At 64.3% G+C, this 57,186-nt stretch carries 56 protein-coding genes and 2 pseudogenes (2 of these 58 only partly in view); 20 read left to right on the forward strand and 38 right to left on the reverse strand.

Going from position 1 to position 57,186, the window contains the following annotated elements; all coding sequences use genetic code 11:
* On the reverse strand, positions 1-61 hold the start of the coding sequence (gene coaD, locus NDN01_RS18155) for a pantetheine-phosphate adenylyltransferase (protein ID WP_272623142.1). 479 nt of this gene lie to the left of the window's left edge; only the first 61 of its 540 coding nucleotides appear in the window; the start codon lies at positions 59-61; its stop codon lies off the left edge, out of view.
* Positions 62-248: 187 nt separating this feature from the next.
* Positions 249-476 carry a helix-turn-helix domain-containing protein gene (locus NDN01_RS18160; RefSeq protein WP_272623143.1) on the reverse strand — a complete coding sequence of 76 codons (228 nt, stop codon included), beginning with the start codon at positions 474-476 and terminating at the stop codon, positions 249-251.
* Between the two features lie 147 nt (positions 477-623).
* Between NDN01_RS18160 and NDN01_RS18165 the strand changes: the two genes are divergently transcribed.
* From NDN01_RS18165 to NDN01_RS18180, 4 genes are all read left to right on the forward strand, one after another.
* Positions 624-1,214 (forward strand): RNA polymerase sigma factor, encoded by a 591-nt coding sequence (locus NDN01_RS18165; RefSeq protein ID WP_272623144.1) that lies wholly within the window; start codon positions 624-626, stop codon positions 1,212-1,214.
* Positions 1,211-2,305, forward strand: a complete 1,095-nt coding sequence (locus NDN01_RS18170) for a FecR family protein (protein ID WP_272623145.1) — start codon at positions 1,211-1,213, stop codon at positions 2,303-2,305. Before NDN01_RS18165 ends, NDN01_RS18170 begins: the two co-directional genes overlap by 4 nt.
* Before the next feature lie 256 nt (positions 2,306-2,561).
* A complete protein-coding gene (locus NDN01_RS18175; RefSeq protein WP_272623146.1) occupies positions 2,562-4,922 on the forward strand; it encodes a TonB-dependent receptor plug domain-containing protein in 2,361 nt (786 codons plus the stop codon).
* 44 nt (positions 4,923-4,966) lie between these two features.
* Positions 4,967-7,075 carry a prolyl oligopeptidase family serine peptidase gene (locus NDN01_RS18180; protein WP_272623147.1) on the forward strand — a complete coding sequence of 703 codons (2,109 nt, stop codon included), beginning with the start codon at positions 4,967-4,969 and terminating at the stop codon, positions 7,073-7,075.
* Here the strand turns inward: NDN01_RS18180 and NDN01_RS18185 are convergent.
* The 9 genes from NDN01_RS18185 to NDN01_RS18225 all read right to left on the reverse strand — a co-directional run bounded on the left by NDN01_RS18185 (position 7,048) and on the right by NDN01_RS18225 (position 13,419).
* Entirely contained in the window at positions 7,048-8,703 is a 1,656-nt protein-coding gene (locus tag NDN01_RS18185) for an asparagine synthase-related protein (protein WP_272623148.1), read from the reverse strand. The two genes, NDN01_RS18180 and NDN01_RS18185, sit on opposite strands and share 28 nt — an antisense overlap.
* A gap of 140 nt (positions 8,704-8,843) precedes the next feature.
* On the reverse strand, positions 8,844-9,500 hold the full coding sequence (locus NDN01_RS18190; protein WP_272623149.1) for a lasso peptide biosynthesis B2 protein: 657 nt from the start codon (positions 9,498-9,500) through the stop codon (positions 8,844-8,846).
* Positions 9,501-9,551: 51 nt separating this feature from the next.
* The gene (locus tag NDN01_RS18195) at positions 9,552-9,686 is read right to left on the reverse strand and encodes a benenodin family lasso peptide (protein WP_272623150.1); all 135 of its coding nucleotides are present in this window, start codon (positions 9,684-9,686) and stop codon (positions 9,552-9,554) included.
* Positions 9,687-10,139: 453 nt separating this feature from the next.
* A complete protein-coding gene (locus NDN01_RS18200; protein ID WP_272623151.1) occupies positions 10,140-10,667 on the reverse strand; it encodes a hypothetical protein in 528 nt (175 codons plus the stop codon).
* Between the two features lie 59 nt (positions 10,668-10,726).
* A complete protein-coding gene (locus NDN01_RS18205) occupies positions 10,727-11,197 on the reverse strand; it encodes a lysozyme inhibitor LprI family protein (protein WP_272623152.1) in 471 nt (156 codons plus the stop codon).
* The gene (locus NDN01_RS18210; protein ID WP_272623153.1) at positions 11,169-12,029 is read right to left on the reverse strand and encodes a DUF1444 family protein; all 861 of its coding nucleotides are present in this window, start codon (positions 12,027-12,029) and stop codon (positions 11,169-11,171) included. Before NDN01_RS18210 ends, NDN01_RS18205 begins: the two co-directional genes overlap by 29 nt.
* Before the next feature lie 118 nt (positions 12,030-12,147).
* Entirely contained in the window at positions 12,148-12,411 is a 264-nt protein-coding gene (locus NDN01_RS18215; protein ID WP_272623154.1) for a GntR family transcriptional regulator, read from the reverse strand.
* Between the two features lie 12 nt (positions 12,412-12,423).
* A complete protein-coding gene (locus NDN01_RS18220; protein ID WP_272623155.1) occupies positions 12,424-12,834 on the reverse strand; it encodes a transcriptional regulator in 411 nt (136 codons plus the stop codon).
* A gap of 147 nt (positions 12,835-12,981) precedes the next feature.
* Positions 12,982-13,419 carry a hypothetical protein gene (locus tag NDN01_RS18225; RefSeq protein ID WP_272623156.1) on the reverse strand — a complete coding sequence of 146 codons (438 nt, stop codon included), beginning with the start codon at positions 13,417-13,419 and terminating at the stop codon, positions 12,982-12,984.
* A gap of 339 nt (positions 13,420-13,758) precedes the next feature.
* Here NDN01_RS18225 and NDN01_RS18230 point away from each other — a divergent pair, with 339 nt between their 5' ends.
* Positions 13,759-14,040, forward strand: coding sequence for a transcriptional regulator domain-containing protein (locus NDN01_RS18230; RefSeq protein ID WP_272623157.1), 282 nt, complete (start codon positions 13,759-13,761; stop codon positions 14,038-14,040).
* Between the two features lie 61 nt (positions 14,041-14,101).
* Positions 14,102-14,602, forward strand: a complete 501-nt coding sequence (locus tag NDN01_RS18235; RefSeq protein ID WP_272623158.1) for a DNA -binding domain-containing protein — start codon at positions 14,102-14,104, stop codon at positions 14,600-14,602.
* 99 nt (positions 14,603-14,701) lie between these two features.
* Here NDN01_RS18235 and NDN01_RS18240 read toward each other — a convergent pair whose 3' ends face one another.
* A complete protein-coding gene (locus NDN01_RS18240) occupies positions 14,702-14,971 on the reverse strand; it encodes a hypothetical protein (protein WP_272623159.1) in 270 nt (89 codons plus the stop codon).
* A 272-nt stretch (positions 14,972-15,243) separates the two neighbouring features.
* Here NDN01_RS18240 and NDN01_RS26010 point away from each other — a divergent pair, with 272 nt between their 5' ends.
* Complete coding sequence (locus NDN01_RS26010; protein WP_443025139.1) at positions 15,244-15,549, forward strand: transposase; 306 nt, start codon at positions 15,244-15,246, stop codon at positions 15,547-15,549.
* 219 nt (positions 15,550-15,768) lie between these two features.
* On the opposite strand, the gene NDN01_RS18245 is transcribed toward NDN01_RS26010, so the two are convergent.
* The 17 genes from NDN01_RS18245 to NDN01_RS18325 form a co-directional block, all read right to left on the reverse strand.
* Complete coding sequence (locus tag NDN01_RS18245) at positions 15,769-16,266, reverse strand: hypothetical protein (RefSeq protein ID WP_272623160.1); 498 nt, start codon at positions 16,264-16,266, stop codon at positions 15,769-15,771.
* On the reverse strand, positions 16,263-16,481 hold the full coding sequence (locus NDN01_RS18250; RefSeq protein WP_272623161.1) for a hypothetical protein: 219 nt from the start codon (positions 16,479-16,481) through the stop codon (positions 16,263-16,265). The genes NDN01_RS18245 and NDN01_RS18250 overlap by 4 nt, the downstream gene beginning before the upstream one ends.
* 22 nt (positions 16,482-16,503) lie before the next feature.
* The gene (locus NDN01_RS18255; protein WP_272623162.1) at positions 16,504-17,106 is read right to left on the reverse strand and encodes an OmpH family outer membrane protein; all 603 of its coding nucleotides are present in this window, start codon (positions 17,104-17,106) and stop codon (positions 16,504-16,506) included.
* A gap of 3 nt (positions 17,107-17,109) precedes the next feature.
* On the reverse strand, positions 17,110-18,291 hold the full coding sequence (locus NDN01_RS18260; protein WP_272623163.1) for a TIGR03032 family protein: 1,182 nt from the start codon (positions 18,289-18,291) through the stop codon (positions 17,110-17,112).
* 38 nt (positions 18,292-18,329) lie between these two features.
* Positions 18,330-19,067 carry a SapC family protein gene (locus tag NDN01_RS18265; RefSeq protein ID WP_443025140.1) on the reverse strand — a complete coding sequence of 246 codons (738 nt, stop codon included), beginning with the start codon at positions 19,065-19,067 and terminating at the stop codon, positions 18,330-18,332.
* A gap of 112 nt (positions 19,068-19,179) precedes the next feature.
* Entirely contained in the window at positions 19,180-31,437 is a 12,258-nt protein-coding gene (locus NDN01_RS18270) for a filamentous haemagglutinin family protein (RefSeq protein ID WP_272623165.1), read from the reverse strand.
* A gap of 50 nt (positions 31,438-31,487) precedes the next feature.
* Positions 31,488-31,874: a hypothetical protein gene (locus tag NDN01_RS18275; protein ID WP_272623166.1), complete on the reverse strand. Its 387-nt coding sequence runs from the start codon at positions 31,872-31,874 to the stop codon at positions 31,488-31,490.
* 140 nt (positions 31,875-32,014) lie between these two features.
* Entirely contained in the window at positions 32,015-33,820 is a 1,806-nt protein-coding gene (locus tag NDN01_RS18280) for a putative porin (protein WP_272623167.1), read from the reverse strand.
* An 80-nt stretch (positions 33,821-33,900) separates the two neighbouring features.
* On the reverse strand, positions 33,901-34,587 hold the full coding sequence (locus tag NDN01_RS18285; protein WP_272623168.1) for a hypothetical protein: 687 nt from the start codon (positions 34,585-34,587) through the stop codon (positions 33,901-33,903).
* A gap of 4 nt (positions 34,588-34,591) precedes the next feature.
* The gene (locus NDN01_RS18290; protein WP_272623169.1) at positions 34,592-34,993 is read right to left on the reverse strand and encodes an ExbD/TolR family protein; all 402 of its coding nucleotides are present in this window, start codon (positions 34,991-34,993) and stop codon (positions 34,592-34,594) included.
* Positions 34,994-35,018: 25 nt separating this feature from the next.
* Positions 35,019-36,743, reverse strand: a complete 1,725-nt coding sequence (locus NDN01_RS18295; protein ID WP_272623170.1) for a DUF2341 domain-containing protein — start codon at positions 36,741-36,743, stop codon at positions 35,019-35,021.
* Between the two features lie 58 nt (positions 36,744-36,801).
* Entirely contained in the window at positions 36,802-38,466 is a 1,665-nt protein-coding gene (locus NDN01_RS18300; protein WP_272623171.1) for a ShlB/FhaC/HecB family hemolysin secretion/activation protein, read from the reverse strand.
* A 250-nt stretch (positions 38,467-38,716) separates the two neighbouring features.
* Complete coding sequence (locus NDN01_RS18305; RefSeq protein WP_272623172.1) at positions 38,717-39,181, reverse strand: helix-turn-helix domain-containing protein; 465 nt, start codon at positions 39,179-39,181, stop codon at positions 38,717-38,719.
* 154 nt (positions 39,182-39,335) lie between these two features.
* Positions 39,336-40,322 carry a FecR family protein gene (locus NDN01_RS18310; RefSeq protein WP_272623173.1) on the reverse strand — a complete coding sequence of 329 codons (987 nt, stop codon included), beginning with the start codon at positions 40,320-40,322 and terminating at the stop codon, positions 39,336-39,338.
* A gap of 81 nt (positions 40,323-40,403) precedes the next feature.
* The gene (locus NDN01_RS18315) at positions 40,404-40,937 is read right to left on the reverse strand and encodes an RNA polymerase sigma factor (protein ID WP_272623174.1); all 534 of its coding nucleotides are present in this window, start codon (positions 40,935-40,937) and stop codon (positions 40,404-40,406) included.
* A 7-nt stretch (positions 40,938-40,944) separates the two neighbouring features.
* Positions 40,945-41,577 carry an energy transducer TonB family protein gene (locus tag NDN01_RS18320; RefSeq protein WP_272623175.1) on the reverse strand — a complete coding sequence of 211 codons (633 nt, stop codon included), beginning with the start codon at positions 41,575-41,577 and terminating at the stop codon, positions 40,945-40,947.
* 167 nt (positions 41,578-41,744) lie between these two features.
* Positions 41,745-42,467, reverse strand: coding sequence for a TonB C-terminal domain-containing protein (locus NDN01_RS18325; protein WP_272623176.1), 723 nt, complete (start codon positions 42,465-42,467; stop codon positions 41,745-41,747).
* A 389-nt stretch (positions 42,468-42,856) separates the two neighbouring features.
* Between NDN01_RS18325 and NDN01_RS18330 the strand changes: the two are divergent.
* A pseudogene (locus tag NDN01_RS18330) lies at positions 42,857-43,855 on the forward strand (IS481 family transposase).
* Positions 43,856-44,004: 149 nt separating this feature from the next.
* On the opposite strand, the gene NDN01_RS18335 reads toward NDN01_RS18330, so the two are convergent.
* Positions 44,005-45,339 (reverse strand): FAD-dependent monooxygenase, encoded by a 1,335-nt coding sequence (locus NDN01_RS18335; protein ID WP_272623177.1) that lies wholly within the window; start codon positions 45,337-45,339, stop codon positions 44,005-44,007.
* Positions 45,340-45,345: 6 nt separating this feature from the next.
* Here NDN01_RS18335 and NDN01_RS18340 point away from each other — a divergent pair, with 6 nt between their 5' ends.
* On the forward strand, positions 45,346-46,158 hold the full coding sequence (locus tag NDN01_RS18340) for an AraC family transcriptional regulator (protein WP_272623178.1): 813 nt from the start codon (positions 45,346-45,348) through the stop codon (positions 46,156-46,158).
* Between the two features lie 196 nt (positions 46,159-46,354).
* Here NDN01_RS18340 and NDN01_RS18345 read toward each other — a convergent pair whose 3' ends face one another.
* A complete protein-coding gene (locus NDN01_RS18345; RefSeq protein ID WP_272623179.1) occupies positions 46,355-47,878 on the reverse strand; it encodes a cryptochrome/photolyase family protein in 1,524 nt (507 codons plus the stop codon).
* A 108-nt stretch (positions 47,879-47,986) separates the two neighbouring features.
* Between NDN01_RS18345 and NDN01_RS18350 the strand changes: the two genes are divergently transcribed.
* The 6 genes from NDN01_RS18350 (at position 47,987) to NDN01_RS18375 (ending at position 50,812) form a co-directional block, all read left to right on the forward strand.
* On the forward strand, positions 47,987-48,136 hold the full coding sequence (locus NDN01_RS18350) for a DUF2256 domain-containing protein (RefSeq protein ID WP_272623180.1): 150 nt from the start codon (positions 47,987-47,989) through the stop codon (positions 48,134-48,136).
* Between the two features lie 97 nt (positions 48,137-48,233).
* Entirely contained in the window at positions 48,234-48,683 is a 450-nt protein-coding gene (locus NDN01_RS18355; RefSeq protein WP_272623181.1) for a PA2169 family four-helix-bundle protein, read from the forward strand.
* Between the two features lie 49 nt (positions 48,684-48,732).
* Positions 48,733-49,167, forward strand: coding sequence for a hypothetical protein (locus NDN01_RS18360; RefSeq protein ID WP_272623182.1), 435 nt, complete (start codon positions 48,733-48,735; stop codon positions 49,165-49,167).
* A 124-nt stretch (positions 49,168-49,291) separates the two neighbouring features.
* Positions 49,292-49,720: a response regulator gene (locus tag NDN01_RS18365; protein ID WP_272623183.1), complete on the forward strand. Its 429-nt coding sequence runs from the start codon at positions 49,292-49,294 to the stop codon at positions 49,718-49,720.
* A 207-nt stretch (positions 49,721-49,927) separates the two neighbouring features.
* Positions 49,928-50,125 (forward strand): EamA family transporter, encoded by a 198-nt coding sequence (locus tag NDN01_RS18370; protein ID WP_443025141.1) that lies wholly within the window; start codon positions 49,928-49,930, stop codon positions 50,123-50,125.
* A gap of 141 nt (positions 50,126-50,266) precedes the next feature.
* The gene (locus tag NDN01_RS18375) at positions 50,267-50,812 is read left to right on the forward strand and encodes an AAA family ATPase (RefSeq protein ID WP_272628298.1); all 546 of its coding nucleotides are present in this window, start codon (positions 50,267-50,269) and stop codon (positions 50,810-50,812) included.
* Between the two features lie 77 nt (positions 50,813-50,889).
* Here NDN01_RS18375 and NDN01_RS18380 read toward each other — a convergent pair whose 3' ends face one another.
* Positions 50,890-51,366: a MarR family winged helix-turn-helix transcriptional regulator gene (locus tag NDN01_RS18380; protein ID WP_272623184.1), complete on the reverse strand. Its 477-nt coding sequence runs from the start codon at positions 51,364-51,366 to the stop codon at positions 50,890-50,892.
* 89 nt (positions 51,367-51,455) lie between these two features.
* Between NDN01_RS18380 and NDN01_RS18385 the strand changes: the two genes are divergently transcribed.
* Complete coding sequence (locus tag NDN01_RS18385) at positions 51,456-52,193, forward strand: NAD-dependent epimerase/dehydratase family protein (protein WP_272623185.1); 738 nt, start codon at positions 51,456-51,458, stop codon at positions 52,191-52,193.
* Here the strand turns inward: NDN01_RS18385 and NDN01_RS25905 are convergent.
* The 4 genes from NDN01_RS25905 to NDN01_RS18400 are packed head-to-tail and all read right to left on the reverse strand — an operon-like array spanning position 52,190 to position 53,500.
* On the reverse strand, positions 52,190-52,426 hold the full coding sequence (locus NDN01_RS25905) for a GNAT family N-acetyltransferase (RefSeq protein WP_336298308.1): 237 nt from the start codon (positions 52,424-52,426) through the stop codon (positions 52,190-52,192). The two genes, NDN01_RS18385 and NDN01_RS25905, sit on opposite strands and share 4 nt — an antisense overlap.
* A 5-nt stretch (positions 52,427-52,431) precedes the next feature.
* On the reverse strand, positions 52,432-52,668 hold the full coding sequence (locus tag NDN01_RS25910) for a hypothetical protein (protein WP_336298309.1): 237 nt from the start codon (positions 52,666-52,668) through the stop codon (positions 52,432-52,434).
* Complete coding sequence (locus NDN01_RS18395) at positions 52,665-53,111, reverse strand: cupin domain-containing protein (RefSeq protein WP_272623186.1); 447 nt, start codon at positions 53,109-53,111, stop codon at positions 52,665-52,667. Before NDN01_RS18395 ends, NDN01_RS25910 begins: the two co-directional genes overlap by 4 nt.
* Positions 53,108-53,500 carry a tautomerase family protein gene (locus tag NDN01_RS18400; RefSeq protein ID WP_272623187.1) on the reverse strand — a complete coding sequence of 131 codons (393 nt, stop codon included), beginning with the start codon at positions 53,498-53,500 and terminating at the stop codon, positions 53,108-53,110. Before NDN01_RS18400 ends, NDN01_RS18395 begins: the two co-directional genes overlap by 4 nt.
* 104 nt (positions 53,501-53,604) lie before the next feature.
* On the opposite strand from NDN01_RS18400, the gene NDN01_RS18405 reads away from it, so the two are divergent.
* Entirely contained in the window at positions 53,605-54,543 is a 939-nt protein-coding gene (locus NDN01_RS18405) for a LysR substrate-binding domain-containing protein (protein ID WP_272623188.1), read from the forward strand.
* Here NDN01_RS18405 and NDN01_RS18410 read toward each other — a convergent pair.
* Complete coding sequence (locus tag NDN01_RS18410; RefSeq protein WP_272623189.1) at positions 54,464-55,465, reverse strand: GlxA family transcriptional regulator; 1,002 nt, start codon at positions 55,463-55,465, stop codon at positions 54,464-54,466. The genes NDN01_RS18405 and NDN01_RS18410 overlap by 80 nt on opposite strands.
* A gap of 97 nt (positions 55,466-55,562) precedes the next feature.
* Here NDN01_RS18410 and NDN01_RS18415 point away from each other — a divergent pair, with 97 nt between their 5' ends.
* The 3 genes and pseudogenes from NDN01_RS18415 to NDN01_RS18425 all read left to right on the forward strand — a co-directional run bounded on the left by NDN01_RS18415 (position 55,563) and on the right by NDN01_RS18425 (position 56,749).
* Positions 55,563-56,093 (forward strand): hypothetical protein, encoded by a 531-nt coding sequence (locus tag NDN01_RS18415; protein WP_272623190.1) that lies wholly within the window; start codon positions 55,563-55,565, stop codon positions 56,091-56,093.
* A 30-nt stretch (positions 56,094-56,123) separates the two neighbouring features.
* A pseudogene (locus NDN01_RS18420) lies at positions 56,124-56,375 on the forward strand (GFA family protein); the annotation flags it as partial.
* Positions 56,376-56,566: 191 nt separating this feature from the next.
* On the forward strand, positions 56,567-56,749 hold the full coding sequence (locus tag NDN01_RS18425) for a hypothetical protein (RefSeq protein ID WP_272628469.1): 183 nt from the start codon (positions 56,567-56,569) through the stop codon (positions 56,747-56,749).
* Here the strand turns inward: NDN01_RS18425 and NDN01_RS18430 are convergent.
* Positions 56,746-57,186: the 3' portion of a TetR/AcrR family transcriptional regulator gene (locus tag NDN01_RS18430; RefSeq protein WP_272623191.1), read on the reverse strand. 153 nt of this gene lie beyond the right edge of the window; the window shows 441 of its 594 coding nt (coding positions 154-594); the start codon falls outside the window, past its right edge; it ends in the stop codon at positions 56,746-56,748. The two genes, NDN01_RS18425 and NDN01_RS18430, sit on opposite strands and share 4 nt — an antisense overlap.

Raw genomic sequence — 57,186 nt, forward strand, 5'->3', positions numbered from 1 at the left:
CCCGCGTGATCGGATCAAACGATCCCGCGTAGAGAGCCTTCGTTTGTTGCGCCTTCCGCATTCATGCTCCGCCCCATTGCTGCAAACTCATCCATATATGACTGCTTTTGGAGACCCAGCATAGGCAGCGGAATGACTGAGGATGGGGCGGCAAGCCGACGCCCCGCCAACGGGCACCAATTGTCAGATTTCGACCGCTAGGCGCGTTGCCATTTCGGCTTACGCTGGACACTCATCTATAACGAAGATCATCGGTTCTCGGCGCGATGGGATGTCTCGAGCAAAACTGCCGGCTCGACCTCCAACGCCTCCGCCAATCTTCCAAGAATTCGAACGGTCGGGTTTCTCGTCCCACGCTCGATGTCGCTTATGTAGCTGCGCTCGACACCCGCGGACAGAGCGAGCTCTTCCTGGGACAGGTCGCGTATCTCCCTATAATATCGTACATTTTTACCAAAGAGACGGACCACATCCATCTTCGAACATGGCAACAAGATCTCGGCATTGTCTGTATACCAAACGTGTCATTTTACATTGCCTTTAGTGCGGAGATCCGCGATTGAATGTCACGATTAGAACACAGTCGCGATATGCCGGGACTGTCTGCGGGAGATCATGCTCCGATGCCTCCATCGAACCATCCGCGTGACTACAATTTCGCGCATCCCCAAATTGACGACGCCAACCCCGATGGCCTTGAAACTTCGGACGATCGCGGCCGCTCCGCGCTGGAGAAAATGTATCGGAGTGAGGCAAGCGGCCTGTCGGCCTATTTCGGCCGTCGCCTCCGCGGCGACGACGAAGCCTCCGACTATGTCCAGGAGGTATTTGCGCGCCTCGCCCGTCATATGTCCCGGCATTCGATTCTCGATCCCCGGCACTATCTCCGGAGGATCGCCCGCAACCTGCTCTTCGAGCGGACGCGGCGCCTTCGGACACGCGCGTCGTGGCAGGCGCTGCCCATGGCTCCCGAGCATGAGCCCTGGGCCCAGCCCGATCAGTCTTTCCACATCGAGCTGGATGATGCGCTGAAAACCTATCGCAGGCTGCTGGACGAACTCCCCGCCACGACGCGACAAGTGTTTCTGCTTCATCGCGTCGATGAACTCACCTACAAGCAAATCGGGGAACGGCTGGGCATCAGCATCCCGACGGTGCAATATCATGTGGCGCGGGCACTCGCGCATCTCGACGCCGCGCTGGGGCAGGAATGAAGGAAGAGGGCGAACCAGAACCATCGCAGGGCCAGCTTCGCGATGAAGCGGCTGAGTGGTTCGCGATCATGCGCGGCCCGGAAGCCGAAGCGCGCTGCGATGAATTCAACCAGTGGCTCGCGCGGGGCGCGCTGCACAGGCGGGCGTACAATAGCGTCGCTGAGATCTTCAATTTCGGCAAGTTGCTCAAGGGCGCCCCCTCGACGTCGGCTGAGCAGACCAATCCCCGGGGTGGCCCTGCGTCTGATCGAAAGCCCTCCCGAGGCAAGCTCTTCCTCGGCCTGCTCGCGGCGAGCGGCGTCGGGCTTTCGTTGGTCGCCCTGACCACGCATCTGGGAGGCCGGGCGGGATCGCGCGTACCGGACGCCGTCGCCAGCGGCGGAACCGAGATACAATATGGTACCGGTGTCGGCGAAATCCGCGATTTCGCGCTGTCGGATGGGTCGCGACTTTCGCTGGATACGAACAGTCTGGTGCTCGCATCCTACACTGCGCGCGAGCGCGGGCTTCGCTTGATGAATGGACGCGCCCGTTTCTATGTCGCGCACGAGCGCCGCCCGTTTCTGGTGCGCGCCGACACGGCCGTCGTGACGGCCCATGGCACGATCTTCGACGTCGCCCTGCTGCCGGCGCGCCGGGTCGCGATTCATCTGGTCCAGGGCGCGGTCGATGTGCGGAGCCAGCCCGATTCCAGCCTCCGTCCGGCGGGCACCGCGCGCGTCCTGCCCGCGATATTCACCCGCATGGTCGCTGGCGAGCGACTGCTCGTCGATTCCGATGGCGCCACGCCGCGGCCCGGCGTTCCCATCGGTGACGAGAATTGGCCACAGGGTGTGGAGGCCTTCAACGACGTCCCGCTATCCCAATTGCTGGACGCCGCGAATCGCTACACCAGCAAGCCCATTTCGGTCGCGACGGCGGAAATTGGCGCGCTGCGCGTATCGGGAACCTTCCATCTGCGGGAGACCCAGCGGATCGCCGAGAATATTGCCGATCTTCTGGCGCTCGCCGTGACGTACGAGGATAGCGGTTATACGCTCAGCCGGCGCTGCGTGCCGAAAATCGGCATCCGCTGTCGACCGCCCTCATAATTCTTCCCGGCCCGGCATCCATCCTTCTGAAACCGCGCAGCGATGGCGCGGACCAGGAAGGGGAATGGACATGGGCTATCCGGCGAATTGGGGCTTCTTACTTGTAGCATCGGCGGTCGGCATCGTCGCGAGCAGCCCGGCCAGCTGTCAGACACCGGCAAGGCATGAACTCCATGTACCGCGCCAGGGGATGGCCGTTTCGCTCCTCGCGATTGGTCAACAAACCAACACCGAAATCCTGTTCCACCCCGGGGAGGTGGATCGCCTCATAGCCCCGGCGCTCGACGGCACCTATTCGGCGGAGGAAGCGGTGCGCACCGTGACGAACGGAACCGGTCTGCAGATAGAGACACGCGACAGCAGCATCCTCGTTCGGGATACGCGATCACCCCCACCCAACCCGCTCACGGACGACGTTGTCGTTACCGGGACACGCATCAAGGGGGCAAAATCCGCCTCGGAAACGATCACGATATCGCGGGACGCGATGATCAACAGCGGCCTCCATACCCTGTCGGATGTCGTCCAGACGATCCCGCAGAATTTTGGCGGGGGCCAGAATCCGGGGGTGGCGTTCAACGTCCCCACCAGCAGCGGCGAGAATATCGGCGGCGGCACGTCGATCAACCTGCGCGGGCTTGGCCAGGACGCGACCCTGACCCTCGTGAACGGCCAGCGCCTCGTCTATGGCGGCTACCGCCAGAGCGTCGACGTCGGATCCATCCCGCTGCTCGCCGTCGACCGGCTCGAGATTGTTCCGGACGGCACGTCGGCCATCTACGGCTCGGACGCGGTCGCCGGCGTCGCCAACATCATCCTCAGACCGGATTATAGCGGGGTCATCGTTTCCGCCCAGCTCGGCGCCGCCACGGAGGGTGGCGATCGACAGCAGCAATATGCCGTGCTCGCGGGCACGAAATGGTCGGGCGGCGGCATGCTCGCCGCCTATGAATTCGGGCGCAGCACCGCGATTGACGCCGCGCAACGATCCTATGCGGCGGTCCCGAACAAGGGGCTCACACTATATCCCTTCCTGAAGCACCATGATGCGCTGATCACCGTGCACCACGAGGTCGCGGCAGGACTCGAAGCCAAGATCGACGCGTTCTACAATTGGCGCGCCGACGACCGCGGCTATGCGATCTCGTCAGCCCCGACCTCGCCATCCTACCGGATCAAGAGCCATTCGTGGATGGCGGCCATATCGCCCTCGCTGCAATGGGCGTTGCGTCCCGGCTGGACGGTCAATCTGGTCGGCACTTATGGTGTCGACCGCAGCTATTACGGCAACGACCTGACCAGCGCCGGTGTCACGGCCGCCACGCTGCGCGCGTGCTTTTGCAATGCATCGATGTCCGCGGAGTTGAATGCGCAAGGCGCCCTCGCATCCCTACCCGCCGGTGACCTGAAGATCGCACTCGGCGGCGGGGCCCGGAAGAACGATTTCCATGCCTACCGGTCGATCGGCCAGGCGCAGAATATCCAGGTCTCCCAATCGTCGTCCTACCTCTACGCCGAAGCCGAAATGCCGCTCGCCGCACCCGGGCAGAACATCGCGCTCGTCGATCACGCGTCGATCACGGCGGCGCTGCGTTATGAGCGTTACCCGGGGGTGGACAGCGTCGCGACGCCGAAGCTCGGCGCGATCTACGCCCCAAGCCGCGATATCGAGTTCAAGGCGACCTGGGGGAAATCCTTCAAGGCGCCGACCCTTTTCCAGCGGTACAGCGATCAGGGAGTCCTCGTCACGCCGGCCGCGAGCCGTGGCGGAGTCGGATTTCCCGCGACCGCGACGGTCCTCTATCTTTACGGCGGACAGCCCGACCTCAAGGCGGAACGCGCAACCACCTGGTCGGCGTCGATGGCGGTCTCGCCCCGCCCGATCCCCGGGCTGCGGCTGGAGATTAGCTATTTCCGCGTCAATTTCATCGACCGGGTCGTCGCGCCGATCAGCATCCCGGCCCAGTCCCTGTCAAATCCCGCCTATGCGGGCCTCAACACGCTCAATCCCGGCAACGCCCAGATCGCGGACGCGCTCGCCGGGCGCCTTTTCTACAGCTACGTTCCGGGCGCCTTCGATCCTTCCGCCGTTGTTGCGATCATCGACAATCGCAACCGCAATGTCGCGGCGCAGCATGTTCAGGGGCTCGACGTCAGTGCCGTCTACAAAATCGCCCTTGGGCGCTCGACGTCGCTGACCCTGTCGGGCAATGGGAGCTACCTCGACAGCAGCCAGGAGGTCCTTGCCGGAACGGCCAGGACCCAACTCGCCGGCACCTATTTCAATCCGCCCCATTTTCGCGGGCGGGCCGGCGCGCAATGGAGCGACGGCGCGGTGAACGTCTCCGGGTTCGTCAACTATATCGGCGGAAGTGAAGATACGAGATATCCGCCAGCTGTTCATATCGGCAGCATGGCGACGCTCGATCTCGCCGCCCGTTATCAGATCCGTGCCGGACGTCTGGGCGGGCTGGAACTCAATCTGTCGGTCTTCAATCTCTTCGACCGATATCCGCCGCAGAGCAGATCAGGCTATATTTTCGAGCCGACATATGATTCGACCAATTATTCGCCCGTTGGCCGCTTCATCTCGTTCGGGGTGATGAAGAAATGGTGACGGCCGCCCTGCTGACGCGCTTGGGGCAGCGAACGCGTCTGGGCATGCACTCTCGCAGGGCGCTCGCCGCTGCGCTGCTGTGCGTCGGACAATGGGGTTCGTGTGCGGGACTCCAGGATCACCAGGCCGACCCGGCACTGCCGACCGTCAGCGACCTGATCGAGGTGCGCACACTGGGCGACCTTGCGCTTTCCCCGGACGAACAACAGGTGGCGTACCGGCTGATCGAACCCTCGATTGCCGACGATAGGATCACCGCCCAATGGTATAGGGTGCCGCTGTCCGGCGGCACCCCAATGGCGCTCGGCCGACCCTCCTCGCCCGACTTCGTCCCGCTCTACGACCTGGTCGAAGATAGCGCAGCGCTCTGGGCAGCTGACTCCCGGTCGATCCTCGCACGGCAAACCTTCGGCGGCGCCGTCCAGATACATCAACTCGGCCTTGACGGCGCCGACCGCCAGATCACCGATGACAGCGCGGATGTCGCGGCGTTCGACATCGATCCCATCTCGGGAGACCTGACCTATGCCGTTCGAAACAGCCGGGAGCAGATTGCCCGCGATCAGCGCGAGGAGGAAACCAAGGGCATACGCATCGATCAGAGCGTTTCGACCGAGGGCCTTCGGCTCTCCCGCAACTATCAAATCGGCGATCGATGGACGACGATTCGCTGGGTCAAACCTGGATTTGCCGGGGAGGCCTTCGCTGGACCGGAGCGTGAAGAGCGGGCGCATCCGAGCCAGCACGTCGCCCGATCGGCGCCGTCTCCGTTTCTCCTCGATACCAGCATCGCAGCCGATCTCACGCGCAGCCTCCCTTTCCACAGGAACGGAATCTCGGTCAGCCTGCGCATGCTCCGGCCGGCCGGCCGCTTCTTCGCCGGCGATATCATGCAGATTGTCGCCCATCTGCCCGACGGCTCGGTCACCAAGTGCGACCTCGCCATCTGCCAGGGGAACCAGGGTAGCCTCAAGGCTGTGGCGGTCGCGCCTGATCGCGGTGACGTGCTGATCATCCGCGAGGATGATTATGCCGCCCGATCGAAGATCTATGCCTGGAATCCGCTGAACGGCAAAAGCAGGCTGGTGCTCGATCCGCGCGGCTCGCTCGATGGGGGGGCCTCCTACACCGGCCGATCATGCCTTGGATCGGCGCGCGGACTGATCTGCGCCTTTTCCGCTGCGACCATCGCGCCCCGGCTCGTCCTCATCTCGACCAGGACCGGGAAGATGACGACGCTCGTGAAACCCAATCGCGATTTTGCCTATCGGGCCGTCAGCACGGTCGACTATCTCGCGTGGCGGGACAAATCTGGCCAGCGCTCCACCGGCGTTCTCGCGCTTCCCAAGCGTCGCAAAGGGCCAGTGCCGCTGGTCATCACCACCTATCGCTGCCGTGGCCTCTTGCGCGGGAGCCAATCGACCTTGGCCCCCGAATACCCGCTCGTCGCGGGCGGTTTCGCCGCGCTGTGCGTCAACAACAACAATGCGAACGCGCTCGCGCCCGAGGTCGAGCACGGCACCGAGCCCCTTCTCGCCCATCGCGCCACGCTTGAATCCTATCGGGCGATCATCGAGCAGCTCGCCGCACGGAAGATCATCGATCCGACGCGGGTCGGCATCGCCGGCCACAGCTACAGCGCGAATGTCGTTGCCTATGGGGTCAGCCATTCGGACCTGTTCGCCGCGGCCGTCATCGGCGGCGGGATCACGATCGACCCTCTGACCTATGTCCTGTCCCAGCCAACCGTACCCTCCTGGCGGTCCACCGTTCTCGATTTTCTGGCGCTTCCCGCACCCGACCGGGATCCGCACGGCCAATGGAGCAAATATGCGCCATCCGCGTCGGCGGGTACGATCCGCGCGCCGCTCCTGATCGAATCCCCGGAGAGCGAGTATCTCGATTCACTCCAGCTCTTCGCCGCAGTTCAGCATGCCGGCGGGACAAGTGACATGTTCGTTTTCCCCAGCCAGGCGCACATGGCCGGCCGCTCGCCCGCCCAGCAATATTGGCGTGCCTTACGTGCCGTCGATTGGTTCCGATTCTGGCTCGGCGGCGATCGCGACAATGCCCTCGGGCTCCACGATGATCTCACCCACTGGGACACACTGCGGCGGGCAAGGGATCAGGCGGCGGGCAGCGCGACAGGGTAGCCCTCCGGCGCACCCAAGGACCGCAACGCCCCGCCCACCGACCAGGCACGAACCCACGCCTCGACATCGACAATTTGCAGCATGCGCAATGTGTCGTTGGCGTTCCACGGCGGACTCGTGCCGAACCATGTCTCGATCGCGGGACGATCGAGGACGCCCTGCGCGGCAAGGGCGCCACCCAGTATCATATCGCGGATCGTCCCCTGGTTATGCTCGAACAAGGTGAGCGCGAAACTCGTCGGGGTTCCTTTCCCGCGCCGTCGTACGATGTCGCGCGGCAGGTCGTTCGCGAACGCATCCCGCGCGGCCGATCGATTGATCCCGCCCGCGCACCATTCCCAGGTCGGTATCTTCAGGCAGAGTTCGACCAGCGGCTGCGACATCAGCGGTGAGATCACCGGGCGCTCCCGCTCCCGATCGAACCCCTCGAGATGATTCTCGATGCCGAGAAGCCAGGCGATATGCATCGCCTTCCCGGGCAGAAGATCGTCGGGGCCGTGCAACCAGGGATGATCGACACCGGCAACATCGCGGGGCGCGGGAACGAGGAACCGTTCGGTTCCCTTCAGACGATAGGATCGGTCGCGCCGGAACGCTTTTCGAAGACCGGCGGAAAACGCGGTGAACATGCTGACTTCGGTCTGACGGGCGACGTCAAGGCTGGCCTTGATCGCGTGGCGATAGGCGCCGCACAAAAGGGCATCGGCGATCGGCGCCGCGGAATTGATGAGGCAGAACACGTTGTCGCCGCCGCCGCCGTTCATGAACGCGCTCGCCCCGTCCCGTTCCGCAACCTCCCGAAATTTGAGGTCGGCCGACTGCGCGAAACTCCGGGCAATGGGTCTTGGCAAATGGGCAGCGCTCGACCGCATGACATCGACGTCGCCATGGCGCTCGAAGGCTTCATGCAACGGGATATCCAGGTGCTTGGCCAGGACGCGCGCATAGACGCGCTCATCGCCTGCGGCGTCGTTGGTCGCCATCGTCAGACACGAAAAATTCGCCCTCGAGAGTTTGAGGCACGCGGCGACGATCGAGGAGTCGAGGCCGCCCGAAACGCCAAGAACGACATGCTGCTGTCCCCGCGCCCAGGCCCCCACGCAATCGAACGTGGTTTGCCGCAGCATCTCGATCGCCTCATGCCGCCGCCAGATGATCCGGTCTCGAGCGGCAGCCCGCCACGGTGTCCAGGCCGATTCGATCTGATTGCCGTCGCCGTTACGCCACAGGCGTTGACCGGCGAGCAGTTCCGTGACGCCGGCCAGCCCGGTTCTCGCCGGGCGCAGGTTGCTGCGCGCCAGATGGCCCCGCACGAAGCCCCAATCGATCTGCGGGGTCGTCCGGGCGCGCGCGTGGATCAGCGCCGGGTGGGAAGCGACGATGGTTTCGCGGCCGGCCTGCATGAAATAGACTGGCCGGCCGGGCGAGGGATCGCGCGCCACCGACCAGCGCTCGCCGCCTCGGTCGATGATCACGGCACACCACGAACCCCAGAAACCGTTCATCAGCCATGCCACGAGATCCGCCGCTTCGAGGTTCGTCCCGCCCGCCAGATCGGCTTCGCTCGCATCCCGGGCATCGCTCCGCCGAAACAGCGAGCCGATGATGGCGCCCCGTCTTTCCGGCAAGAGGATGCATGGGAGATCGGAGCCGACAAAGACCTCCAAATCCCCGCGATCAAACACACGGGGCATATCCGCCGGTGCATGTTGATCGCGCGAGGGCGGCGCCGGGTCATGTCTGGTGGCGATGAGAAAGCGGCCGTGCATTACACGACTCGTATCGGGGTGAACTGGCGGACATTTTCGATCGTGTCGTTCAGCACGACGTCGTCCAGCTGGACCCAGCAATGCGCCGCAAACGGCCGTGCCATGACAGCGAAGACCAGCGATGGCGACGCCCCGACGCGCACCATGTAGCGCATCAGGGCAATTGACCGCGGCAGACATTGGTCGAGCGTCCCGACCACATATCCGGCCGTACGGAAGCTATGGGCGATGGCGTGCAGTTCGGCGCCGGATAGTTTTCGCGCCGGTGCTTGCCTGGCCCGCAAATCCCGCAAGATGGCGGAGAGCGAGCGAAACCGCAGCCTTGTGCGGGCCGCCAGCAGCTCAAGAATCAATCCGGGCAAACGCGTTCCATCCAGGGAAGGATCGACACCATCCAGGGCACTTACGCGCGCCCGGATCGCGTTGCACGGTGCTATCTCACCGACGTCGGACTCGACGAGAAACCCGCTCTCGATGAATCTCAAGAGCAAGGCTTCATCGGCGGTCGATCCTACCGCGTCAGTCGCCTCAAGGGTCGAGATTAACCGCTCCGCGCCTTGGCCCAGCCGGAAATATCGATCGGCGTCGATGTCCAGAAAGATCGCCTGATCGCCACTCCAGCAATAGGACAGGCCGGTTCGCAGACGATACGGCACCGCGCGCTCCCGGGAAAAGCGGCGCGCGACCGAAGTCGCGCGCCGTAAAGGTCAGTCGTCGGAGAGACCGAGCGCGCCGAAATTGCCCTGCTGATCGATCTGCAGAACGGCAGGCGGTCCCTTGGTCTCCCCGGTCGCCGTCCCGAGATCCACCAGCTCGATGTCCGATTGGTCTTCGCGATTCATAACAACCTCCATTGACACTGCGGGAAATGCAGCAACGCCATTCTAGGAGAGGACCCTCACACCCAGTGATCTAATAACGTCTCTACACCGAGATGATTGCTGGTTCAGGGGCGAACAGACGAAGTGTGCAGTGTTCCCTGCAACCATAAGACACTTGTATTCCTGCCACTTTATGCAATGCTTAATCTGGAGATAGTCTTGTCCATGCGACGAATTCTCCCGGGATGGTACACCCATAGCTTCCCAAATCGGTCGCGATCCAGACCGCAAGGCAGCACTGACCGAAGCTCGCGAAACTCATCGACGAGGTTCGGCACCACCATCGCCTCCCCTCGCCGAATAGCGTGGAGGCGGTCCTTGGCGGTGAGCAGCGCATGGCCCTGTTCGCCGTCTGCATCGCGGCAACTATCATCTTCCGGATCAATCAATGAGTCCTGATCTTAGCCGAGACGGCTAATCGACGCTTGGTGATGCACCGACAGCAGACGCATGAGCGCCGCGCGTATAGTTTTCGTCGATCCATTGCGATCGAGCGTCGTTCAATAGATCGGCGAGCGGACCGGGGCGCATGGAGAAAAAGGCTGGGATGGCGAAAGTGCCTGACCTGTCCGGATACGCGACGTCGAACACAATGGCCTCGCCACTGCGGATATGTGCCACTCGGAAGCTGGAAACGGTTTGCCACGGCCAGGATCGATGGATCCCCAGAATGCTGTAGTGCAGACCGGCCGGCTCCAGCATCAGCTTCGGAGGCCGCACGACCTGAAGAATGCCGAACAGAAATACGAACAGGCCGACCCCACCCAGCGGCAGGCCAACGAAACGGAAATGCTCCCGGGTCGCGAAAGCCATGCCCGCGATCATCACGACGGCGCCAGCGATCGCGAACGATATCTCCGTAACTCGACGGCGGCGCAACACGAACGGCGGACGACCAAGCAGTATGGCGTTCATTCGGCTCCTAGGTACGTCCGTGGTCATCGTTGTAGGGCTCGGCATGAGACACGATCTCCGGCAACGGAACGGCGTGTCGAGAGCTCTTACTCAACCGCCATTGCCCGCACGTAGCGCTCCAGCAGACGCGCGCGATCGCCGACGATGACGACCGCATCGTCGCTTTCCAGCGGTACAAACATCGTGCCCTGCCGCGTCGCGTAGATCGCCTCGCGCGCGCCGGCCTCGGCATTCCGATAGGCCAGCCATGCACGCTGGGCGTCGCGCAGCTTGCGGGCGGCATCCGGCGGGAGTTTCCGAAGAAGGGCGGCGTATGCGACGTTCATCCGCCGATCATAGTCCCCGGCGGCGCGCGTCTCGCAGGCCGTCTGATCTCCGGTGGATGCATGGGCCGGATCGGCCAGACAGTGATCTAGCGCCGCAGCGGTCGCGTCCCTCCGGCCATTCTCGGCCAGGGCGGGGTGGGCAGCCCATGACAGTGCCGCCACGAGGATGGCGTGGCGTGCATGACCCATGCGGCATTGCGGCTCAGCGCGCATCGGCGACCGAGAAGCCATCGTCCGATGTCCACTGATACAGGTGCCGGGAAAGCGAATAGGCCGAGACACTGGCAATCTCCGCGGCGACGGCCGCGAGCGACTCTCGCCCGTCGCGATCCTCGGCGGCGCACAGCATGACCTCATCGCGCGCCGGCATGGCAATGCAGATCGGTCCTTCAAGCGCCAGTCCGCCTCGCCACTGCGGCAGGATCAGCAGCATCGACGCGTCGTAATTGCGATCCAGTCGCGCGGCGTAGCGCCCATCGCTGCCCTCGATCTTCAATGCGGGGAGCATGGCGGTCAGATTGGCGATGGCGCGCTCATGAAGAGCCGCTTCGTCCAGGCCCATCGCCGAAAGCGTCTTTCGGGTGATGTACTCCATGGTGTCGCCCGTATCGATCGCGTAGGCGACGACCATATCGCCGCAGAACGGGCTCGTGATGAACGAGGCATCGGCGGCATCGAGCCTTGCGCCATCCATCTGGCGCTTGGCGGAGCCGGCCCATGCCGCCGGCTTCATTACCGGGAATATCCTGGCGGGATCCGTCGTCTCGCCGAGATCGTCGTTGAACCGAGCCTCTTCCAGTTGCGCCGCCATCAGGGCGTCGATCCCGGCTTCGCCGTTCCGATAGCGCGCATACCAGTTCCCGAAATACTGGGTCGCCCGGGTGCCTTTCGGCATCGTCCAGATCACCCAGGATTCGGTCGCACTGGCACCGACATGGACTTCGACGGTATTGGCGGGACAGTGCCTCTCGATGAGGGCGGCATAGCGGCGGACGTAGTCCGGATAGGTCAGCATCCGGTCCTGTGGTGGAGGAGAGCCGAACAGCTTCTTGAGCAATGACATCAGCGGACTTTCAAAGGGGCGATCGAACGATGCGTAACCTGTGTCGGAAACGAAAAGGAAGGCTGAATGATCCGAGGCCACCGCGATCCCGATCATGACGGCCGAATCTGCTGCCCGGCTAACGTGTCGAGGGGTATCCGACGATGTCGCCATCAAGCGGGATTGTGTTGCGCCTTGGTGTCGGGGTCGTCCCGCGGTGCCGGTTCGAGAAGTTCCTCGCCGACGAGACGCCGGGCGCCGTCGCGAAGCGGTGCGATCGAAATATATGCTCCACGGCAATGGCCCGCTCGACAAGTATCTCTCCGGGTTTGAACCGGCCGGCGACGAGGTCGGCCTTGAGCAGGTGATAGGCCCGGCCTGCGATCACGGCTTCAGGTGCCATGGCAGGGGGCCTTCACCGCGCGCGGGGGCTATACAGCCCCGCCCGTGCGCTCAACCGCGACGCGGCCGCTTCCTGATGGCGGCCCACGACATCGAGCATTTCGCATTCGAGATCCCAGAGATCGTCTTGCAGCAACAGTTCACGCGGTACGGCCATCTTGTGCTCCGTTGCGAGCAGAGGAATGAACAAATGCGGCGTCGCCATATCCAGCGCGTGCGCGCAGCGGATATGATCCTCGAGCATCGACGTGGTGACGCCGCCCTCGATCTCGCGCAGCCAGCGTTCGCTGCGCGTGATGACCTGCGCCAGGCGCGATTGCGAGACCCTGTCCCTGCGGCGTCGCCGCTCGATGAGCTTTCCTGAGAGCTCCTTTATGAACGCGAAAACTTCACCCTCAGTCTTTTGCGGACTTTGGAGCGTCATCTGCCGGTCTCCCTAGCAGCGGCTCAAAGATCCAAACGCACGGCCCGATGGAACATTGTTGCACAAAAATCTTATGGTCAATTGGCTATTGGTCGCGCGAACAAGAGTAATTTCGCGCCATCGCCAGTAATAGTCGCGTGCATGCGACTAATTCTGTCGCTGCGCGCGCGGCCTTCCAATCTCCTCGGCCACGCCATCGTGCAACACCAGCAGCTCGCGGTCCGCGCGTTCCTCCAGCGCCATCAAGGCGGCGAGGAAGATCTTCCAGACCTGCGGCGCCGCATAGACCTGCTGACTTGCCACAACCCGCGCGATCACGTCCTCGACGCGCCCGGCGAGCGCGGGCGATGTCCCGACATAACGAATGATCCGACCGCCATAGCGCTCGAGCTCGGGGTCAAGAAGGCAGGCCGCAATCTCTTCCGTCGCGCAGCGTCCCAGCCCTACAACCGCGACATATAATGTTGTGCCATGCGGCAGGAGATCGACCACCAGACGGCACAGGCGGACGTGGACGCGCAGAAACAGCTGAATGCCGTCAGCCGAGAATTGGAGCTTGTAGGCGCGGGATCGCGTGACTGCCATGAGCGCTCTTTCGCTTCTTGCAAGAAAACCGAATCCGCGACCGTCGTTTCGACCCTGATATCATCGCGTGGTGGTTTATCGTCTCTTCGCTTTGCCACGAACACATCACGAAACCGGAAATACACTTCCGATCTACGGAAATCCATTTCCAATAACCGGCAACACACTGCCCCAAAACGGAAGTGTATTTCCCCGCCCCTTGCGGGACCTCACCGAGTGCCGCCATCCCCGCCGCGTCACCATGACGAAGCCAGGACGAACCCGGCAAAGGGTTGGGTCGCGCCTCGCCAAATTGCCGTCCCGGGAGTCCCTTTTCGGACAGACAGGAGAAGTGTGGACATGGCCAGGACGCCCTCTGCCCGCGCGGACGCGCTCGCCGCCTCCGGGACAGGGGTTACGCGCCGGGTCGAGGCATCGGCGCAAGCCACGTTTCCCGGCGATCGGTCGCACGACCCGGCCGCCCGCGAAGCGGTCGCCCGGTTCGGTCGGTCGGCATTGGCCTGGGAAATTCTCCGCCGCAATCCTCTCTATCGGGCCGATGCGGATCGCGAACGATCGGCCCACGGCCCCGGCGCTGCCTCGCCCGCTTTCGTCGCGCGCTGGGGGCTGCACTTTCGCTGAGGATCCAGCGCACTCCTGCGCCTCGGTGCGACCGGTCTGGTCCCGGGCCGCCGATCCGCGCGTGCTCGCGGTGCGCGCCACGCCGCTGGCCGCGCGGGAGCACGGATTGGCCGCGTACCCCTTCGACCGTGATCTTTTCCCCGGCCACCTTCTCGTCTATGACGGGCAGGAGCATGTCCGCATCGATCGTCCCGCCGGAGTGATCAGGCTCGATGTCGTGAGCGGTAGCCTGCGCGCCGGCCCGGTCACTCTGACGTTCGAGATCGCCTATGACGATCGGTTGGCGATCCAGCTTTCCGCGCTGCGCGATTTCGAAATGGCCATTTCAAGAGACGGCGCGGGTTCGCCCGGCCCCGAGCGGCTTCCGGGATTGCTCGCCGCGCTGCAGGCGGTCGATGCTCACGCCGCCGGGGCGCGCCTGCGCACCATCGCCGACCTGCTCCTTGGCGAGGGCGATTGGCCCGGGGACGGGGAGTATCGCAAATCCCGCGTACGGCGCATACTTGCCGTCGGTGAGCAATTGCTGCGCGCCGGACCGTTGCCGATCCTCGCAATGCGGTGAGATCCTCTCTCTGAGTCAGGCACAATCTCAACAGTGAAACGCTGGCCGTCGAAGCGTCCGGTCGACGCCCAGATGCCGGATTAGACGGCGTGGACAAATTCAGCGAAGCGCTTCTATGCTTACCAGCTTGAGGTCGCCGTCGAAGGGCTCGACGTATGCGCAGATGTTGTCCGAGAACGCGTCCATCAGATTGAGCCCTTCGGGGTCATAGTCGTTCTCGGCGACCAGCCTCAGCTTACCGTCCACAAAGGTGCAGGTGACGTTGTGTTCGTGCGGATAGTGAAGCCGAAACGCTTCGGTGATATCGCGCGCCGCTTCGTCTCCCGCTGCGGCGGGAACATCATGGCATTCCAAAGTGATGCGATACATGTGTCGATGCTCCGGGCTTTGCGAACCTATCGGGAAACAGGGCTGACGGGGAAGTCGAAATGATTGACGAGGCGTCAGGGGATTGATTCACGACTGCTTTTTGGGAGGTAGGCGTGAGCAGGGGTGATCTCACTGAAGCAGAATGGCGGGTTCTGAAGAGGTTGTTGCCCATCGAGCCTGAGAACCGTGGCTGAGGCAGGCCGCCCGAGCAGAACCGCTCAATTATCAACGGCATCCTGTCGCGGCTCCGCTGAGTCGCTCCATGGTGCGACGTGCCGCCCAAATATGGCAGTTGGAACACCATCTATCGCCGGTTCCGGCGATGGAGCGAAGCCGGAGTCTGGGAGACCGTTGCCGTGACGTTGGCCGAGATCATGGCGGACAGCGGCCATTGCAGCATCGACAGTACCACGGTTCGCGCCCACGTCTCGGCAGCGGGCGGAAAAGGGCGGCTCATCGACGCGCTCTTGGCCGCTCGCGGGGCGGGTTCACCAGTACACTTCACTGCCTGGCTGATGCCCTTGGAAGACCAATCGCCTTCAAGGACAGGCTACGGAATCGGGTACCTGACGGCCTGATCGGACGGCGGTCTACACCGCCCAAATCGTCGGCACGACACCGGAGCGCGCGCGAATGAACAGTTTTACGCCCAACCCCCGCTCCAGCGTGGCGACCCCGCGCGCAAGGCTCGTTGATCGACCCCAAGCGCCAGAGCTACCGGCGAGAAGCCGCCATGGTCAGCCGCGATAATGGCGCAATGGACTTGGTAAAGGTCGATCATCGACTGGCGCTGGCGGCTACTGGTAGCGCAAGCCGATGGTCATGGCGGCGGGCGCCGGCGACGGCACGGGACGCGGTGCCGGTTTGATCCGAATGGAGAGTCTGAGCGGGAGCAACATGGCTTTGGGCGGCGCGGCGGACAGGTCCAGTCCGACCAGCAACGCATCCAGATCATCATTCGGCTGGCTCTGCGCGAACAGGCCGTGATCGATCCGCGTCACCTTGCCCTTGCTATTGATCCAGAAGGCGATCTTCAAGACCGCGCCATCGCCCTTTCCCGCCTCGGGCAACTGGTCGAGATAGTTGTGCAGGCGCACGGCGATCGGATCGTCGCTGGCCAGCCGTGCCTGCACGGCGTCGGAGACATGCCCCGCATAGGCGATCCACGCGGCCGGGGCCTGACCCGCCCCAACTTGTCGTGCCTCCGCATCCCCCGTCACGCCCAGCGCGGCGAGCATGCCGCCCAGGCCGGGCAGCAGACGGATTAGCCGATGCGCGCGACGCCCCCGGGTCATGCCCGAGCCTCCATCATTGGGGGAACGGCTGCAGCGCCGCAAGCCGCACTTGGCAAATAGGTCGTCAGACGCACACCCGTGAACAATCGCTGATGCTGGTCAATGATCTCGACCGCATGAGCATGGATCAGCCCGCAGACATACAAGGCGGCGATGGCGGTGAGCAGAACGCCGCCCGCGAACCCGATAGCCATAAACACGATCGCTGACAGCATGATTTGGTTCCTCGTTCTGGCGTTACGGCTTCGCCGCCGGCTGGACCGGCAACGTCTCGCGGTTGAAGCTGATGGTGGTGACCTTCGCATCGAGACCCCGCACCACGTCGGCGGTAAGGTCGTTTGCGAGATTGCCGCCGAGCACCGAATTGCGGTCGACCAGCAGGCCGCATTTGCGCTGCGTATAGACCTGGGCGATCACCGGCTGGGCATAGTCCGCGATCGTCGCCATCGCCTTCTCGCGGGTAGCCTCGATTTCGCGACCACGAAGCTGCGCCTTGGCCTGCACTGCCCGGAGGCGGGGCTGAAGCATCTGTTCGCGCTGGGAGCGCTGCGCGGGAGTCAGTTTGGCAACCTCCGCCTGAAACGCCTGGAGATCGGCGTCGAGCGGCTTGCGCTCGGCCGCGACCTCGGCTTGTGCGTCACCGGCAAGCTGCTGGAGCCGTGCGGTAGCTGCCTTGCCGACGGCAGCATTGATGAAGATCGCCTCGCGCGAGAGCATACACAGGCCCGGAATAGCCGTGCCCCCCAACGGCGCTGCCGCCGGTGCAGAGCCCTGCTGCGCCGAGGCAGGAATAGCAGCGACGAAAGTGGCAACGGAAACAGCGGCAGTGATTATCTTCATCGGTCAGTCTTTCACAGGCGTGGGATGGGAGGCCCAATCCGCGGACGGCGCGGAGTTGGCAGTGGTGGAGAACGCTTCGTCCTCGGGCGGCACATCGTCGTCCTCGGGGTTGCCACTGGGGCCGAGCTTGCGTTCCCAGAAACCGCCCTTGATGGTCATGAACGAGGGTTGCCGGGCCCAGAGTTCGGGCGCGAGGATCTCGGCGCGGCGCACATCGGGCAGTAGTTGAAGGTCGAAGATTTCGTCGGTGCCGGTCTGAAACTCGAGCACGCCGAGGATGCGGCCCGACCGCGGCTCGACCGCCGCGACGCCCGCCATCAAACCCTCGGCTCGATCCTCGATCGGCAGGCCCTGCGGCCCGCGCTTCTGGCGCAGTTTCGACAGACCGACGAACAGGATGCCCTTGTACGCCGCAAGCCCATGCGTGAACCCCGGCAGCGTCGCCACGGTGCACGTCGCGCCCGACGCGGGATCGACTTCGAGCAACAGGCCCTTGCCGCCTTCGAGCACATAGAGTTTGCCGTCGATGACGCGCGGCGAGTGCGGCATGGACAGCCCCTCGCAGACCACGCGGCCGGTCGCGACCTCCATGAGAAGCCCGCCATCCGCCATGCCGGCGCGCCAGCCACCGGGCTCGGTACTCCGACCCAGCATGGTGACATAGCTAACCTTGCCATCGGCGAACGCCATGCCGTTCAGATGGCAGCAGTCCTGGCTGGTGAGACCGTCGAGGAAAGGCGGCTGCCAGATCGGCGTGAAGTTGAAGAAACCGTCGATCACGGAAATGCAGTTGAACCGCGTGTTGACGGTGAGCACGATATTCTTGTCGAACACCATGTCGTGCAGGTCGCAATACGCCGTGTGGAAACTGACCCGCGGCACGAAAATCGCGTCGTAATGATCGGGCCTGTCAGGATAGAGCGGCGCGAGCGTTGGCTCATTGGCGAAGATGGTGACATCGCGTGTGGTAGCGATGGCAAGCCGGTTGCCGCCGACCGCCAGTCCCATCGTGCGCGGGAGCAGGCAGGCAGCGAGCGTCGGCTTGCCGTCGGTCACGCCGAGCAGCGCCACGCCTGAAGGACGGCGCGACAGAGCCAGCGAACAGCCCAGCGTCTCCAGCACGTGGAGAAACTGGCCATGGTCCTGAAGATCGACCAGCGCTGGCCGATCGATCTCCGTTGGCATTTCAGCCGACGACCCGGTCTCGGAGGACGGCGCCGACGTCACGTTCCGGTCTTCATCGGCGCAGTGGTCGGCGCAGCGCCGGCGGCAACCGCATCGTGCGCGGCCAGCGCTTCCAGTGGCTGACTTGCCGCACCCGCCAGCGCCAGCAGGTCGCGAAAACGCGCCAGCGAAGCGAGATGGTAATGAACCAGCGCCAGCCAGCCTTTGCGATGCCAGTCGGAGACCACATCGTCCGGCAACGCGGCGAACTTCGCCGCATCGACGACGCGGAAGCCCTGGACGTTGAAGGGCGTGCCGTCCGACAATGTCCCATGCGCCTGCTGATCGACCAGCAGGTCGGCCGTCACCAGCGCGGCGCAGAAGGCGCGCGTCTCGATCTGGCTCGCCTGGAGTGCGGCGGAGAAGGCGAGCGCGTCGCGGGTGAATTGGCTGGGTTCATCCCCCGTAAACAGCGCGACAAGTCCGTCGCCTCCCTCCGGAGACGATACGATCCGGTCGGAGGCCATATCGACGCCGAGCGCAAGCTGCGCACCGCCCACAGTCTCGATGAACACGAACGGATAGCGGCGAACATAGGCAGGAATATAGCGCCCTTCGGCCCAAACACCCTCGGTCACGAACGCATTGTCCTTGCCCAGGCCCAGCACCGCCGCCGGGTGAACGGGATTGCCGACGAAAACAATCGGACAAGTCCCCTGCGCCTCGATGAACTCCGCCGTCATCAGCGGCACCGCGTTGGTCACCCCAGAGAAGGTGAAGTCACGTTCACCCTTCAAATGTAGGTCGCGGTGCGCTTGGGCCGTCAAAATTCGGGGAGACCCGTAGAAGAGCGGCAAAGGCCCGGAAGCATCATGGTCGGTCACGGATAGAACTCCTGGGAATTACGACTCAATTGTCACTGTCGGGACCGAAGCCGTCGATCGTCACGATAAAGATGGATGGCTGATCATTGCGACGGGCCTGTTGCATCGCTTCGGCTGCCTGCGTTGCCGCAGCCGCGGCGGAGTTGGAGGCTGCGAGATTGGCGGACACATTCACCGCATTGGTCGGCACGCCGATGGTCTGTCCCTGGACCTGGGCGTTGGCAGCGTTGACGACATATTGCGCCGCCACGATCAGATTGCCGGAGGAGCGCACGCCCGCCGCCCCGAAGTCCACCGTGCCGCGCGGCGCGATCAGTTCGACACTCGCCGAGGCCGCGCCGGGAAGGGTCTGAAGCGTGGCGATGCCGGCACCGCTGACCTGCCCGCGTGCGTCCAGCGTGCAGTAGAAGTCGGTGCTGCAAACATAGATCGGCGGCGGCACGTCCGTCGTGGTCTTGGCGCCCTTGCCCGCGTTGACGTCGCCGTTCGACGACCAGATGGTGATCGCCCCGCCCTGCTCGGTGAAGATGCGGCTTTGGGCGAGCAACAGGCTGGTGTCGGTGAAGATGTCGATCGCTCCCTGTTCCAGGGTCAGGACGCCTTGGGTGGACGTGGCTTTCCCGGTTGGCGGCGGCGCGGCATTGCCCCCCACCAGGGCGCCGCCGCCGGGTCCCATGATGTTGACGTTGCCGCCCTGCTGAGTCTGGATCGTGCTGCTGCGGATATCGAGATTGCCGGTCGAGACCGGAGTAAGAGCCCCTTGCGCACCGCCGTTGAGGCTATTGGCGGTATAGCCCAGCGACGCGGGGAACAACGTGTTGATCGCCTGATAGCCCCGGGCATATTGGTGGAAATAGGGGCTCGATGGATCGTTGTAATCAGCGCCAACTTCGCGCAGCACCGAGGCCAGAATCTGGCGATTGAAGCGCTGCTGGGCCGCGGCGGGCAGCGCCTGGAACTGAGCCCATGCCTGACCCGTCGTGAGCGTGATCGAAGGTTTGTCCTTGACCAGCCCGGTGTCGATGCCGGCTCCCTCACCCCAGGCTTCCATAAAGGCTACCAGCGCATTCTGCACCGCAGGGGTGGTCACTGCCGGATCAACATAGGCTGCGATGAAGCCCGCATTGTCCACGCCCTTGGCGACCCCGAAAATCACATCGACGTCCGCGCCCTCCTGCGGAAGGTACGGATTGTTGGCGTTGCCGACCGCGACGATGCCGGTCGCGGTGGAAAGGGCGCCGCCAAGGCCGGCCTTGTTAGCGTTCGCCACCGACGTTGGTGTCAGGCCCAGCGTGTTGACCAGTCTGATGTCGCGTCCGGCCTCCACGTCGAACGCGCCGGGGCCGCCGATGTCGAGCGTGTTCATTCTCGGCGTGCCGGCGATGCTGATCAGCGGCCTGATCGAAGCAATGTCCCTGCCGGCGACGATGCGGGTGATGTCGTCCTGGCGCAGGTTCTGCCCGAGGAAATCGAGGTTGATGATGTCCTGGCCGGCATAGATCAGCGCCGGCTTGTCGACGGCGACGGTTAGGAAGCGGTCGTAGAAACCGGCGGACTGGCCGCTTGTCTCGTTGATGCCATCCACGATGCTGCCGTTCAGGGCGTAGAGACGCACCGGCTGGGCGTCGGCGGCGTGCAGTGGCGTCGCGGAATGGTCGATCAACGCTGCGGAGGTGAGGTTGAAATCGAACACACCCTGCGCCTGACCCAGGTTGATCGGCATCGGGCTAAGCGGTGACGGCAAAGCCGACGGCGCCGCGTCGATCAATCCGAGTTGCAGATCGGCCGGGTTCGTGCCGCCGCTTGACAGGTTGATCGACTGGTTGGCGATCAGGCTGAGCTGACCGGTGGCGGACGGATAGAGTTCGCCCGCCCGTTCGACCGCGATGCTGCCGTTAAAGGCGGTCAGCGCGACTGTCGCTGGCAGGATATTGCTATCATCGCTGTTTGCGGTCCCCGGGGAGTTGGCGCCGAGCAAAGCGCGGCTGGCCAAGCTGTTCAACGTGACGTCGCCGGTCGTAGCCGCGATATTGACGGTCGATGCGCCCGAATAGCTCTGGGCGTCGGCGAGCCACGGTATGTTTTGCGTCCCGTAACCGTAGAGCAGAGATGAACCCTGGAGATAGGACGGGTTGACGACCGCGCCGATGTCCGCGCCCTGACGCGCGGTGACGGTCAGCACGCCATCCTGCAAGGCAAGGATCGTCGAGACTTCGGGCGCGGCCTGGCCCAGGAACTGTGCCGGGGTGGTCAGGCCGCCCGAGGCGATCTGGCCGCCGGCGGTGATCGTTCCCATTCCTTTCGCCACGAAATAGCTGCCGGCCAGGATGTCGCCGCCAGCGATCACGGACAGGTCGCCGCCGCCAACCGTGTTCACCGTCGCGCCATTGTTCGACAGATACCAACTCGTCGGCAGGGATACGGAAAGGTTCTGGATATTGCCGCCTGCAGAGATGGCGATATTGCCGCCAACGCTCATGATCCCCTGGTCGAAGGCCCCGAAATTGATCGAGGACTGAGTGACCTGGCCGTTAGAGCGGAGATTGCCGGTCTGCATCCACTGAAACCAGAACTGGCTGGTTGCGAGGCCTTGTGCACTGGTGGGCTGCACATTCTCGACTCCGAGGATGTCGTTGCCGGCGTCGATGCTGATGTCGCCCGCGGCATTCGGATTGGCGGCGTTGGTCGCCAGCACATCGGAAACGCCTAAGCCATGGCTGGTGACGATGCTGGTTGATGTTCCCACCGGCGCTCCCTCCGCTGGTGCGCCCGCCGTATAGATCACGCCCGGCGCAGTCTGGTCGAGCAGGCTGACATCCTGAGCGGAGGCGATCACGATAGAGCCGGTGCCGGTCCGGATCATGGTAGGCACATTGATCGTCTGCCCAGCGGACACGGATGGGAAAGTCGTATGTCCTTCCAGGGTCACGTTGCCACCGCCCACACCAGCCGCGACGAGTTGCACCGCCATGGGGTCGGCAGCGCCGAAAACCGCGCCCGCCGCGAAGCGGTACGACGCGCTGGCACCGCCCGACAGGCCGGCGGACAGCAGCGGTGCGGGGTTGGCGGCCGTCGCCGCGGGCGAAGGGCTGTTGTCCATCGGAGCCGGCGAGGAGATCACTATCTGCGTTCCGGCGGGAATCACCGGGTCGGGCTGAGCCTCCGGTGGTGACAGCGGCACGATATAGGGCAGAAGGCCGTGCTGGCCAGCCTTCACCGCCGCTGCAATTGCGCTGTCTACATAGGAATTGTAGGTGGCGAGATAGACCAGATAGGTCTTTGGATCCGCCGCCTGTTGCGCGGCTGTTGGCGGCGTCGGCACGGCCTGGGCGCCAGGATTGACGCCCCAATAATATGCGTTGGCGTTCTGCCTGCTCTTGTAGGCCTGGTTTATGTTCGTCGCTGGCCCGTAAGAGGGGGCCGGAGTCACCGACGTCACCGGAATCGGAGCCAGCAGGGTATTTTCATACGCTTGATAGAGCGCGTAATATTGCTGCACCTGTTGCGGATCACCGCCGGTCAACTGGACCGGGGGCGGTACGAGGTTTTTGGCAAAGCCGATCCCGTTCGGACCATAATAGCTGAGCCCATATCCGTAGCTCTGATAGGTGCCCGATGGATTCGTCCAACCGGTATAGACCGATCCGAAGTCGGTCAGTGGCGGCGCGGTTATGATCTGCGACGGGGCGCCCAGGGGATTGGCGATCTGGAAAAACCCATCCGACAGGCTCGCCTTGGCCTGGAAGTCATTCTCGGCCTTGAAGGTGATCGTCGGCGCCTGGCCATTGAAGCGATAGGCGAGCTGGGTCGGCGACGTGCCCGCGCCGAGGTTCCAGTTGGTCAGCACAGTGATGTTGCCGCCGTTGACGGCGGGATCGGGGTTGTCGAGTTCGATCCCCGGCGTGACGGCGAAGTTCTGGATGTTAGCGAAGCGTGCCTTGACCGCGGCGTCGATCGGCAGGTTCTCGACGAAGCCCATCAGCGTGCCCGCGCCCTGGGTTTGATCGCCGTTCACATAACCGTAAAAGGTCTGATGATCGGCGTTCGCGGCAGTTGGCGTGAAGTAGTCTTTGGTTAGATAGTTTGCGAGCTGATCCGCGCTCGGATTGGACAGCGTATTGCCGCTCTGATCTGTCCAGGTCCCGGCGACCATCGTACCATCGGCGTTGTACCAGCCGGCGGGATCGACCAGCCCATCGAAATGCTTGCCCGCCCCGTAAGTAATTGGATCATCGGTCGACCATGTCGCAAAGGCTTCCAGCGTGGTGGCGCGCGAGCCCTTGACCGTGGCGGTCGGCGAGACGGTGACATTGACGTCGCCGTTCGCAAGCAGCGGCGTCCGGAAGTTGACCGTGCCGCCGGAGAGTCCGCCGGCCGTGCCGCCCGACACGTCGATCAGCGCATGGTCGCCGAGCCGGATCGCGCCGGAGTTCGCCGCCGAGACCAGCTCATAACCATAAGTGGGATCGAGTTGAACGACGCCGCTGGCGATGTCGGCATTGCCCACCGTACCGATCTCGACCGTGCCGCCACGCGTCGTGGCGCTGGAGCCGGTGGCGAGTAGCGAGCCTTCAAGATCGACCCCGCTCTTGCCGTAGAGGGCGATGGTCCCGCCCTTGACGCCCGAGGCGTTGATGGCACCGGCGATGAGGATATTGCCGCCGGTCGGGTCCTGCCCGCCCGCGCCGCCATCGGCGGTGAGCGCGACGCTCGTCGCCTTGATCGTGCTACCGGTCGACAACGTCAGGTTGCCGGCGCGGCTGTGGACGGTGATGGTGTTGTTGACGCCGCTCGACGCCAGCAGCGTGGCAAGATTGTCGAGATCGACCGCGCCGCCGGTGTCGAAGCTGAGCGACCCACCCGTATAGCCGGTCGCGGCGTTGCCCTTGATCGTACCGGCGAGCTGGACGGCCTGGGCCGGCCCCGACAGCGACAGGCTGCCCGCCGCACCGCCGCCAGACGCCCCGGAGAAGTCGAGCGTCGCGCCGGATTGGACGTCGAGAACGCCGGTGTCGGCGGTCAGATGAATATAGCCGCCGGGCGCGTATTGCACGGTGTCATAGAAGGTCTTGGCGACGCCCGCTGAACTCAAGATCGATCCCGATCCTATGGTGAGATCGCCAGTTGTCGCCGCCAGGCTGAGATTGCCAGCCGGCGCGGAAAGGTCCGCGCCGTTGACCGCGATCGAGCCGCCGGTGAGGCTGAGCGCGCCGCCGATGGGCGTCAGGCTCAGCGCCGTGCCGATACCCTTCGCGAGCGTCAAGCTTCCGGTGGTGGAGAGCGAGGCCGCTGAACCGGTATCGGCGAGGAAGACCGGCGCGGTCAGGGTCGTGTTCGCCCCGCCCATGTCGAAGGAACCCTTTCCCTGTCCAACAATGCCGCCGGTCGCCGTTATCGCTACCGCACCAAAGCCGGCCAGCGCCTTGGCGCCGGCACCGAGATCGATCTCGCTCGCATTGACAGTGAGGCTGCCGGGGTTCGAAGCGACGGGCGCGCCTGTCGTCGGCGCGCCGAGATCGTTGGTGAAGGCGATCTGCGTGCCCGAAAGGATGACATGGCCGTCACCGACAAAGTGGCCGGCGGAGAGATCGACCGCCTGACCGAAGCCGAGGCTCACATCGCCGTCGAAGACAATGTCGCCGAAACTGCGCAGGTCGACCTGTTTGGCGCTGGCGAACTGGGCAAGCCCATTGGGTCCGACCACGAAGCCCGACAGACCGGCGGGATTGGCACTGCTCGTGAAAGTGATGGCGGGCGCGTCGACCGCGATGTTCGCGCCCGCGAAGCTCGCAGCCGGGTCGAAGCTCAGATTACCCGAGGAATCGAGCGTCAGGGCCGCGCCGCCGTCGATCGAGACGCCCGAGGACACGGTGAGCAGCCCTTGGGGATTGGGACCGGCATTGGTCCGGGTGACGCCGACCTGGGTTCCGTTGGATACGCGCAGCAGCGCGCCATCGCCGCTGTGGGTGGCGTCGCCGAGGATCAAGGTCTGCTCACCGCTGGCGGGCAGGCTGCCCTTGGCGGCGATGACGCTGCCCGACTGGACCCACAGACCGTTGGCGGCGTTGGGATCGGCCCCGGTCGGATCGCTCTTGGCGACGAGAAGGACCTCGGGGCCGGTCAGCGGATCGGCGGCGTCGGTGGAGACCACGATGCTGTTGGAGACGACGTCGATCGCCGTCCCGGCGCTGGTCTGGCTGCGCACGCCGCCGATCAGCAGGCTGCCGGCGCCAAGCGCGTCCAGGTCCGCGGCCGATATCTGCAGATAGCCGGCGAGCGCCTGCTCGCCCGAGCCGATGATCTGGATATCCCGCGAGGCGATATCGACCTGCGCCGCCGCGCCGTTCTTGCCCGGCGTGGTGTCGAGCGCGGCGCCGAGGCTGAGCGCGCCGGTGGCAGCGAGCACGAGTTGGCCCGCATCGCGCGGCAGCGCCGGCGTCGCGATTCCCGCCGCGACGGCGTGGCTCGCGAAATAGCTGTCGGCGGTGGTCAGGGTATATTGCGAGGACTTGCCCCAGACGGCGGCGGATTGGACGTCGAACAACGCCGGCGTCGCCGACCGCGCGCCGGTGAGCGCATCCGCAAAATAGCCCGCGACGACATTGGTCCCGTCCGCCAGCTTTGTGCTCTGGCCCGCAGCGGCCGTGGCGCTGTTCTCGACGACGCGGAACGCGCCGGGGAGCGTCGCATATTTGGCGGGGAGCAGCGTGTAGACGCCGGCCGGCAGGCCTGGCACGCCGGAGAGATAGACCGCCTTGCCGGCGAGATCGCCCGACCCCGCCTGTCCGACGCCGAGGCTGGTGCTGTAACCTTGGCTCGCCGGGTCAGGCTGCTGGGCAAACACCGGGTCATAAGCCGCGACCGGGGCGGAATAGCCGGGCACGACCGCATAGACGTTGCGGGCGTCGGGATAGAGCGGTGTGGTGGTGCCGGTCGTGCTGGTCGCATAGCTGATGCTGTATTGCGAGAGCAGGTCGCGGGTACCGCCGGTGCCGGGGATCCATTCCTCCGCCTGCAGTGTGCCACCACCCGACAGATCAACGGTGGCGCCCTTGTCGAGGCTGACCGCCTGACCGTTCAACGTCACGATCTTCGACGGCGGCGCAGCGAGCGTCGGGGCCGTGCCGTTGAGTATGGCGGGATAGGTCCAGTTGGTCCCATCGGTGGTCACACCATAAGGAAGCGTCGCATTACCCGCCGACACCGAGGTCACACTGCCTGCGGTCAGCGTCACGCCGTTGGTCGCGACCAGCGGTACATTGCCGAACGCGGCCTGGGTGGCGGTGCTGGTCGGATCGCCGACGCCCAATGTGATGCTGCCGAAGGGCGCGCGGATCGTGCCGCCCTGGACGATGGTGGTCGCATCGACCAGCAGCGCCCCCCCCGCCGACAGCGGCGTGGAGGAGGCGCCGTTCGACGCGAAGATGATGGTCGTCGGGTTGGGCCCTGCGGCGACGAGCGCGAAGCTTTCGCCGCTTGCCGGATAGAGATCGGCGGCGCTGAGTGTCAGATTGCCGGAGGTCAGCAGCACGCCGGGCATGAGTGTCGCGCCGGTAGCAGGGACATTGGTGGTCGACAGGCGGGTGTCGCCGCTGCTGGTCAGGTTGGACTGGCCGAAATTGCCGAGCGCCACCTGGTTGGAGATGTCGAGGAAGCCCGCGTTGACCGATAGGGTGGCATCGCCGACCATCGCCGCGGTGCTGAGCTTGGACACGCCCTGATACCAGTTCGGGCCGGCGAGCGCGACATAGGGGGCGGTGATGGAAACGACCGCCCCGCCGGTGCTGGTGGTCCCGGCGGCAAGCGTCGGGATCGCGGGCGTGCCGGCGGGCAGCGCGAGAATCTCGGGCGCATTGATGATGACCGCCCGGCCCAGATCGAGGCTGACGTCGCCAGCGAAGGCGACCGTCGGATTGACGCCCGGGTTGGCCGAGGTTCCGCCCAGCACAAGGGTCGATATCCCCGAACCGTCAAGCCGGTCGGCGGAGAAGAGGATCGCGCCCGGTTGGGCGGGATTGATCGCATCGCCCGGCGCGAGACCGGCCGGGACCAGGCTGCCGCTCTGCTGGAGGATCAGACCGGTCGCGCCGACCGCGCCGCCCGTCTGTCCCTTGAAGGTCGAGGCGGCATTATTGGCGACGGTCTCGGGCAAAAGGGTGAGTGTACCGCCTTCGGCTTGCGACGCCCCGGCAGCACCCTTCAGCGTACCGTCGAAGTAGAGGCCGCCGCCGGCGCCCAGCGTGATGGCGCCGGCGTTGCTCCAGACCGCTTGGGGCGTATAGCGGGTGACTCCGCCCGCGCCGATGGACGGTGCGTCGAATGTCGCCGACGTCCCCGAGATGTTGATGACCGATCCAGCTTCGGCGACGACCGAGCCGGTCGCATCGGACAGTGTCACCACACCCCCGGCGAGCACCTTGCCGACGGTCGGCACGGTCAGGGCACCGTCAATATTGACCGGGCTGGCATAAGGGTCGGTTATCGCGACGCCGGAGACGTCGAGGAGCGCGTTGGAGCCGAGCCACACCGCCTTGTCTTGGGCGGTGAAATCAGGGCCGCTCAGCCCGGCGGCCTTGGCGTAGTTGCTATAGGTGTCGCCGGTCAGGGTGATGGCGCCGCCAGGTGCGCGGATCGCGCCGAGGACGGTGACGCCGTCGGACCCGCCCAAAGTGACGGACGCCCCCGCATCGGCATCGATGAGCGCGCCCGCGCCCAGCGTCACCTTGCCGGTGACGCCGGCATAGTGCGGGAGCAGGCCGCCGAAGTTCAGCCACGCGACATCGCCGCCAGCGGTCAAGGTCAGGCTGGTGGCCTGGCGATGGTAGGGATCGAGTGCGCCCAGGCTGGTGAGGCCCCCGGTCGCGAGGCTGACGCCTGTGGGCGCGCTTGCGAGCGCGGTCAGGTCGGGGATCAGGGTCTGCTGAGTGAGGCGCACCTGGGCGCCATCGGCGACTTTCGCGTCGTAAAGCGCGTTGATCTGATAGGCGCCAAAGCCTTGCGTGGCGAAGAAGTCGGACGACAGCACGACATCCCAGGCAGGCGCGCTGGAAACATCGCCGCCGATCTGGAAGCCCAGCGCCTGCAAGGTGAGCGTGCCGCCGCCGGAGAAGCCGGCGCTGCGGATCGTCCCGTCCATCACCAGCGTGCCCGTGGTCGGCTGCGACGGCGGGTTGACCGAGCCGAAGGCGTCGGTCGGATGGAAATTCCAGGTGCTGAGGGTGACGCTGCCGCCCAGGCCTTCCGGCACGCCGTTCTTCGTCAGAAGGCCGCCCGCCAGCAACACGCCGCCACTGGAGACGTCGATCAGGCTGCCCCGCTCGAGGTCTATGGTGGCGCCGAGGCCCGCCGACAGGCTGACGCTGCCACCGTTCACGAAGGCGTCGGCGCCGGGCGCGGTCAAGAGATCGCTATCATTGACCCAGAGGCCGGCGGTGCTGAGCACCCCGCTCGTTCCGACGGTGATCGAGCCTGGATTGTAATTCTGCGCTGGTCCGACCACGGAGGTGTCGACGCTGTCGGTCTCGAGGTTGATCGTGCCGGCGGGCGCGATCAGGCTGCCCAGCACGGTGATGTTGCCGCCATAGGGCGCCTTGTAGGTGATCGATCCGCCCGGCTGCACGCTCAGCGTCGCGCCCTGCGCCACCACCAGGTCCCGCCCGCGCCCGACCGGCGCCAAGGGATTGATTTTGACATTGGCGAAGCCGCCGGCGTTCAGCATGTCGGCGGGGATGGTCTCCCACAGAAAGACATTATTCGGATCGCTGGAGGCAAGCGTCCCTAGCGCGGTGGCGTTGAACGTCGTCGAGATGTCGAAGTTCGACGCATATTGAGAGAACGTCGGCGCGCTGTTCTGGATGATGATCGAGGTCGTCGTGCCGATCGTGGCGGCGCTGCCGCCATAGAATTGGCCGATGCCGGAACTGAGCAGCGCCGAACCGTCGCCGAAATCGAACGTGCCGCCGGTGGGGAGATAACTGCCGCCCGGCACCGTACCGGACGGTGCACTTCCCGCCGCGACCTGATTGATCCCGGCGACGGCGTGGGCGGACATGGTCCCGTCGAGCACGACGGCCTTTTCGCCATAGATGGTGAGCGTGCCGGCATTGCCGCCCGCCACGCTCGCAGGACGGTAGGTGGCGGCGGTCGCGAGCAGGGGATTATAATAGCTGTCGGTCACGCCCCAGCGGTTGTGATCGACGGCGGTGACACCGGCGATACCGATATAAATGTCGTTGGGATCGGCGTCGCCGATCGCCGTCATATTGCCAGCCAGATCAACCAGCCGCGTCGTCTGGACCGCGCCCGCCAGATAATGGACATAGCCACCGTCGAGATTGAGCATCGAACCCGAGGCAGTGAGCACCTCGTTGCCGGCAAGCGTGATGGAGCCGGCGTTGACCAGGAGTTGATCGATCTTGCGTGGAATGAGCTGGGCGTAGCCCGAGGCGTTGAGGATCGGGCTGCCGACCCAGGATTTGCCGTCGGCGGTCGTGCCGGCAAGCGTCGTGTCGATGACGATGTTCTGCAGGCCGAGCAACGCTATCTGGTCGGGGTCGTCGGCGATTTCGTTCTGGGTGATGATCTTGATCGTCGCCAAGGCGGCGCTCGCCGAGAGCTGCACGTCGGTCAAACCAGCAACGTCGATAGTGGCGCCGGTATCGACCAGGATGCGGCCCTCCACCGCGTTCAGCCCTTTCTCGAAATTGGGGGCCGGGCCAGCGGCGGTGGTGGTCATGGCGGCGACGGTCACCGCGGCGCCCGGCGCTTCCAGCAACGAGCCATTGTGGAACCAGACGGCACCCCCCGTGATGCCGATGCTGCCTGGCGTGAAAGTCGCGGCCGGCGAGGAAGTCGCGGTCTCGCCATCCTCCTCCGGCAGGCTGGCGGTCAGCGAACCGGCTCCGAAGGTAACCAGGCCGATCCGGTTGGGTGATCCGGTGCTGGGTCCCACCAGCGATTCGTCCACCGCGGAGATGACGATGCTGCCCGGATAGCTCACCCCCGTAGTGACCTCGACCACGCCGTTCTGGTCGACATTGGTGCCGAGCAGATTGATCGTGCCACGCGCGGCCTGGATGATGCCGGTATTGGTCAGCGTGGAGATCGGCGTCCCGTCGCTGTTATCGGGATTGATCACCTGTCCGGTGATCTTGGGCAGCAGAATCGATGAGCCGCTGGCGACATTGCGCCAGAAGCCGACACCGGCGCCGGCCGCCAGGATCGCCTGACCGCCGGGCGTGCTGATCTGGCCAGCGTTGTCGACGTTCGTCCCGGCGATAAGCACATAGCCGCCATTGCCCTGCGAACCGTTGGCATGCGTGCTGATCTGGGCACCCGATTGGATGACCACGTCGCCGGGGGCTTCGTAAGCGGTTGCCGCCGCCCCTGTGATCTGACCGCCAACACCCAGCACAAGATTATTAAAACCTGTTCCGCCCGTGGACTCAGGCGCGGCGATACCTGTGTTGAGGAAGGTTATGTTGGAACTGGCGATAGCCTGATCATAGGCGGCGGTTCCGGGGGTGAGGCCGGAGATATTCTCCCCGAGGAACGATAGCGAGGAGACCACCAGCGAGTGGGTGTTCACCTGCGAGGTGCCGCCGAAGAGGATACCGTTGCGATTGATGAGATAGACCGAGCCTTCGGCCTTGATCTGGCCGAGGATCTGGGAGGGTTTGCCTGAGGGGTCGACGATGCGGTTGAGGGCGACCCAGTTGTTGGCGCCGTTGGTCTGGGTCCCCCCGGTCTGGTCGAAATGGACAATGGTATCCTTCCCGACATTGAAGCTGTCCCAGGTCAGGATCGCCTTGCTCGCGGTCTGACCGATGGTGACGGTGGTGGTGCCATCGGCGTTTTTCGTTTCGGTCGCAGCGTTGGCGTTCTGCCACAGCGCGGGATCGCCGGAGAGGGCGGCAACGGGCGCAAGGCCGCCAGCGGTGAGACCGTTCGGGACATTGCTCGTGGAGGTCACCGCGCGCGCCTGAGCCTGGGCGGCGAGCTGGCCGCGCAGCACGGTGAGCGCGGCGTTGAAGTCGGTAACCGATTTCTGTGCCTGAGCGGCGGCTTGGGCAGGATCGACGCCGGGGATGACGACACGCGGCCCGTTCCCGCTCGAACCCGCTCCGCCACTCGCTCCAGGCGTCACCGGGATGGAGCCGGTACCGAGCGTTGCGCGCACGCCCGAGAGCGTCTGGCCGAGCGCCGGATGCGCCACGAGAAGGGTCAGGAGGCTGGCGCCCGAAAGGAGGGCGCGCTTGGCGCTGATCGACGGAACCTGGGACATGGCGAACGAAAACCCCCGTTGAATTCTGTTGGCGTGCGGGTCGAACCGGCTCATCGCGGTCGGGGACCCGGCATGACTGGACTGGTGAAGACCGGTGCCGGCGGCCGATAGGGCGTCGCCGATTTCCCGAAATTGCGCCCCACGCGCTGCGCGGTGGCGCTGAAACTGAACGTGCCGACCTTGCTCGGCACGTTGGCCCGGGAGGTGGTGTCACCGGCCGCGGACGGCGCGACCTGGCCGCTTTTGGCGGCGGTCTGCAATTCCCGGTTGAGGCAGGACAGATCCGGCCCACCGCCAGGCTTCGGCGGGGACACGACCCGCGCCTTCTCGTCAGGTACGGGGCAGTTCGACTGTGGCCGGCTGCCGGTGACGACGATATCGGTTCCGGGCGCCACCGCTGGTAAATCCTGCGCGGCAACCGACGTGGCACCGAACATGAGCGCAAACGGCAAGGCGTGGCGGAGCGGGACGATCGCAAGGGACCGCGACCATTCCGCCCCGCTAATCAGCGGACAGCGCACGGTAACATGCCACAGAGAAGGGAGTGAACTGGACATGGTCCGCACCGCCCCGCCGATCAGAAGTGCACGTTGAGATCGGCCTGCACCAGGTCGATCTTGAGGGGCGGCCCGAACACTTCCTGGCCACTCATCCAGCGCAGGCCAAACGACGTGTTGCGGAACACTCCATATTCACCGCCGATCGTCCAGCCGCGGGCGTTTGTGCCGCCCTGATGGAAATCCTGGTCGGTGAACGCGTCGAGCAGCGCGTCTGGCTGGATGTAGCGATAGGAGCCGGTGATCTGCCAGTCGCCGAACTTCACGATTCTGGACGAACCCAATGTCGCACGGACCATCCAGGCGTCGCCGCCCGACTTGAAGCAACCGACCGCGATACCGCCCGCCGGGCAGCTTTCGACATTGTTGATGATCTGCGAGGCTTTTTGCGTCGCATTGTAGCCACGCGCGAGGATCTCGCTCGCATTATAGGCGAGGTTCCTCGAATAGTGGCCGGTAAGGTCGAGCCTGAGATCGTCGCTCAAATCATAGGTCAGCGCGCCCGAGGCATCAAGCACGCGGAACCTCGACGCCAGTCCGAAATATTGCGGGATCGCCTGGTTGGTCGGATCGGTCGTGGTCAGGTCGCGGATTGCGAACAGGGTATTGCCCGCCTGCTGGTAGCCGGGTCTCGAACTGTCGGTAAGGCAGTAGGCTGAGGTGTTGTAACAGGCCGGCGACAGCCGCCCGGCAACATTGCTGTAGACATAATAGGCACCGTCAAGCTCGGCCGTGAGCTTGCTCGTCGCCTGCCAGGAGAGCCCCGCCTGTCCGGCGAACAGCCATTTGGTGGCGGTACCGTTGCCGGTTTTGGCGACGCTGGTCTGGGGATCGTCGTCGGGGGCGTAATCGAGCGGGAAGGCGCCGCCGGCGATGAAGCCGCTCAAGCCCCCCCCAAACCGACGGCTGTAGCTCAAGGCCGCCCCATCGAGGTTGACGTCCTTGTCCCAGACCAGTTCGGTCAGGTGGAACGGGTTGGCCATGCGGCCGAGAAACAGATGGGCGTCCTCGCCCTTGAAGGGATGGATGTCGACATAGGCGCGGTCGAGCCAGATACCCTTGTCGGTAAAATAGCCGCCGAGGTTCTGGTTGGTCGAATCCGGGTTGTTCTGCATGCCGGTCGCCAGCCGCCCGTAGAAGGTGATTTGCGGCGCGATGGTCGCCTCGATGCCCAGCCGCGCGCGGATGCGCAGATAGTTGCGGTTCGCGGTCGTATTGCGAATTGGGGGCTGGTTGGCCGGATCGTTGAAATCGGCCGGCTTGCCGGAGTTGATCGTGCCGATATTGAGGAAATCGGTGGCGTTGCCCTTGTCGAAGAGATGCGCCTCGTCACGGAAGCGGAAGTCACCTGATATCTTGATGCCGCGGACCCAGTCGGGCATCGCGTCGGGGGCGACCAGGCCCTGGGTTTTGGCATCGGCGAGGACTTCGTTCCTGACCTCTTCCCTGATCTGATCGCGGACGAACTGCGGCACGTAGCGCACACTGGTCCCCGGTTGCGCGGAGGCGGGCGAGGCCGCCGCGACAGCGGTTTGGGCGCTGGTCTGGGCGGTTTGCGCGGCCTGCATGGCGGCCTTCACCTGATCGGCCTGGGTTTGCGCCTGGGCGATCATCGTATCGGCTTCGGCGCGGCCGAGAATGCCCTTCTTCACCAGCGCATTGACGAGGTTGATGGTCGGATTGTCCGACGGCGCCGCGGCGTCCTGGGCAAGCGCGGGCGTCGCGGTCAGCGCAGTTGCACCGAGCAGGGCGGCAACCAGCGCCCTGGAAACGATCGGGTTGCTCGAGACGAACCGCTTGATGCGATGGAAAGGAAGCGAAGACATGGAACGAAATTCCCCTTTGGCGCGGGCGCCGTGATGTGATGGTGACGGGAGCGGCACCGGGCCGCGACGGGCAGGACCGGTCATCCGTTCCTCCGGAACTCGAGGCTGAGTTGGACGGGCATGGCGAGGCTTGGATCGGGTGCGCGGACGGTGCGGCCGGTCAGCGCATCGCGGATCGCATCGGCCTGATCGGTATCGCCGACCTCGACACGGGTGATGCGCCCGCTCTTGTCGATCCACAGCCTGGCCTTGGTCTTGAGCACCGCGATGCGCAGCGATGGTTCACCCGACACCGCGCGGCGGATTTCGCCTTCGAGATAGTTTGCGTAAGCGGCGCGATTGAACCCGCCGATGCCGGTGCCGATGCGTCCGCCGCCGGTCATGCCGCCGCCGGGTCCCGAACCGATGTTGAACGCGTCGCCACCGGCCTGGGCAGGTCCGTCGATCGATACCGCCTGGCCTGGACTGGGTGTCTGGGGCTGCGGGCTCGGTTGCTGCGGCGTTGGCTGCGGCTGGTTGTTGGGCGGTGGCGGCACCTCTTCGGGCTTCTCGATCGGCTTGGGCTGATTGGGCGGTGGTGGTGGCGGTGGCGGGGACACGACCGGGATCAGCACGCTGTCCTCGGCCGCCTTGCGCGTCACCGTCGCCTGCTGGGTCGAGGCCCACCAGATGCCGGCGATGAGCGCGACGACGGCGGCGGTGCCCAGCAAGCGGGGACCCAAAGGCCGCCGCGCGCTATAGGTGGGCGGAAGGCTGGCGGCGGCCATCGCGCTACTTCCCCGCCTTGCCGGTCACGAGACCGAACTTGGTGATGTCGAGGCGGCGCAGGAGGTCGAGTACCGCGACCACCTTGGCGTATTGAACCTGACCGTCGCCCTTGACCACGACCGGAAAATCGGGGGTCTGCGCCTGCTGGTTGCGCAGCCGGTCTTCCAGCTCGCTCATCGAGACCGGGAAGGCCTCGTAATAGACCTGGCCGGCATCATCGATGGTGATCGCCTTGGTGTTCGATTGCAGCGACTGCGCCGACGAGGCCTTGGGCAGGTTGACCTTGATACCCTGGACGCTCGCTGTGGTCATGATGATGAAGATGACCAGCAGCACGAAGGCGAGGTCCAACATCGGTGTGATGTTGATATCGTCATAGGGCTTGGCTTGGGTGTTGATCTTCATGGACTATCTCCCCTTGCGGTCCGGACTACTCGGCCGCCCGGAGCTGCTTGCGCAGCGCCCGGCGGTGGAGGTCGGCGAAGCGGGTGATCAGCCGGTCGACGAAGACCTGCATGCCCGCGGAGACTTCGGCATTGCGGCTGGCGATGTAGTTGTAGCCGAACAACGCCGGGATCGCGACGAGCAGGCCGACCACGGTGGCGAGGAGCGCCGCCGAGACGCCCGGCGCAATCGCGTTGACGTTGACGTCGCCGGCAAGGGCAATAGCCGCAAAGGTGATCATCACGCCGAGCACGGTGCCGAGCAGGCCGATGAACGGCCCGCCGGAGATCGCGATGGTCAGCAGCACCATCCAGCGATTGAGCTTCTGCGTCTCCTCGATCTGCTGCGCATCGAGGCTGGAACGAATCGCCTCCACCGTCTCCTCGGCGATATGGTCACCATCGGCCTCGCTAACCGCCTGCCGGAACTCCGTAACAGCCGCCTGATAGATCCGCGCCTGCGGGCTATCGCCGAGCAGCGCGCGCTCCTTGGCACCAAGGCTGTCGAGCCACGTGCCGTCGAGCACCTCGCCGCGACGATGCGCGAACATCGCCTGGAACGCCTTGTCGGCGCGCGATGCGCGGCCGACATAGCTGCCCTTGGCGATCATCACGATCCACGAGAGGATCGACATGAAAGCGAGCACGCCGATGACGAACCAGGCGTCAGGGGTGACGCTTTTGAAGATCACGCCAAAGTAACCGAACCCTTCACCCGAAGGCTGCTCGTCAGGCCCGAAGGCGACCAGCGTAGCGCCGCGTCCCTGGCTGGCGGCATCTGCCTTGGCCCAGGCGGCATCGCGGGTCGTCGCCGACAGCCGCAGCTCGTCGATCAGGCCGTGAAAGCCCGCGCCGATCGTGGCGGCGCCCGACATGGCGTTCAGAGGCACGGCCAGCTTTGTACCGGCGGGCGCTCCGTTGACGTAGAGTTGCGCGCCCGACGCATCCGCCGCGACCATGACCGGCGACCAGTCGCTGATCGCCGCGGCGCCCGCCGAGCGCTTGCCACCGAGTTCGACATACGGCACGCCCTGCGCGAGGCCGATCACAAGGCCCTCCGGCGTCTTGTAGAGGACCGCGTCTCCGGTGGCGTCGGGCTTGACCCAGGCCTCGAACGCGAAGCCCTTTGTCCGGTCGATCGCGCTGGCGGGCGATGCGGCGATCGTCACCGGCGCACCGCTGAGCTTCAGTGCCTGCCCGACCGCACCGGCCGCGAACGCGCCCTGGCCGGCAAGCGGCGTTGCACTGGCGGTGGCGTCGGTGAGATTGCCGCCGAAGTGGAACACCGCGCGATAGCCGGCGTCGAACGTCTTGGCCGCGGAGCCGGCGGCGGTCGCGTTCTTGTTGCCGTAATAGAGGAACAGCCTGGCCTGGCCGCTCGCCGGAAGATCGGGGAGATCGACCCAGATCATGGCGAGGCCGATCTTCGGGTCAAAGCTCTCGACATGGAAGTTCAGCGGTGTCTTGTCGTCCGAGGCCAGGAACCTCAGGTCCGCGCCGTCGGGCCTGGCATCCTCGAAGCGGAAGTTGGAGCTGTCGAGCCGCACCAGCAAAGGAAAGCGCTTTTCCGCGCCCGTGATCTGTACAGCACCCGCATCGACGGTGACCGCCTTGCGATAGGACCAGTCCTTGTCGAACCAGGCATAGGCCGGCGAGGTCATGGCAACGCTCGCCATCGCAGCCAGCGCGGCACCCAGAAATGTCTTCTTCATCGTCATTGCTTGAACACCCCAAAAATAATGTGATGCGGGGCCGCGCCCCGGCGCGGCATTAGAAGTCTGCGGACACCCGGAAATGGACACGCACGTCGCCCGCCTTAGTCACGCCGTTGTCCTTGAGCGGCACGCCGACATCGAGATCGCCCGATAGCGTTTTGAGAAGCTTCAGGCGCAAGCCGCCGCCGATGCTAACGAGACCGAAACTGCCGGCCTGATCGGGCAAGGGATCGATCACCCAGACCCGGCCTGTGTCGACGAACCCGACCAGCCGCAGCGTGTCGATCAGGTCGCCACCGAACTGGCCCAGCGACGGCGAACGCAGTTCGATGCTGCTCAGCAGGCCATTGTCCCCGATCGCCTCCGACTGGAGATAGCCGCGCACGGTTCCCACGCCGCCCAGCGCTATCTCCTCGTTGGAGATCAGCGGCTGGTTGGCGAGCTGGCCTTCGATGTTGGTGTAGAGCTGGAAGTCGTGCGGCAGGGTGTAGAGATAATCGACATTACCGTGGAGATAGGCAAAGCCGCCGCCCGCCCGGTAGCGCTTGTTGTCGAACGCGCTCTCATCCGAGCCGAGCGCCCGCAGCCCGAAGGTGCCGCCGAGGCCGAAGCCGAGCGTGCCGCGCCCCTTCACCCACGATCCCGAATAGCTTAGGCTGATCGGTACATAATGGATCGGCGCCTTGCTCACGCCCGCCGCACCGCCCGTCCCTACGAAGCGCGTATCTTCCTTGAAGTCCTTATAGGCGACCGACAGGCTGACCCGGTGATAGAAACCGGGACTGCCATTCAAGGTCCGGGTTAGCGCAGCGGTGACCGACCAGCCGTTGCCCAGCACATTGGTATTTCCGACAGTCGCGACATCGCTGTTCGAGCGCAGGCCCGTGATATCGAGCCGGAGTTTGTCTCCGAGCGGCGCGCCGTAACTGCCGACGAACACCTCGGCGTCGCTGCGGCGTTGCGGCGCCACCGAATAGAAGCCCGATATCGAGTGGCCGAGTCCCCACAGGTCATCGTAACGCAGGTTCGCCTGCAAACGCAGCGGTGTGGTGTCGCGGCTGTAACGGTTACTGAGCTCGATCCCGCCGTGCAGCGGCAGCTTGTCCTCGACCTTGAGGTCCACATCGACCGTACCGGGCACCGTCCCGGCCTTGAGCGCCGGCGTTACCTGACGATCGGCCGCACGGCTGTTGAGCGCGGTGAGCTCGTTCGAAAAGGCATTGAGATCGGGCACCCTGCCCGCCGCCACGGACGGCAGCGCCGACAGCACCTGCTTCTGCGACACGTGCTTCTCGCCCGACACCGCGATCTGGCCGATCTTCGCCTCGCTCACCACGAGACGTACCCGGCCGCCTACCACGTTCTGTTGGGGGATTTCGACGAACACCGTCTTAAGGCCCCTGGCCTCATAAACCTTCTGCAACGCGCCCCGGGCCTTCTCGACATCCTCCAGCGTCTTGTCCGGCCCCAGAAACGGATACACCGCCTCCTCAATCTCCGGGTCCGACAGGACCGTGTTGCCCTCCACATAATATTCATTGATGTCGACGTGACGCGCCGCTGCGCCAGAAGCAGTCGCCGGCGGTGTGCCAGCCTGTGCATCGACGCCTGCAGCGCCGCTATCCTGGGCGTGCGCGGATGTGGCGGCGAGACCGATCGCCGTTCCGGCCAGGAGGATACACTGCCGAACAACGCGCGCATCCCATGAAGAAAAACCCATTACGAAACGCCCCCAGAATAATGGACAACAGAAGACAAATCGGACATAATCAGTGTCCGATTAGTTCATCTTCCGATTTAAGTAGATCGATGTGAGTCCCGCACTCGCGGAGTCCACTATCGAGTCTATGTTACACTATTGTTTAAGCGGGAGAGTTTCTTTTTCCTTTTATATTAAATTGAAAAAATCTTTAATATTGGAAGTTTAAGTCTTTATCGTATTTCGTCTGTTCAAGTGTATCGTTAGGCAATCACCACACCGCGACGCTTTCGCCGAAACGCTTGCGATAGGACCGACTGAACATGGCGCCCGTCGAAAAGCCGAGCGCAGCTGCAATTCCGGCCAGCGTCCGCGTTTTCCGATTGGTCGAAAGCCACGCGCGTACCTGGCTCAACCTGAACTGATGAATGAAACCGGCAGCGCTCAGCCCAAGCTCGGCGTCCAGCGCGCGACGAATGGCCCGCTCGCCGACACCGGTCGCCCAGACAAGCGCCTCAATGTCGAGTGGGCGCGACAATTGCTCGGTGACAACGCTGCGAACCAGCGCCACGATGGTGGCATCAGACAACGGAACGTGCTGGCCCGGCCCATGACTCGCTCCCTGCGCCGATATCGGCCATCGCCGCGCGCGCACCTCAAACAACGCCCCATCGGCCCGAACCGAACGGCTTCGAGCAACACGGGTGATCGGATCATGCGCGAGGTGCGTCGCCACGTGGAATAGTCCTCCTACCCCTTCAACGATATGGCGCGCGCTGATGTGCAATTTTTTTTGAATTTGGCAAGCGAGCGGAACGCCCGCACGTGCCGGTCGCGGTATTTTCTTTTTGAATTAAAATACTTACCGGCGTTTCGGGGACCGACCTTCCTCAGCTCAGCAGCACGACACCACCGGGCAGATGCGTCACCGAGGCATCCGACACCTCCCGGATCTGGGAGAGGGCATTGTCCATCTGCCGGATGCGGAACACGGCGTTCACCGGGATGTGGCGGAGAGCGGTGTTAACGAGGATGATCCTGCCTGGCCGATACCGATTGATCTCTTCGACGACATCACCAAGCGGCTGATTGGTGAAGATCAATTCACCCCGACGCCAGGCATCGGCACGTCGCACATCCACCGGCACAACCGCCGGATCGGCATCGCTTCCAATCGCGACCTGTCGCCCCTTGTAAAGGGCATAGCGACGGTTCCGATCGTCCTCGACCGCCACCTCTCCATCGAAGCAAGTGACACAAGCGCCGCCTTCCCGGGTGCGCACCCCAAACTGCCCGGTCCGCGATCGCGCCCGACCGACATGGGTAAGGATCACAGCCGGCCGGCTGGCATGATCGACGGTAACCGCAACCTCACCCTCGATGAGGCTGACTCCATAGGCTTGATCGCTCGTGTGCAAGGCGATGCTGGTACGGGTATTTAGCTCGACCGAGAGGCCGGGCGCCAGCGCAATCGTGCGCTGCTCACCCGCGCCGGTGCGATAATCCGCGCGCAGTTCGGCAAAAGAAGGCCACAGGCCCAGCGGCGGACGCACGATGAGCACAGCGGCGGCGGATGCCGCCACGGCGCCACCCAGAACGGTGCGGCGGCTGAACGCGGCGGTGGGCTTTCGCGAAGGATAGTTGATCAGCCAGCGCGTGCGTGGATCGTCATGCAGCGCCTTGGCTGAGTGCTGCAACCGACGACGCTGACGGACGGCATCACCCAGGGCCTGAGCATGATCGGGACTGAGCGCGCGCCAGTGCATCATGGCGGCAGCATCCTCGCTGTTCGCCTCGCCAGACGCGATCAAGCCGATCCACTCGCGTGCTTCGCGCGCGAGTTGCTCCGGGTTTTCATGGTTGTCCCGATCGCTCATCGGCCCGGTGATCCGGCCTTGGGTGTGGCGCGCGTAAAGCTCAAACCTTCTGTCTCCTCATATCTACAACGATGCTCAACGTTATTTTACGAAATCAAAAATCTTCGCGCCCGCCAGTCGTTCGGTGATTTCTTCCAGCGCCTGTTTCAATTCGAGTTGCACCATACGCAACGAGAGGTTGTGGCGCGCCGCTATCTCGCGATGAAGTACGCCTTCAATCCACGCGGCGATGAAGACTTCACGGCGGCGGCGCGGCATCTCTGCCAGCACCCGCTCCAACAACCCCAGGTTCAACTGCCAAGCCACAACTTCCTCGGGGCCGGGTTGCTCGTCGGCGATGGCGTCGAAGAGTGCTTCCGCGTCGGTCTTGTCCAGCCGACGCTGTTCGGTGCGCGATCGGGTACGGGCAAAGTTCAGTGCTATCTGATAGAGATAACCACGCGGGCTTTCGAGTTCGTCGGAGATTTGCCCGCCTCGCGCCAAGCGCACGAACGTATCCTGAAGCGCATCACTTGCCAGTTCCTCCGATTGGACCTGCCGGGAAAGCTGCTTTCGGAACGCGTCATATTCCTCGACGAGCAGCCGCTTGAGTGCGCTCCAGGTGGATTCCGACATGCGCCCGTCAACCCAGCGGCGCGATGCCGAACACAATCGGCAAGGTGACCGAGAGGCTGTCTGGCAGGCTGCCGGGAATGGGCGGCATCGGCTGCGCGCGCCATATCGTGGCGATGGCCTCGCTGTCCAAGACTGACACGCCAGACCCGGTAACGAGGGTGACAGCGATCACCGAGCCATCACGTTTTACAGCGAACCGCACCATCGCTGAGCCCGATCGATCACCGCCGTCGAAAGCCGATTTGCGCCGAAAAAGCGCGATATGATCGAGGAGCCGTCGACGATAGTCATTCCCTGCGGCGACGTCGAGCGCGGTCGAACGATTAGGTTGTGTGGCGGTCGAAGCGCCGGCCTGCAGAACGTCAAGATCCGCGGACGGTTGGGTGGTTGCCGATGGCGGAGCTGGCATCGCGGCAGCCCGAAGCGGCATGGTCATTGGACCAGACTTTGCAGGAACTGGTTCGGGCGAAATGGGAGCGGCTAGTGGGGTATGTGCCTCGACGGCAGGCAAAAGGGCGATATCGGTAGCGATCGCCGGGTCAGGCGTGCGGGACCTAGCCACATCTTCCCGCGACGCAAAGAAAAGAAAAACGCCGAGCACGGCGGCATGGATCGCGACCGATGCAAGAACAGCGGTCACAAGGGAACGATCGCTACCTTGGCGTGGGCGCCCCGGCGCGTTTCGATCACGTTTTAAAGGTCGCGCTCCGGGTCGATCCAGGAATTGTCCCGATCACTATCAAAGGGTGGCAGGGGAGAAGATGTGTGACAGCCCTACGATCGGATTGTGCCAAATCGATGACGCGATCAAATGCCGACAATGGTGACCCGAACCGGCTGCGGCATTCCCTTCGGTGGCGCGCTCCTGAGCCGGATCCCTCGCAACACGCGTTCGACTGCGGCATCGAGCCCCCTGTCACCGGTCCGGCGTTTCAGGTGCGGGTTTTCTACGTGGCCGCTGCCGTCGATCCGAAACTCGGCCTGGATGTTGAGAATGCGGTAGGAGGTCTCGCTGTCACGCGCGAGCGCGCGCTTTATCTCAAGGCGAACCGCTTGCCCGTAGTCGGTGAAGTCGGGGCGTCGCTCGGCGCCAGCCGGCAGTTCGATGTAGAGCGTGTCGAGCGTCAGCGATCCTTGCGCTCCCCCAAGATCGGCACCGGGGTTCATGTTGACGGCGGCGTGATCGTTCCGAGCCACTAATGTGACGTCCGTCGGGCTCGTGTAGCGGATCGTGAAATCCGTTCCTTCGAGAAGTGCGCGCAACGCCGTGTCAGGCGTGAACAGACCGATGACGGAAGTGGACCGGCGATGCGCCGCGAGACGGGCGTTGTAGATGACCTGATTGCCGACGACATTGCTGTACGCGACAAGCGCCGTATCCAGCGGCTGAGCGGGGATATTGAACAGTATCACCTTGGACTCTCCGCGCGCGTTCGTTTGAACAGGCGGTGTTTGCGCCGCATCGATTTCAGCGGACGACAGCCAAAAGCCAGAGAGCAGCAGGAGAAGAAATATTCGTTTAACGCCCATGCGACGAGGCTAGCTTCGCCGACCCGATGCTCACCAGCAGCGGCAATGCCAGAATAGCCGTTGGACGACGCGCAACCGCGCGTGATACGTCTGCAAGGTTGTTCATGGGTATCCGAATCGATCAAGTGGCAGTTAGCCGATACAGATTAGCTCAGGGCAACGCGATATCGGATCAGGGCTAAGACGGAAGCCGCGACGGCCAGCAAGCCATCGAAAAGTGCATTCAGCCATGCCTTTCGACATACCTTGGCGCTCCGCCGAAAGCGCATTCCTGATCTCCAGCACGGCGGCTTTGGTGCCTTCCCAAACTGTCTGGGCACTGGCCTATCTAGGTGTTTGGTCCCACGGTTTGCTGGTGCGATCCTTTCGTTGGAATGGAAGGAAGCCGTATGGGGCAGGTTTGTCACGGGAGCGCCACGACCACGCACGCCGTCCGAGCAGCAATACAGCGATCGCAAGCTTTGCTCGCGACGCTGAGCCGAGAACTGGGGATCAACCCCAAAACGGTGGCGAAGTGGCGCAAGCGGACGATGGTCGAGGATTTGAAAACCGGGCCGAAGGCCCCTCATTCCAAGACCTTGACCCAAGCCGAGGAAGCAATGGTGGTCGCGTTCCGACGCCACACGCTGCTGCCGCTGGACGACTGCCTTGATGCGTTGCAGCCTTCGATCCCGCACCTGACCCGGTCAGCGTTGCATCGCTGTCTCCGGCGGCATGGCATCTCCCGTCTGCCGGATGTCGGGGGCGACAAACCCAGGCGACAGCGCTTCAAGCGTTATCCCATCGGCTTCTTCCATATGGATATCGCCGAGGTTCAAACCGCCGAAGGCAAACTCTATCTGTTTGTCGCCATTGACCGCACGAGCAAGTTTGCGGTCACCCAACTGGTCGACAAGGCTGATCGGCGGACGGCATGGGAATTTTTGGAACACCTGCTGAAAGCCGTGCCCTACCGCATCCACACGATCCTGACCGATACCGACCGTGACGGATTGATCCGGGGGATCAATCCGAAGGGAGGCATCCAGTTCGCCGACCAGCCCCGCAACCGCAACACCGCCTGGTCGCGCCAGATGCGCTTCGACATGATCTGTGAGGCGAACAACATCGAGCACCGCCTCACCAGGCCGAACCATCCCTGGACCAACGGCTAGGTCGAACGGATGAACCGCACCATCAAGGACGCGACCGTCAAACGCTTCCATTACGACAGCCATGAACAGTTGCGGACACACCTCGCCGACTTCATGCCCGCCTATAACTTCGCCCGCAGACTCAAGGCCCTCAGCGGCCTCACACCCTAAGAATACATCGCGAAGGTCTGGACTTCAGACCCAGACCGATTCATCTGCAACCCGATCCACCAGATGCCGGGACTGAACGCCTAAGTCCCACGAACTGGCGGTAACAGTCGACCAACTCCGATCATCCGTTCCGCAAGCTAAGGATGGCGGCTTTGGCCGAAACGTGACGCTCAAGCACCCCCGATGCCGCTGACTGGCTTCGCGTCGCCGATTCCATGATCCAGTGCTGCCGCTCAGCGATATTCGGGCAACGAAAAGTCTTCAACAGCACCGCTCTGCCGCTTTGCAATGTGTCGCCGCGCGAGAGTCTGGACGAGCCTGCTCGCGAGCGCGCGCTGGACAAGGTGCGCGATCGCGATGCCGACGCGCGACCTCGGGTGCACCATCCGCACGAAGCCGGGGGTCAACTGGGCCTGGACGGCTTCGGCATAGGGGCGTACGATCTGTTCATATGCTCCAAATGCTCGGGAATGATCAGCGCAGCGTTTGATCTCGCCGGCAAGGACATAGGCACCAACCAGCGCCAGCGCCGTGCCGGCGCCCGTGAACGGCGTCGGGCAATAGGCTGCATCGCCAAGCAGAACAAAGCGGCTTTTCGACCACGCCGATGCGCGCACCTGGCTCATCGGCCCGAAATAGAAGTCGCGCACCCCGTCCAGTTCGGCGCGGACGCGATCGGCAATGCTGCCGCGGCCGCGCATGGCCGCGACCAATAAAGCCTTTCTGGCCGCGGTATCGCTGCCATCAAACGCGCGCTCCTCACATGGGAAGGTTAGCAGGACGGTGGTTTCATGCTGGTTTCCTGGTCTCAGCGTGAGAAATGTCCCGTCGCGGCCATTCACCGACCAGGCCCAGCCATCATCCTCGGCGCGACGAGGTATTTTAAAGAAGGCCATATAGGTGCCCAAATACCGAAACCGGGTCTCTTCGGCCAGCATCAGCTTGCGCGTTGCCGAACTGACCCCCTCAGCGCAGATCACCAGAGCGAAAGTCTCGGCACGTCCATCATCGAAATACACGGTCATCCCGTCATCTGCTTCTTCGAGGCGGGTAACGGTTGTTCCGAATCGATATTCGCACCGGTTTCGCGCGGCGTCGAACAGAACTTGAGCGAAGTCTCCGCGCAGAATCTCGAAATCGCTGGTCAGCGTGCCGGCAGCGCCCTTGGGTAGGACCGCGATCACCCTTCCGCGTGCATCGAGATATTTCTGGCCCAGCTCGTGCGTATTTTTCGCCTCGACCTTCTCGACCAAGCCCATCTTTTCGATCACGTGCTGGCCGGCACCTTTGATGTCGACGTTCTGGCCGCCATCGCGAAATGCCGTGGCGCGCTCGGCGATTACAACGGAATAACCATATTCGTTTAGCCAGTAGGCGCAGGTCGTGCCGGCAATGCCGCCGCCACAGATCAGGATCTTTCGTGCAGTTTCCACGAACATACCTCTTGTCTGGTCCGCCGGTTCGATAGACCTCGACGGTTCATCGACGGCGGGGTACGGGCGGATGATGCTGGCGTCATTGGGTAGTTCGGCCAGAATTATATCAAAAACCGTCACGCTGCTGGACACGCTAAAATGCCGTTGCTGACCGAAGGCTCTGATAAGAACGAGTGGGTCGAGCCGGACGAGGTGCCCCGCCCGTTCGTCGCTTACGGAATGGAGATGATCAAGATCGGTGTGATCGAGCTGGCCGCGCACCGGCACATCAAGGGCCAGATCATGTTCGTGCAGCGGGGCGCACTGAGCTGCGAAGTTGAAGGCGGGCTATGGATCGTGCCGCCGCGCAGCGCCATCTGGATACCGGGCGGCGCGCTGCACGCGATAAGAGTGACGGGCGTTCTCGCCGGCTACGATGCCTTCATGGACCCGGCGGTGACGACACAGCTTCCACAGACATGCTGCGCGATTTCGGTGACGCCGCTGCTTCGCGAACTGCTGGCCCGTGCAGCAAGCTTACCGTTACTGTACGACGAAAACCCTTCGAATGCGCGCCTTTGGGGGTTGGTGCTGGACGAACTGGCGGTGGCGCCTATCGAACATCTTCACTTGCCGATGCCGGTCGATCCGCGGCTCCGCCGGATCGTCGACCAGATCATAGCCTCGCCGGCGGATCATAGGACCATCCACCTCTGGGCGGCACGATCGGGCTTGAGTGAGCGTACCCTTGGTCGATTGATTAGTCGCGAAACGGGCTTGAGCTTCGGCCGCTGGCAACGACAGCTTGGGGTCATGCTGGCGGTCAAGTGGTTGGCTGGCGGCGCCTCAATCCAGAACGTCGCCGCCGATCTTGGCTATGAGAGCGTGCCGAGCTTCATGAATATGTTCAAAAAGACGCTGGGCACTTCTCCTGGACGTTACATGTCGGAGCGACATCCGAGGCCGAGTTGAGCCGGCAGCTCTGCGCGTGATCGGAAAACGGTGGTCTTGACAGCTTCCGTCAGCAGTCGACCAGAGCCGGTCGTTCAGTCCCTCTCTTGTGAACGTCCGGTACTGACGGAAGCCGCCGTCCACGTGAGTAGAAGCGGACGATGGGCAACCGTCGATCGGGCGTTGCATGTCAAACCTGCCGAAGCGAAAGCAGTGCTCAGTCGAGCGACGTCAGATACCGGGCCGCCTGCGCACGGGTTTTGGCCTGATCGGTCGCCGGTTGGCGGTCCCAGGTGCGATAGGGCATGGTGAGGCGCCGGTTGTTGCCGAGCTTCTCACGGTGCCGGGCGAGGAAATCCCAATAGAGCGCGTTGAAGGGGCAAGCATCCTCGCCGATCCGCTTGCCGACGTCGTAGCAGCAATGGCCGCAATAGTCCGACATGCGGTTGATATAGGCTCCCGACGAGACATAGGGTTTGGATCCGAGCAGGCCACCATCGCCGAATTGGCTCATGCCGAGCGTATTGGGCAGTTCGACCCATTCGTAAGCGTCGAGATAGATTTCAAGATACCAGTGGTGGACCTGTTTAGGGTCGGCACCAATCAGCAGCGCGAAATTGCCGATCACCATCAGCCGCTGGATGTGATGCGCATGTGCGGTGGCGAGTGTCTGCCCGATCGTCTCGGCCAGGCAATGCATGTCGGTGTCGCCAGTCCAGAACCAGTCGGGCAAGGCACGGCTGTGACCGAGGAAGTTGCGGTCGACATAGTCCGGCCCTTCGCGCCAATAGATGCCGCGCACATATTCGCGCCAGCCGATGATCTGGCGGATATAGCCCTCGACCGAATTGATTGGCGCGCGGCCTGTACGATATTCTAACTCCGCACGGCGGCACAGGTCGAGTGGATCGAGCAGGCCGGAGTTGATGTATGGCGACAGGATCGAGTGCCACAAAAAGCGCTCTCCGGTCACCATCGCATCTTCGTAATCGCCAAATTGCGACAGAGCATTGGCGAAGAAACTGGTGGCTTGGCGCTCGGCATCCCGCGCCGTCACCGCATAGTCAAACCCATGTAGGCTGCCGGGATTATCGGCGAACCGCCGCTCAACCAGTGCGATCACGTCGAGCGTGATCGCATCGGGCGGAAAAGAGAGTGGGCGCGGCATCAACAAATCGGCCTGCGCACGCTTGCGATTGTCCTTGTCGAAATTCCATCGATCGCCGGCGGGCTTTTCGCCATCCATCAACAGGCCGGTCCTCCGCCGCATTTCGCGGTAGAAGAACTCCATCGTCAGCTCGGCGCGGCTGTCAGCCCAAGTGGCAAACTCACGGTGGGTGCACAGGAACCTTATATCCGCGCGGATCTCGACTGGCAGGCCGAAAATCGTCTGCCAAGCGTCGAGCATCGCGGCGACCCGCCACTCACCACTTTCGGTGACAACGATCTGGCTGACCTCGTGACGCGCCATGGCGCGCGCGATCTCGCCGGTGAAGCTCCCGCTATTTTCGGAATCTTCAAACTCTATGTAATCGACCTTCCAGCCCGCCGCACGCAACGCCTCGGCATGGTGACGCATGGCCGAGAGAATATAGACCAGCTTCGCTTTGTGATGCCGGACATAGGTCGCCTCGTCCGCCACCTCCATCATCAGGATGATGCAGTCAGTCGGGTCCATGCCGGTGAGCGATGAGAGATCGAGCGATAGCTGGTCGCCTAGCACGGGGATGAGGGTGGTCATTGGCCCAGCATAACGGTCCACGGCAAAGGTGTCGCTGCGCTGGTGCAGGGCGCGCGATCCAGCGTTGCGAACGGCACCGGCGGGCCACTGGAACGTTGGCGCAAGGGCATGGCTCACGAGAAACTCACCCTCCCGGCGAAGATCTGCGCTGCATGCCAGCGGCCGTTCGCCTGGCGTAAGAAATGGGAGCGCGACTGGGATAGTGCAAAGTTCTGCTCAGACCGCTGCCGCGCGACCGGCAGCAAAGGCGCGTGCTGACGCCTCCGCGTCGCCGGACGCGCCTAAATTTGCAATCGACCGAAACCGCGATGGCGTTCGAACATTTTAGCAGGGCCAACCAGCAGGAGTGCTCCCCATGTCGAACGACCATGATATCAACACGCTGAACTCGCTGATCGAGACCGTGATCGACAGCGCCGACGGCTATGCCGAAGCTGCCAAGGCCTCGGAAACCTCGCGCTTCACGCCGATTTTCTTCCGTCGCGGCTCCGAGCGTCAGGAACTCACCACTCAGCTGCAGGCCGAAGTCCGCGCCCTCGGCGGCGAGCCCGAGGATGACGGCACGCTGCTCGCCGGCGCGCATCGCCTATTCCTCAATCTGCGCAACAGCATGTCGAGCGACGATGTCGCTATTGTCGACCAGGTCGAGTCCGGCGAGGATCACATCAAGCATAAGTTCGAGGATGCCATCCGCGACACTGAGGTCAGCCCGGCGGTCAAGGCGATCATCGAGCAGGCTTATGTCGTGGTGAAAGAAGGCCATGACGAAATCCGCGATCTGAAGCATTCGCTCCACGGCGAGTGACCATCACCCAGGGCGGCCTTGGCCGCCCTGGTCATTTGGGGAACGAAGCATGACCCGGTCCAGTGTGCTCGATCTATGGTTGTGGCCGCTCGAAGTGGCACGGACTGCCGTTGGTGTCGCCGAGACTTTCTGCAACGCACAGGCTGTCATCGCGAAGCGGGCGCCGAAGATCACGTCAGCAATGCGCGATCCCCTCAATGCGGATAGCCGCGAACTGACCCGCATGGTAACGGAAAAGGTCGATGCCTTCGGACGCTCCGGCAAGATCCTCACGGATGGACAGGGCAAAATTCAGGCGGCGCTGTCAGGTCAGGCAAAAGACCTCGGCCGCCTCGCCGGCGGCGAAATCTTCGGCCCCGCAGACTGGATGCGCATAGCGAACCGTAACGTTGAGCTTTGGTCCGCCATGGTCAATCTACCGGGCGCATCGCTACATCCGGTCCGCACCCGCGTCGCGAAAAATGCGCGGCGCCTAAAACGCTAAATCAAGCCGCCCTGACGGCGCGAGCTAATGGCGAGCAACTCTAACCGATTAGAAAATGTCGATTCCCTTCAGTCTATTGGACCTATCGGGATCATGAAGCGTCTGTCATCGAGGCACGGAGACTATGATGGCACAAGGCAGAAAGACCGGCCTGTCGACTGAGCCGTACGTGCTCGTGGTGGATGATAATCCGCTTATCCTTATGACGGTATGCGACATTCTCGAAGACGCTGGATTTCGCTATTATGACGCCGAGAATGGTGACAATGCCAAGGCAATGCTCCCGCAGTTTGGTCCGAATATCACCCTGCTGTTCACCGATGTTGAAATGCCGGGGAACATCGATGGCTTTGCACTCGCCCACCATGTCGCGAAAGAGTGGCCAGATATCGAGATTGTGGTCGCTAGCGGTCGCATCACCCCGCAGCCTGGCGATATGCCGGACAAAGCAACATTTGTCGGGAAGCCGTTTACCGCAGAGATGATTTGTGATCATCTGCGCGACAAGCTGCCGGACGGGAAGCTGCCAGCGCAGCTGAAAAACACCGTTTAGAAAGCGTTTGCGCTCTACCTTCGCGATTAGTTTTGTCGGCGTTCGAGCAACTCAAGACGTTAGGCTCGCTTTTGCGACCGTCAGATTCTGCCGGAACCCGCCATTCGATCTCTTTGATCGATATAAAATTGCCGCACCCTGCCAACGCAATGGGATCACATCGCCGCAGCAAGCTGGCTGGGCCTCGCCTACGTCTCGATCTTCTCGATGCTGGTCGGCTTCATCTTCTGGTATCGTGGGCTCGCGCTGGGCGGCATCGCCGGGGTTGGCCAGTTGCAGCTCCTGCAGCCATTTCTGGGCCTTCTACTTTCAGCATTGCTCCTGGGCGAGCCTGTTGCATGGACGATGATCGCCTCGACCGTGATCGTCGTGCTCTGCGTCGCTGGCGCGAGGCGCTTCGCCTAGGAACGGCTCGCGCGGGGCTGCCTACGCAAAGAAGGGTGGTGCCTGCAGGCGAACGGGCTAATCTGCTCGTGCAGGCGCAGAGCGCGTGCCGCCCCCTACCAGAAAGGATAAACGCCGATCGTCAGTATTTCCCATGTCATCCTGTCCGGCTGCTCGGGAGGCGGCAAATCGACGCTCCTCGATGAACTTGCCGAACGGGGCTTCGCGACCGTGCCGGAGCCTGGCCGCCGCATCGTCGAGCGGGCGCTCGCCGGCGGTGGCGGGACGCTCCCCTGGGTCGACCTTGCCGGCTTCGCTCGTGAAGCGATGGCGCTGGCGCGCGCGGATCGTGCGAGCGCGCACGGCGCGGGCTGCGTCTTCTTCGATCGCAGCCTGATAGATGCAGCGGCCGCACTCGAACATGCGACCGGCGAACACGCACTCGACAGCATCGGCCGCGAGGATCGCTATCATGGCGAGGTGTTCATGCTGCCGCCGTCGCCCGAAATCTATGCAGCGGACAGCGCGCGACGCCACTCGCTAGACGATGCAATGGGCGAATATCGCCGGCTCCTCGTAGCCTATGGCCGGCTCGGCTACCGGATCGTGGTCGTGCCCAAGGCGAGCATCGCCGAGCGGGCCGATTTCATCCTCCAGCATCTGGCTTCCAGCGGCTGCGCCGTGGCATCGCCGCATCAGGCACGGTAGCCCGCAGGCAAAAGCCAGGCAGGGCGTGCGTGTGAACTACATGGCCGTAGTAACGCTCCAGCACGGCTGACCCGCGCTCAGCCCCTGGCATCCCCGCGCGCAATGCCGGCCAGCCAGCGCCGGACCGTTGCCTGGTCGCCCTCGGACAGGCCGTCCGCCAGATCGACCTCGAGCCCCTTCACCCGTTCGCGACATTGACCGAGCACGTCGGCGCCAGCCTCGGTCAGCGCGATGTGGAGAATGCGGCCATGGACCTCGTGGGGCACACGATGGATCAGGCCCGCGCGCTCCAGATTGCCGACGATCACGCTCACCGTCTGCGGGGTCAGCATCGCGAGCCGCGCGATGTCGGCGTTGGAGAGGCCGGGATAGGCCTTGATCATCGTCATCACCGAGAATTGCGGCGGGGTGACGTCGAGATCCGCCAGCAGCCGCTCCATCCGATGCCGATAGGCCGCCGCCGCCTGCCGGAGCAGATAGCCGAGATAGCCCTCCTCACCGCGTTTGCCCTCGCCGGCCTCAGGAATCGAACGGTGCCCGTCACGCTTGCGCAAGATGTCAGAACTCTTATATATTGTTCGTGTACTGATATGTTATGCGATGGAGCCAAGGCGCGCCATCGCTATCTGACCGAGGAGACAGGATGATGAGCGGCACGGTGTTTGTGGCGGGTGCGACGGGTGCGATCGGCCGCTGCTTGATCCCGATCCTCGTCGCGGACGGATGGCGCGTCGTCGGCACCACGCGCTCGCCCGAGAAAGCGGGCCTGGTCAGCGCTCTCGGCGCCGTGCCGGCCATCGTCGACGTTTTCGACGCGGAGGCCCTGGCGACGGCGGTCGTGGCGGCGGCCCCCGCCATCGTCATCCATCAGCTGACCGACCTGCCGGCGGGCCTCGATCCGGCGAAGATGGCGGACGCCACCGCACGCAATGCGCGCATCCGCGACGAAGGCACCTGCAACCTCGTCGCGGCGGCCGCCAGAGCCGGGGTCTCCCGGCTCGTCGCCCAGAGCGTCGCCTTCGCCTATGCCGAAGGCCCGCTTCCCCATGGCGAGGACGCGCCGCTCGCGATCGACGCGGAGGGCCGGGCGGGCGTCTCGGCGCGCGGGGTCGCAAGCCTGGAACGTCAGGTGATGGACGGCCCGTTCGAAGGGATCGTGCTGCGCTACGGCCGGCTCTATGGTCCGCACACCGGCTTCGACGCGCCCGCCGGCCCCGCCCCGGTCCATGTCGATGCCGCCGCCAAGGCTGCGGCCCTTGCGGTGACGCGGGGTGCTTCAGGGCTCTACAATGTCGCCGAGGAGGACGGCACGGTTTCGAGCGAGCGAGTCAGGCAGGCGTTCGGCTGGAGCGCCGATTGGCGAGCCCGCTCCGGCGTCTAGCGCGCGGGATAGAGATGGAGATAGCGGCTGAAGGCGTTCGGCGCATAATCGCCGAACGCGGCGCCCTCGACGAAGCCGCGCCGGCGATAGAGCGCCAGCGCCGGCTCGAAGTCCGGGCCACGCCCGGTCTCGAGGCTCAGCTGCCGGACCCCGCGCGCGGTCGCGGCGGCGATGATCGTTTCCAGGATCGCGGCCGCCACGCCCTGTCGCAGGAAGGCGGGGTCGGTTCGCATGGACTTCACCTCGCGCCACCGCCCGCGAGCAGCCTAAGCGCCCCAACGCCGGCGAGGCGATCCGCCCGCCCGGCGGTCCAGACCGTCACATCCGGGCTCCGAAGACCCGCAAGGTCGAGGGCGAAGACCGCGTCGGCGGGCGAACTTGCGCGCATGCCGGACAGATGCAGCGCCAGCAAGGCCCGCACCGCCGCGCCGGCCAGATCATCTTCGCGGATGTCGAAATCGTGGGGCCCGGTCATGGCCGGGACTTATCCTCCAAGCGCGCCCTATCGTCGACCGCCTCCATCCAGCGCACGGTGACGCCCCCGCCGACCTGCTGCACGCTCACATAGCTGAACGGGCTGCCGGGCGCCGCGCCATGCCAGTGCCGCTCGTCGGGCGCGAACCAGACGGCGTCGCCCGCCCGCAGCGTCACGACCGCACCGCCGTCGCGTTGGGCGAGGCCCACGCCATCGAGCGCGAACAGCCATTGGCCGCGCGGATGGCTGTGCCAGTGGGACAGCACGCCCGGCGCGAAGAAGGCGCGGACGGCGGTCATCTCGCCCCCGACGCCGCTCGCAAGCAGCCCCTGGACGAGGAGATCGCCGCTCGCGATCCCGGCGGGCGCAGGCACGATGCCCGTCCCGGCCGGCACGACCGTCATCTCGGCCGGGCACCCGGTTTCGCGCCTCGCCGCGCTCACTGGTCGACCGGGGTCGCGCCCTGGACACCGAACGCGAAGGACCAATCCTCGAACGTCGAGTTGGCGAGAATGATCATTACGTCCTCGGGCCGGACGCCGGGCGCCTCGGCAAGTCGTTCCACAAGATGCTGGAAGAAGCGCGCGCGGGTCTCGGTGGTGCGGGTGCGGCCGGTGGTGATGTGAAAGATCATGAAATCGTCCGAGCGCGGGCCACCGCGATAGTGGCGGTCAAAGATCAGCTCCTCGGGCTGGAGCTGTTGGATCGCGACGAAGCGGTCGGTCTCCGGCACTTCGAAGCTTTCGACGAGCGCGCGGTCGAGGCTGTCGGCGACGGCCTGAAGAAAAGCGGGGGATTTGCCGGTGCGCAACGTGATGCGGGTGAAGGGCATGGACGATCTCCTTGAGCGATTGACAGCCCGCATCCTGTCGCGGCACATCCATACCGAAAATCAGATTATTAAGGATCAATGATCCTGATTATCAGGACAGTCCGATGCGCTTGACCAATCTCGACATGGACGCGCTGCGCAGCTTCGCCGCCGGTATGGACGCCGGTTCCTTTGCCCGCGCGGCCGACCGGCTCGGACGCTCGACCTCTGCGGTGAGCGCACAGCTCAAGAAGCTCGAGGCGCAGGCTGGGGTTTCGATCATGCGCCGGTCCGGGCGTGGTCTCGCTTTGACCGAGAGTGGTGAGGCGTTGCTGTCCTATGCGCGGCGCCTCCTCGCGCTCAACGACGAGGCGATCGGGGCGGTGCGGGGCGTCGAGCTCGAAGGCTGGGTGCGGCTCGGCCTCCAGGCGGATTTCGGCGAGACGATCCTGCCCCAAGTCCTCGGCCGCTTCGCGCGCGCGCACCCCAAGGTCCGGATCGAGGGCCGCACCGCGCGCAATCGCGAGCTCGCGGACCGAGTGGCGGCTGGGCAGCTCGATCTTGCGCTCGCCTGGGACGATGGCCGCGCCGAAGGCGAGCGCATCGCCTCGATCCCGATCACCTGGCTGGGCGCTGCGGGCGGCGAGACAGGCTGGACTCCCGGCGCGGACGAGCCGCTGCCGCTCGTCTCGCTCGAAGCGCCCTGCATCCTCCGCTCGCTTGCGTGCGATCATCTCGACAGGGCCGGGATCGCCTGGCGGATCGCCTTTGTGAGTACGAGCCTCAGTGGACTATGGGCGGCGACGGCGGCGGGCCTCGGCGTGGCCTTGCGCACACCGGTCGGGCTTCCCGCAACGATCCGCATGCTCGATTCTGTGACCGAGAACCTGCCGGCGATGCCCTCGCTCGGGCTGATGCTCTATCGGACCGGCGAGCACAACAATCTGCTCGCCGACCATCTCGCCGGCATCCTCCGCGATGCGCTCATCCAGGCGCTCCCGGCAGAATGGATCGCGCAAACCGGCGCTGATAGTCGCGCGGGGAAAGCCCTGTCTCCCGCCTGAAGACCTGCCTGAACGCGCCGACATCACCATAGCCGACGCGAAGCCCGATCGTGTCGATGGTGTCCTGCCCGGCGGCAATCAGCCGCTTGGCGAGTTCGACTCGCAGCAACTGCAAATAGGCAAGCGGGGATCGCCCGGTCGCCTGCTTGAAGCGGCGGTGGAGCGTGCGCTCGCTGACCGCCAGCTCGGCGGCAAGCTGTGACAGGCTGAATTCACCATTGAGCCCTGCTTCCATCAGGGCCTCGGCGCGGGCGACCAAACGGTCGCCATGGCCATGCTCGGCCACGAGGCTCGCATAGGAGAGCTGGGAGACGCGATTGGTGTCGATCAGCAGCGTCCTTGCGGTTAGCGCCGCTATTTCTTGCCCGCGGAGTTTCTCGACGAGGCGAATGGCGAGCATCAGGAAGGAGGTGACCGCTCCGCCGCACAGAATGTTGTCCTGCTCGGTCAATATCTCCTGCGCGCGAAGACTGACGCGAGGATAACGACGCGCGAAGTCGTCGCGCCAAGCCCAATGGGTGGTGGCCACACGTTCGTCGAGAAGCCCGGCTTCGGCAAGCAGATAGGCGCCGGTGCAATAGGTTGCGATGATCGTCCTGCAACCATGGGCGCGCCGGACGGCCGCCCCGAGGCTCTCGACCAGAGCCGTGCGCGCCAGGAATGCCTCCATGTCGCCAACGAACGGTGCTCCCAGCAGGATAGCCTCGGCCGGGCGGATGGGATCGATCGCGCCATCGACCGCGATGATCTGCCCCGAGGCGGTGCGAACCGGCCGGCCATCCGGCGACTCGACGCGCCAGCGGATCGGCGGGCGCGCATCGGCCCGGCCCATGAGATGGTTGGCAGCGGCGAACACGTCGCCGGGCCCCGAGACACCGGAGGCGAGGATGCCGTCATAGGCCCAGATACGGATCTGCGTCATGAGATGTCCGATATAGCATCTCAAATGGCATTTTCGCCACTGTCGGACATCTGCCTACGGGGGCATGGTCATGGCCATCACCCCAAGGAGGCTTGTCATGCCGATGATCGACGTCACCATCCCCGAAGGCGCCTTGCCTGCCGATGCCGAAGCCCGGTTGATGTCGGAACTCACCGACATCCTCATTCGGCACGAGGGGCTCGACCCGGCCAATCCGCGCGTGCGCGATGTGAGCTGGATCTTCCTCCATCGCCCGGCGGCCATCTACCGGGCCGGTACGCTGGCGCCGGCGCCGATCTACCGAATCGTGCCGAGCGTGCCCGAGGGTCAATATACAGACGCCGCGCGCGCGAGCCTCGTCGCCGCTGTGACGGCAGCGGTCGCCGAAGCCGAAGGTGGCGCGATCGAGGAGGTCGGCCGGCGGGTCTGGGTCTTCCCGACCGAGCTGAGTGACGGCAGCTGGGGCGCGCGCGGCGCAGTGCGGCGCCTGCCCGACATCATGGAATCCTTCGGCGGCGAGGATCTCCGGCAGCTCGGCATCACGCGGCTTGCGAACAAGAGGCGCGCCGATGCGGCAACGCTGCTGGAGGCCGCTGCCGAAACCTTGCGGGGTTCCGGCGCGCTATGAGCCCAACCGATAGACCGACGGAGCTGAGCTATGACGATCGAGAATGATGTTAAGGCGGGCGGATGCCATTGTGGGGCGGTGCGTTTCGAGGCGAAGCTCAGCGACGGCTTCAGCACCATCCGCCGCTGCACCTGCTCCTATTGCCGGATGCGCGGCGCGGTTGCCGTCTCGGCAGAGATGGGCGGCGTCACCATCACCGAAGGCGCGGACGTCCTGACCAGCTATCGGTTCAACACTGGCGCCGCCCAGCATTTATTCTGTTCGCGCTGCGGTATCTACACGCACCATCAGCGGCGCTCGAACCCAAATCAATATGGGGTCAATGTCGCCTGCCTCGACGGCATCAGCCCATTCGACTTCCACGAAGTGCCGGTGTTTGACGGCGTCCAGCATCCCAATGACATTGGCGGACCCGCGTACTCAAGGCGGCGCCCTCGGCCGAGCAGGAGCTGGCGGGTGCGTCGATCACGACGGTGCAGCTCTTCGCCACCGCCATCGGCGCGGCGCTTGCGGGCATGGTCGCCAATGCCGGCGGTCTGGTCGAGCCGGGCGGAGTTCAGGGTACGGCCGACGCGGCGCGATGTCTTTTCGGCGCCTTCGTCCTGGGCCCTCTATTGTGTCTCGTCAGCGCGCGCCGGGTCGCCAAAGCCGGCTAAGCGGCCGCGCGACCGGCAATGCAGGCTCTGACGAGGCTGGCAGCGGCGGCACCGGCGCTCTCCAGATAGCTCGGATCGCGGTGGAGCAAGGTGATCGCGAAGCCTCCGTCGAGGAGCAGCATGGTCTGGCGGCCAAGTTCGGACGCCGCGCTCGGGTCCATTCGCTCCGTGAAGATCCCGGCGAACCAAGTCTCGACCCGCTTCTTGTGACGGCGGCCCGCGATGACGGCGGGATGCCCCGGCCGGTCGACGAGCTCGACCGACGTTCGCAGGAAACCGCAGCCTTTCCATTTGGGGTGCCGGGCGGAGGCGGCAAGCTGGCCGAACACCGCCGCAACCTTGTCGGCTACGTCGCCATCCGCCTCGGCAAACCAGCGCTGGAAGAGCGCCAAATTGGGTTCGTCGCGCGCCTCGAGATAGGCGGTGATGAGGTCATC

This window comes from Sphingomonas sp. QA11, from assembly GCF_028473665.1.
GTDB classification, from domain to species: domain Bacteria; phylum Pseudomonadota; class Alphaproteobacteria; order Sphingomonadales; family Sphingomonadaceae; genus Sphingomonas; species Sphingomonas phytovorans.

Coding starts and splice junctions, on each gene's coding strand:
- NDN01_RS18160 (WP_272623143.1), bottom strand. CDS start 476: ATGGATGTGGTCCGTCTCTTTGGTAAAAATGTACGATATTATAGGGAG.
- NDN01_RS18165 (WP_272623144.1), top strand. CDS start 624: ATGCCTCCATCGAACCATCCGCGTGACTACAATTTCGCGCATCCCCAA.
- NDN01_RS18170 (WP_272623145.1), top strand. CDS start 1,211: ATGAAGGAAGAGGGCGAACCAGAACCATCGCAGGGCCAGCTTCGCGAT.
- NDN01_RS18180 (WP_272623147.1), top strand. CDS start 4,967: ATGCACTCTCGCAGGGCGCTCGCCGCTGCGCTGCTGTGCGTCGGACAA.
- NDN01_RS18195 (WP_272623150.1), bottom strand. CDS start 9,686: ATGAATCGCGAAGACCAATCGGACATCGAGCTGGTGGATCTCGGGACG.
- NDN01_RS18200 (WP_272623151.1), bottom strand. CDS start 10,667: ATGACCACGGACGTACCTAGGAGCCGAATGAACGCCATACTGCTTGGT.
- NDN01_RS18205 (WP_272623152.1), bottom strand. CDS start 11,197: ATGGCTTCTCGGTCGCCGATGCGCGCTGAGCCGCAATGCCGCATGGGT.
- NDN01_RS18210 (WP_272623153.1), bottom strand. CDS start 12,029: ATGTCATTGCTCAAGAAGCTGTTCGGCTCTCCTCCACCACAGGACCGG.
- NDN01_RS18215 (WP_272623154.1), bottom strand. CDS start 12,411: ATGGCACCTGAAGCCGTGATCGCAGGCCGGGCCTATCACCTGCTCAAG.
- NDN01_RS18220 (WP_272623155.1), bottom strand. CDS start 12,834: ATGACGCTCCAAAGTCCGCAAAAGACTGAGGGTGAAGTTTTCGCGTTC.
- NDN01_RS18225 (WP_272623156.1), bottom strand. CDS start 13,419: ATGGCAGTCACGCGATCCCGCGCCTACAAGCTCCAATTCTCGGCTGAC.
- NDN01_RS18230 (WP_272623157.1), top strand. CDS start 13,759: ATGGCCAGGACGCCCTCTGCCCGCGCGGACGCGCTCGCCGCCTCCGGG.
- NDN01_RS18240 (WP_272623159.1), bottom strand. CDS start 14,971: ATGTATCGCATCACTTTGGAATGCCATGATGTTCCCGCCGCAGCGGGA.
- NDN01_RS18245 (WP_272623160.1), bottom strand. CDS start 16,266: ATGACCCGGGGGCGTCGCGCGCATCGGCTAATCCGTCTGCTGCCCGGC.
- NDN01_RS18250 (WP_272623161.1), bottom strand. CDS start 16,481: ATGCTGTCAGCGATCGTGTTTATGGCTATCGGGTTCGCGGGCGGCGTT.
- NDN01_RS18255 (WP_272623162.1), bottom strand. CDS start 17,106: ATGAAGATAATCACTGCCGCTGTTTCCGTTGCCACTTTCGTCGCTGCT.
- NDN01_RS18260 (WP_272623163.1), bottom strand. CDS start 18,291: ATGCCAACGGAGATCGATCGGCCAGCGCTGGTCGATCTTCAGGACCAT.
- NDN01_RS18270 (WP_272623165.1), bottom strand. CDS start 31,437: ATGTCCCAGGTTCCGTCGATCAGCGCCAAGCGCGCCCTCCTTTCGGGC.
- NDN01_RS18275 (WP_272623166.1), bottom strand. CDS start 31,874: ATGTTCGGTGCCACGTCGGTTGCCGCGCAGGATTTACCAGCGGTGGCG.
- NDN01_RS18280 (WP_272623167.1), bottom strand. CDS start 33,820: ATGTCTTCGCTTCCTTTCCATCGCATCAAGCGGTTCGTCTCGAGCAAC.
- NDN01_RS18285 (WP_272623168.1), bottom strand. CDS start 34,587: ATGGCCGCCGCCAGCCTTCCGCCCACCTATAGCGCGCGGCGGCCTTTG.
- NDN01_RS18290 (WP_272623169.1), bottom strand. CDS start 34,993: ATGAAGATCAACACCCAAGCCAAGCCCTATGACGATATCAACATCACA.
- NDN01_RS18295 (WP_272623170.1), bottom strand. CDS start 36,743: ATGAAGAAGACATTTCTGGGTGCCGCGCTGGCTGCGATGGCGAGCGTT.
- NDN01_RS18300 (WP_272623171.1), bottom strand. CDS start 38,466: ATGGGTTTTTCTTCATGGGATGCGCGCGTTGTTCGGCAGTGTATCCTC.
- NDN01_RS18310 (WP_272623173.1), bottom strand. CDS start 40,322: ATGAGCGATCGGGACAACCATGAAAACCCGGAGCAACTCGCGCGCGAA.
- NDN01_RS18315 (WP_272623174.1), bottom strand. CDS start 40,937: ATGTCGGAATCCACCTGGAGCGCACTCAAGCGGCTGCTCGTCGAGGAA.
- NDN01_RS18325 (WP_272623176.1), bottom strand. CDS start 42,467: ATGGGCGTTAAACGAATATTTCTTCTCCTGCTGCTCTCTGGCTTTTGG.
- NDN01_RS18340 (WP_272623178.1), top strand. CDS start 45,346: ATGCCGTTGCTGACCGAAGGCTCTGATAAGAACGAGTGGGTCGAGCCG.
- NDN01_RS18345 (WP_272623179.1), bottom strand. CDS start 47,878: ATGACCACCCTCATCCCCGTGCTAGGCGACCAGCTATCGCTCGATCTC.
- NDN01_RS18350 (WP_272623180.1), top strand. CDS start 47,987: ATGGCTCACGAGAAACTCACCCTCCCGGCGAAGATCTGCGCTGCATGC.
- NDN01_RS18355 (WP_272623181.1), top strand. CDS start 48,234: ATGTCGAACGACCATGATATCAACACGCTGAACTCGCTGATCGAGACC.
- NDN01_RS18360 (WP_272623182.1), top strand. CDS start 48,733: ATGACCCGGTCCAGTGTGCTCGATCTATGGTTGTGGCCGCTCGAAGTG.
- NDN01_RS18365 (WP_272623183.1), top strand. CDS start 49,292: ATGATGGCACAAGGCAGAAAGACCGGCCTGTCGACTGAGCCGTACGTG.
- NDN01_RS18370 (WP_443025141.1), top strand. CDS start 49,928: ATGCTGGTCGGCTTCATCTTCTGGTATCGTGGGCTCGCGCTGGGCGGC.
- NDN01_RS18385 (WP_272623185.1), top strand. CDS start 51,456: ATGATGAGCGGCACGGTGTTTGTGGCGGGTGCGACGGGTGCGATCGGC.
- NDN01_RS25905 (WP_336298308.1), bottom strand. CDS start 52,426: ATGCGAACCGACCCCGCCTTCCTGCGACAGGGCGTGGCGGCCGCGATC.
- NDN01_RS25910 (WP_336298309.1), bottom strand. CDS start 52,668: ATGACCGGGCCCCACGATTTCGACATCCGCGAAGATGATCTGGCCGGC.
- NDN01_RS18400 (WP_272623187.1), bottom strand. CDS start 53,500: ATGCCCTTCACCCGCATCACGTTGCGCACCGGCAAATCCCCCGCTTTT.
- NDN01_RS18405 (WP_272623188.1), top strand. CDS start 53,605: ATGCGCTTGACCAATCTCGACATGGACGCGCTGCGCAGCTTCGCCGCC.
- NDN01_RS18410 (WP_272623189.1), bottom strand. CDS start 55,465: ATGACGCAGATCCGTATCTGGGCCTATGACGGCATCCTCGCCTCCGGT.
- NDN01_RS18415 (WP_272623190.1), top strand. CDS start 55,563: ATGCCGATGATCGACGTCACCATCCCCGAAGGCGCCTTGCCTGCCGAT.